45 protein-coding genes are annotated in these 51,799 nt (G+C 58.8%); 17 read left to right on the forward strand and 28 right to left on the reverse strand.

The genetic code is table 11. The annotated features are described in order from the left end of the window. Positions 1 to 499: 499 nt before the first annotated feature. Entirely contained in the window at positions 500 to 1,963 is a 1,464-nt protein-coding gene (gene rng, locus ACYVIS_RS20135; RefSeq protein ID WP_232744186.1) for a ribonuclease G, read from the forward strand. Between the two features lie 84 nt (positions 1,964 to 2,047). Here rng and ACYVIS_RS20140 read toward each other — a convergent pair whose 3' ends face one another. Further along, complete coding sequence (locus ACYVIS_RS20140; RefSeq protein ID WP_232744187.1) at positions 2,048 to 2,449, reverse strand: hypothetical protein; 402 nt, start codon at positions 2,447 to 2,449, stop codon at positions 2,048 to 2,050. A 127-nt stretch (positions 2,450 to 2,576) separates the two neighbouring features. Continuing rightward, positions 2,577 to 4,355 (reverse strand): lipid A export permease/ATP-binding protein MsbA, encoded by a 1,779-nt coding sequence (gene msbA / locus ACYVIS_RS20145; protein ID WP_232744188.1) that lies wholly within the window; start codon positions 4,353 to 4,355, stop codon positions 2,577 to 2,579. 111 nt (positions 4,356 to 4,466) lie between these two features. Between msbA and ACYVIS_RS20150 the strand changes: the two genes are divergently transcribed. Then, a complete protein-coding gene (locus ACYVIS_RS20150; protein WP_460874880.1) occupies positions 4,467 to 5,438 on the forward strand; it encodes a glycosyltransferase family 9 protein in 972 nt (323 codons plus the stop codon). Beyond that, entirely contained in the window at positions 5,435 to 6,199 is a 765-nt protein-coding gene (locus tag ACYVIS_RS20155; protein WP_232744619.1) for a YdcF family protein, read from the forward strand. Before ACYVIS_RS20150 ends, ACYVIS_RS20155 begins: the two co-directional genes overlap by 4 nt. Positions 6,200 to 6,215: 16 nt before the next feature. Here ACYVIS_RS20155 and ACYVIS_RS20160 read toward each other — a convergent pair whose 3' ends face one another. The 3 genes from ACYVIS_RS20160 to ACYVIS_RS20170 form a co-directional block, all read right to left on the reverse strand. After that, entirely contained in the window at positions 6,216 to 7,346 is a 1,131-nt protein-coding gene (locus tag ACYVIS_RS20160) for a glycosyltransferase family 4 protein (protein WP_460874907.1), read from the reverse strand. A gap of 82 nt (positions 7,347 to 7,428) precedes the next feature. Then, entirely contained in the window at positions 7,429 to 8,136 is a 708-nt protein-coding gene (locus ACYVIS_RS20165; protein WP_232744621.1) for a polysaccharide deacetylase family protein, read from the reverse strand. Positions 8,137 to 8,232: 96 nt separating this feature from the next. Next, entirely contained in the window at positions 8,233 to 9,126 is an 894-nt protein-coding gene (locus ACYVIS_RS20170; RefSeq protein ID WP_460874881.1) for a LysR family transcriptional regulator, read from the reverse strand. Between the two features lie 99 nt (positions 9,127 to 9,225). Between ACYVIS_RS20170 and ACYVIS_RS20175 the strand changes: the two genes are divergently transcribed. Further along, on the forward strand, positions 9,226 to 10,323 hold the full coding sequence (locus ACYVIS_RS20175; RefSeq protein ID WP_460874882.1) for a mandelate racemase/muconate lactonizing enzyme family protein: 1,098 nt from the start codon (positions 9,226 to 9,228) through the stop codon (positions 10,321 to 10,323). A gap of 92 nt (positions 10,324 to 10,415) precedes the next feature. Next, positions 10,416 to 11,408 carry a Bug family tripartite tricarboxylate transporter substrate binding protein gene (locus tag ACYVIS_RS20180; RefSeq protein ID WP_460874883.1) on the forward strand — a complete coding sequence of 331 codons (993 nt, stop codon included), beginning with the start codon at positions 10,416 to 10,418 and terminating at the stop codon, positions 11,406 to 11,408. A 148-nt stretch (positions 11,409 to 11,556) separates the two neighbouring features. On the opposite strand, the gene ACYVIS_RS20185 is transcribed toward ACYVIS_RS20180, so the two are convergent. Together ACYVIS_RS20185 and ACYVIS_RS20190 are read right to left on the reverse strand one after the other, a co-directional pair. Next, positions 11,557 to 12,501, reverse strand: coding sequence for an amidohydrolase family protein (locus ACYVIS_RS20185; protein ID WP_460874884.1), 945 nt, complete (start codon positions 12,499 to 12,501; stop codon positions 11,557 to 11,559). Positions 12,502 to 12,508: 7 nt separating this feature from the next. Beyond that, entirely contained in the window at positions 12,509 to 13,489 is a 981-nt protein-coding gene (locus ACYVIS_RS20190) for a Bug family tripartite tricarboxylate transporter substrate binding protein (protein WP_460874885.1), read from the reverse strand. Between the two features lie 172 nt (positions 13,490 to 13,661). Here ACYVIS_RS20190 and ACYVIS_RS20195 point away from each other — a divergent pair, with 172 nt between their 5' ends. Beyond that, positions 13,662 to 14,546: a LysR family transcriptional regulator gene (locus ACYVIS_RS20195; protein ID WP_460874908.1), complete on the forward strand. Its 885-nt coding sequence runs from the start codon at positions 13,662 to 13,664 to the stop codon at positions 14,544 to 14,546. Positions 14,547 to 14,617: 71 nt separating this feature from the next. Here ACYVIS_RS20195 and ACYVIS_RS20200 read toward each other — a convergent pair whose 3' ends face one another. From ACYVIS_RS20200 to hrpA, 5 genes are read right to left on the reverse strand one after another with little or no spacing between them, the layout of a single operon-like run. After that, on the reverse strand, positions 14,618 to 15,367 hold the full coding sequence (locus ACYVIS_RS20200; RefSeq protein WP_460874886.1) for a glycosyltransferase family 2 protein: 750 nt from the start codon (positions 15,365 to 15,367) through the stop codon (positions 14,618 to 14,620). Continuing rightward, positions 15,364 to 16,206, reverse strand: coding sequence for a polysaccharide deacetylase family protein (locus tag ACYVIS_RS20205; protein ID WP_460874887.1), 843 nt, complete (start codon positions 16,204 to 16,206; stop codon positions 15,364 to 15,366). Before ACYVIS_RS20205 ends, ACYVIS_RS20200 begins: the two co-directional genes overlap by 4 nt. Next, positions 16,203 to 17,303: a glycosyltransferase family 4 protein gene (locus ACYVIS_RS20210; protein ID WP_460874888.1), complete on the reverse strand. Its 1,101-nt coding sequence runs from the start codon at positions 17,301 to 17,303 to the stop codon at positions 16,203 to 16,205. The genes ACYVIS_RS20205 and ACYVIS_RS20210 overlap by 4 nt, the downstream gene beginning before the upstream one ends. Further along, a complete protein-coding gene (gene dnaE / locus ACYVIS_RS20215) occupies positions 17,300 to 20,791 on the reverse strand; it encodes a DNA polymerase III subunit alpha (RefSeq protein WP_232744193.1) in 3,492 nt (1,163 codons plus the stop codon). Before dnaE ends, ACYVIS_RS20210 begins: the two co-directional genes overlap by 4 nt. Before the next feature lie 31 nt (positions 20,792 to 20,822). Continuing rightward, positions 20,823 to 24,653: an ATP-dependent RNA helicase HrpA gene (gene hrpA, locus ACYVIS_RS20220; protein WP_460874889.1), complete on the reverse strand. Its 3,831-nt coding sequence runs from the start codon at positions 24,651 to 24,653 to the stop codon at positions 20,823 to 20,825. 76 nt (positions 24,654 to 24,729) lie between these two features. On the opposite strand from hrpA, the gene argA reads away from it, so the two are divergent. Both argA and ACYVIS_RS20230 read left to right on the forward strand, forming a co-directional pair. Continuing rightward, positions 24,730 to 26,085 carry an amino-acid N-acetyltransferase gene (gene argA / locus ACYVIS_RS20225; RefSeq protein ID WP_460874890.1) on the forward strand — a complete coding sequence of 452 codons (1,356 nt, stop codon included), beginning with the start codon at positions 24,730 to 24,732 and terminating at the stop codon, positions 26,083 to 26,085. Between the two features lie 22 nt (positions 26,086 to 26,107). Next, positions 26,108 to 26,872 carry a glycosyltransferase family 25 protein gene (locus ACYVIS_RS20230; RefSeq protein WP_232744196.1) on the forward strand — a complete coding sequence of 255 codons (765 nt, stop codon included), beginning with the start codon at positions 26,108 to 26,110 and terminating at the stop codon, positions 26,870 to 26,872. A 57-nt stretch (positions 26,873 to 26,929) separates the two neighbouring features. On the opposite strand, the gene ACYVIS_RS20235 is transcribed toward ACYVIS_RS20230, so the two are convergent. Both ACYVIS_RS20235 and ACYVIS_RS20240 read right to left on the reverse strand, forming a co-directional pair. Then, positions 26,930 to 28,207, reverse strand: coding sequence for an MFS transporter (locus tag ACYVIS_RS20235; RefSeq protein ID WP_232744197.1), 1,278 nt, complete (start codon positions 28,205 to 28,207; stop codon positions 26,930 to 26,932). A 112-nt stretch (positions 28,208 to 28,319) separates the two neighbouring features. Then, the gene (locus ACYVIS_RS20240) at positions 28,320 to 29,540 is read right to left on the reverse strand and encodes a CaiB/BaiF CoA transferase family protein (protein WP_460874891.1); all 1,221 of its coding nucleotides are present in this window, start codon (positions 29,538 to 29,540) and stop codon (positions 28,320 to 28,322) included. Positions 29,541 to 29,706: 166 nt separating this feature from the next. On the opposite strand from ACYVIS_RS20240, the gene ACYVIS_RS20245 reads away from it, so the two are divergent. Next, positions 29,707 to 29,979, forward strand: coding sequence for an oxidative damage protection protein (locus ACYVIS_RS20245; protein ID WP_232744199.1), 273 nt, complete (start codon positions 29,707 to 29,709; stop codon positions 29,977 to 29,979). A gap of 242 nt (positions 29,980 to 30,221) precedes the next feature. Here the strand turns inward: ACYVIS_RS20245 and phoU are convergent, their stop codons facing one another. The 9 genes from phoU to alr form a co-directional block, all read right to left on the reverse strand. Continuing rightward, positions 30,222 to 30,947, reverse strand: a complete 726-nt coding sequence (gene phoU, locus ACYVIS_RS20250; protein ID WP_232744200.1) for a phosphate signaling complex protein PhoU — start codon at positions 30,945 to 30,947, stop codon at positions 30,222 to 30,224. A gap of 138 nt (positions 30,948 to 31,085) precedes the next feature. Beyond that, positions 31,086 to 31,784 (reverse strand): ribose-5-phosphate isomerase RpiA, encoded by a 699-nt coding sequence (gene rpiA / locus ACYVIS_RS20255; RefSeq protein ID WP_460874892.1) that lies wholly within the window; start codon positions 31,782 to 31,784, stop codon positions 31,086 to 31,088. A 31-nt stretch (positions 31,785 to 31,815) separates the two neighbouring features. Further along, positions 31,816 to 32,172 (reverse strand): Spx/MgsR family RNA polymerase-binding regulatory protein, encoded by a 357-nt coding sequence (locus ACYVIS_RS20260; protein WP_460874893.1) that lies wholly within the window; start codon positions 32,170 to 32,172, stop codon positions 31,816 to 31,818. 25 nt (positions 32,173 to 32,197) lie between these two features. Then, the gene (locus tag ACYVIS_RS20265) at positions 32,198 to 32,896 is read right to left on the reverse strand and encodes a 3-deoxy-D-manno-octulosonic acid kinase (protein WP_460874894.1); all 699 of its coding nucleotides are present in this window, start codon (positions 32,894 to 32,896) and stop codon (positions 32,198 to 32,200) included. 2 nt (positions 32,897 to 32,898) lie between these two features. Continuing rightward, complete coding sequence (locus ACYVIS_RS20270; RefSeq protein WP_460874895.1) at positions 32,899 to 35,403, reverse strand: ABC transporter permease; 2,505 nt, start codon at positions 35,401 to 35,403, stop codon at positions 32,899 to 32,901. Positions 35,404 to 35,407: 4 nt separating this feature from the next. Further along, positions 35,408 to 36,184, reverse strand: a complete 777-nt coding sequence (locus ACYVIS_RS20275; RefSeq protein ID WP_460874896.1) for a sulfite exporter TauE/SafE family protein — start codon at positions 36,182 to 36,184, stop codon at positions 35,408 to 35,410. A gap of 81 nt (positions 36,185 to 36,265) precedes the next feature. Further along, the gene (gene radA, locus ACYVIS_RS20280) at positions 36,266 to 37,618 is read right to left on the reverse strand and encodes a DNA repair protein RadA (protein ID WP_232744206.1); all 1,353 of its coding nucleotides are present in this window, start codon (positions 37,616 to 37,618) and stop codon (positions 36,266 to 36,268) included. Between the two features lie 24 nt (positions 37,619 to 37,642). Continuing rightward, complete coding sequence (locus ACYVIS_RS20285; RefSeq protein ID WP_460874897.1) at positions 37,643 to 38,359, reverse strand: SDR family oxidoreductase; 717 nt, start codon at positions 38,357 to 38,359, stop codon at positions 37,643 to 37,645. Between the two features lie 48 nt (positions 38,360 to 38,407). Further along, a complete protein-coding gene (gene alr / locus ACYVIS_RS20290; protein ID WP_232744208.1) occupies positions 38,408 to 39,535 on the reverse strand; it encodes an alanine racemase in 1,128 nt (375 codons plus the stop codon). Positions 39,536 to 39,694: 159 nt separating this feature from the next. Here alr and hpnC point away from each other — a divergent pair, with 159 nt between their 5' ends. The 4 genes from hpnC to ACYVIS_RS20310 all read left to right on the forward strand — a co-directional run bounded on the left by hpnC (position 39,695) and on the right by ACYVIS_RS20310 (position 44,494). After that, on the forward strand, positions 39,695 to 40,519 hold the full coding sequence (gene hpnC / locus ACYVIS_RS20295; protein WP_460874898.1) for a squalene synthase HpnC: 825 nt from the start codon (positions 39,695 to 39,697) through the stop codon (positions 40,517 to 40,519). A 46-nt stretch (positions 40,520 to 40,565) separates the two neighbouring features. Then, positions 40,566 to 41,429 (forward strand): presqualene diphosphate synthase HpnD, encoded by an 864-nt coding sequence (gene hpnD / locus ACYVIS_RS20300; protein WP_460874899.1) that lies wholly within the window; start codon positions 40,566 to 40,568, stop codon positions 41,427 to 41,429. Next, on the forward strand, positions 41,426 to 42,742 hold the full coding sequence (hpnE, locus tag ACYVIS_RS20305; RefSeq protein ID WP_460874900.1) for a hydroxysqualene dehydroxylase HpnE: 1,317 nt from the start codon (positions 41,426 to 41,428) through the stop codon (positions 42,740 to 42,742). Before hpnD ends, hpnE begins: the two co-directional genes overlap by 4 nt. A gap of 111 nt (positions 42,743 to 42,853) precedes the next feature. Then, complete coding sequence (locus tag ACYVIS_RS20310) at positions 42,854 to 44,494, forward strand: acyl-CoA synthetase (protein ID WP_232744212.1); 1,641 nt, start codon at positions 42,854 to 42,856, stop codon at positions 44,492 to 44,494. Between the two features lie 97 nt (positions 44,495 to 44,591). Here ACYVIS_RS20310 and ACYVIS_RS20315 read toward each other — a convergent pair whose 3' ends face one another. Then, positions 44,592 to 45,491: a LysR family transcriptional regulator gene (locus ACYVIS_RS20315; protein WP_460874901.1), complete on the reverse strand. Its 900-nt coding sequence runs from the start codon at positions 45,489 to 45,491 to the stop codon at positions 44,592 to 44,594. Between the two features lie 97 nt (positions 45,492 to 45,588). Here ACYVIS_RS20315 and ACYVIS_RS20320 point away from each other — a divergent pair, with 97 nt between their 5' ends. Then, a complete protein-coding gene (locus ACYVIS_RS20320; protein ID WP_460874909.1) occupies positions 45,589 to 46,221 on the forward strand; it encodes a glutathione S-transferase family protein in 633 nt (210 codons plus the stop codon). After that, complete coding sequence (locus ACYVIS_RS20325) at positions 46,218 to 47,165, forward strand: pyridoxamine 5'-phosphate oxidase family protein (RefSeq protein WP_460874902.1); 948 nt, start codon at positions 46,218 to 46,220, stop codon at positions 47,163 to 47,165. Before ACYVIS_RS20320 ends, ACYVIS_RS20325 begins: the two co-directional genes overlap by 4 nt. Here the strand turns inward: ACYVIS_RS20325 and ACYVIS_RS20330 are convergent. Then, a complete protein-coding gene (locus ACYVIS_RS20330) occupies positions 47,162 to 48,046 on the reverse strand; it encodes a LysR family transcriptional regulator (protein WP_460874903.1) in 885 nt (294 codons plus the stop codon). The genes ACYVIS_RS20325 and ACYVIS_RS20330 overlap by 4 nt on opposite strands. Positions 48,047 to 48,181: 135 nt before the next feature. Between ACYVIS_RS20330 and ACYVIS_RS20335 the strand changes: the two genes are divergently transcribed. Then, positions 48,182 to 48,592 (forward strand): carboxymuconolactone decarboxylase family protein, encoded by a 411-nt coding sequence (locus ACYVIS_RS20335; RefSeq protein ID WP_460874904.1) that lies wholly within the window; start codon positions 48,182 to 48,184, stop codon positions 48,590 to 48,592. 43 nt (positions 48,593 to 48,635) lie between these two features. Then, on the forward strand, positions 48,636 to 48,833 hold the full coding sequence (locus tag ACYVIS_RS20340) for a hypothetical protein (RefSeq protein ID WP_232744622.1): 198 nt from the start codon (positions 48,636 to 48,638) through the stop codon (positions 48,831 to 48,833). A gap of 18 nt (positions 48,834 to 48,851) precedes the next feature. On the opposite strand, the gene ACYVIS_RS20345 is transcribed toward ACYVIS_RS20340, so the two are convergent. From ACYVIS_RS20345 to ACYVIS_RS20355, 3 genes are all read right to left on the reverse strand, one after another. Next, positions 48,852 to 49,367 carry a GFA family protein gene (locus tag ACYVIS_RS20345; RefSeq protein ID WP_232744218.1) on the reverse strand — a complete coding sequence of 172 codons (516 nt, stop codon included), beginning with the start codon at positions 49,365 to 49,367 and terminating at the stop codon, positions 48,852 to 48,854. A 68-nt stretch (positions 49,368 to 49,435) separates the two neighbouring features. Further along, positions 49,436 to 50,290 (reverse strand): oxidoreductase, encoded by an 855-nt coding sequence (locus tag ACYVIS_RS20350; protein WP_460874905.1) that lies wholly within the window; start codon positions 50,288 to 50,290, stop codon positions 49,436 to 49,438. Between the two features lie 110 nt (positions 50,291 to 50,400). Beyond that, positions 50,401 to 51,375 (reverse strand): Bug family tripartite tricarboxylate transporter substrate binding protein, encoded by a 975-nt coding sequence (locus tag ACYVIS_RS20355; RefSeq protein ID WP_460874906.1) that lies wholly within the window; start codon positions 51,373 to 51,375, stop codon positions 50,401 to 50,403. Positions 51,376 to 51,799: the final 424 nt, after the last annotated feature.

Genomic DNA, 51,799 nt, shown 5'->3' on the forward strand with positions numbered 1-51,799 from the left:
GCCAGGACCGGACGAGGCGAGCCCACCCCGCCTGGGCCGCCACCCCCGCGTCTTAAGAAACCCAAATAGGCACCACAAAAAACAGCCCCACGGCCAGCCACAATAAACCGCCCCACACTTCAGCCGCGCCAGCTCATAACGGCCACTCCCACGTACCGCTCGAGAAAGGCCTTGTCCAAAATCCCCCCTTCAGTGGTCAAGTCATTCCAGACACCGCGATTATTCTTTTTACTGCGGCATTTACTGCGGCATGCCGTTCGTAATGTACGAGCAGGGTCTATCCCAAAGCGACAATGCAATCGTGCGCCGCTCAAAGCGCCAGCTTACAAAAGCCGCCCCACAACGCGGATTTTTGCTGGGCCCCGGATTTCTTGCTGGCCCCTACAACCACCGCCCAGTCAACAAGCAGAACAGTTTGGAATACAGGAGTAGCCTTGAAACATCGATTACCCTCAAAATAACGTCTTGGTAAAGCAACGTCTAAATAAGCGATTCACTCATGTCTGAAGATATACTCATCAACGTCACCCCTTTCGAGACTCGCGTAGCACTGGTCGAACAAGGCGCCGTGCAGGAATTGCACATAGAGCGCAGCATCCAGCGTGGGCACGTAGGAAACCTGTACCTGGGCAAAGTCGTGCGTGTACTGCCGGGCATGCAAAGCGCCTTTGTCGACATAGGCCTGGACCGCGCAGCCTTCATACACGTGGCCGACTTACGCCAGAACCGCCATGAACGCACCAATGGAGGCACGCTGACGCCCATAGAAAAACTGCTGTTCGAAGGCCAATCCCTGATGGTGCAAGTCATCAAGGACCCCCTGGGCACCAAGGGAGCTCGCCTGTCCACCCAGATCAGCATTGCCGGACGGATGCTGGTGTACCTGCCCTACGACCCTCACATCGGCATCTCGCAAAAAATAGAATCCGACGAAGAGCGCATCGTCTTGCGCGAACGAGTCCAGGCCCTTGTGCCCAAAGACGAAGCCGGCGGATTTATCGTGCGCACGCAAGCCAGCGAAGCCACCGACGAAGAACTGCGCGTCGACCAATCGTATCTGCGCACCCTCTGGAGCAGCGTTCAGGCACTCGCAAAGACCCAGCCTACCCCATCCGTGCTGCATACCGACCTGACCCTGGCCCAGCGCGTCCTGCGCGATATGGTGGGCCCCGACACAGGCACCATCCATGTCGACTCGCGCACCACATCGCAGGAACTCATGGAATGGGCCAAAATTTACACCCCATCGGTGCTGGACCGGATCAAGCACTATAGCGGCGACCGGCCGCTGTTCGATACCGCCAACGTCGACGAAGAAATCGCCCGCGCCCTGTCGCGCCGCGTCGATCTGAAATCCGGCGGCTATCTCATTATCGACCAGACCGAAGCGCTGACCACTGTCGACGTAAACACCGGCGGTTTTGTCGGCGGCCGCAACTTCGACGACACCATATTCAAAACCAACCTGGAAGCGGCTCAGGCGCTTGCTCGCCAACTGCGGCTGCGCAACCTGGGCGGCATTATTATTCTGGACTTCATCGACATGGAGGACCTGGAACACCGCAATTCAGTCCTGGCCGAACTCAACAAAGCGCTCAGCAAAGACCGCACACGCATGACCGTCAGCGGATTCAGCCAGCTCGGGCTGGTGGAAATGACCCGCAAACGGACTCGCGACTCGCTCGCGCATCAGCTTTGCGAATCGTGCCCCACATGCCAGTCGCGCGGCAATGTCAGGACGGCGCGTACGCTCTGCTACGAAATACTGCGCGAAATACTGCGCGAATCCCGGCAGTTCAATCCCAAGGAGTTCCGGATTCTGGCCTCGCAGGCAATTGTCGATCTGTTTCTGGAAGAAGAAAGCCCGCATCTTGCCATGCTGGGCGACTTCATAGGCAAACCGATCTCGCTCGAGGTGGAACGGGTGTATTCCCAGGAGCAATACGACATCATTTTGATGTAGGCGGCCGCGCGTATCCGCGCCGGCCATAGATCAGCCGGGACTTCGCCTTTGCAACAGATGGCTCGCCGGCGCCAGGCAACGAGGCTACTTGGAGCACACCTGCGGGCGGGTGACCGCATCGAACATCTGCTGGATTTGCGCGTCAGTGCCCGCGTAATAGCTATAGGCGCTGGCCTTGATCGGCCTGCCCTCCATCAGCACCAGATCGAGCACGATCGTATGGTTCCAGTCGGCCGCGGGAGAAGATTTTTTCGTAATAATGGCATAGCTTGCATTGCGCGGATTCAACTTGAATTCGATATCTCCGCCGCAGGCCGCCTTATGCTTGAACAAAGCCATCTGCACCTTGGCGAAAGTGTCAAAAGGCAGGCTGCGCTCGGTACGGAGATACTCATCTTTACGCAGATCGTTAAGCTGCATCCCTGATTTTGGCACGGCGCATCCCGCCAGGATGCACAAGCCAGTCAAAAATACGATTTTTTTCATTTTTACCTGCCACTCTGAGCATAAATCATTGGTACATGCGCCGAAGCGCCGCATATATTCTTGAAATACAGATTTTCAGCCCGTATCTGGGGACATTCAATGAGCATCGCCGGCCTACGAAATACCGTCAGGCCTCTTCCCTGAATTGCATGCGATAAAGCGATGCATACAAGCCATTCAAAGCCAGCAGTTCGTCGTGACGACCTTGCTCCACAATCTTTCCCGCATCGAGCACGACAATCTTGTCGGCATTTTGAACCGTCGACAAGCGGTGCGCAATGACCAGCGTCGTACGTCCCTTCATCAATCGTTCGAGCGATGCCTGCACCTGCCGCTCGGACTCGTTATCGAGAGCCGAAGTGGCCTCGTCCAGTATGAGTATTGGCGCGTTTTTGATCAAGGCGCGCGCAATGGCCAGTCGCTGACGCTGTCCACCCGACAGCTTGCTGGCGTTTTCGCCGACGGGCGTATCGAGACCGTCGGGCAATCCGTCGACAAAAGCCCGCAAATTGGCAGCCTCAAGCGCATCGTAGATTTCCTTGAGGCTGGCATCATGCAAGGAACCGTAGCTGACATTCTCGCCTATGGTTCCATCGAACATCACCACATCCTGGCTGACCAGCGACAACTGCTCCCGCAAACTGCGCAATGTCAGGTCCTTGACGGACTGCCCATCTATCGAAACCTCACCCTGGGTGGGCTGGACAAAACGGGGCAACATATTGACCAGCGTCGTTTTACCACTGCCCGAACGCCCTACCAAAGCTATCGTCTGACCCGGCTCGGCGGTGAATGAGACATTGGAAACGGTGTCCTGCGAGCTATCGGCAAAGCGGTGGCTGATGTTCCTGAATTCAACCCGGCCCTTGATAGGGCCTTGAAACACCTGGGTGCCGGTATCTTCTTCAGGCTTGTGATCGACCAGGGTAAACACACTTTCGGCCGAGACCAGCATGCGCTGCATGCGTCCCGCCGTATTGGTCATGCGCCTGACTGGATCGAAAATCTGCCCAAGGGCAGCCATGAAGGACGCGAAGCTGCCCACCGTCAGGCTCTGGGTATTGGCCTGGTACAAGGCAACGGCGATGACCGCCGCAACCGAAAGGGCAATCGAGAACTGGGCCAGGGGCGACATGGCGGCCTCGGCGGTTGCCGTGCGCATGGCAAATCGCCGCAAGCGGCCATTGACATACTGGAAGCGGCTGGACTCGCGCTCATAGCCATCGAACAGTTTGATGACGCGCTGCCCATCGATGCCTTCGCCAACCACCCGCGTGAGCTCCGCATTCATGTTCACGGTGTCCCGATTGATGCGCCGCAGGCGTTTGATGAAAGTACGAGCAATCAAGGTGGAAATCGGCAACATCACCAGAACGATCAGCGTCAGCTGCCATGACATATAGACCAACACACATAACAAGGCGATGATGACCAAGGTTTCGCGCACAACGACGGTAACCACCTCGGTGGCCGATGCGGTGACATTCCCGGCGTCGATGGTGAACCGGTTCAGCAGGCGTCCCGAGTCGCCGCGCTTGAACTCTTCGTCGGGCAGCCCCAGCAGGCGATCGAACATATCCTTGCGCAGTCCCAACAGCATATTGTTGGCTATCCAGGCCAGCAAATAATCGCTGCCGAAACTGCAAACGCCGCGCAGGAATACCAGGCCTATGACCGCAAGCGGAATCGACCATATATAGGACGGCTGCGCTCCCGAAAACCCCTGATCGAGCAAGGGCTTCATGATGATGGCCAGTGTGGGCTGGGTGGCCGCCGAAAGAGTGAGCAGCACAGCGGAAAGAACGACCACCTTCCAGTAAGGCCCCAGGCGGCTGTATATTCGCCGCCACACGTCGAACTTGACGGGCTTGGATGGCGTTGACGAGGGCGTTGAGGCTGGATTCAAAAAGCAACTCACTTTTACACTAAAGGACCGCCTATTTTAACGTTCTCGAAAATCCGTCGATAATAAGCGTCGATCATCATACCTCTCTTGCACACAACACTCGTCAAATTAATGTCTACACTCTCAGCCATTTACGTGCGACTTCCAAACTGGATAGGAGACGTTTGCATGAGCCTGCCCAGTCTGCAGGCCCTGCTGAATACCCGGGTTCCTATCGTTGTCTGTGCGCGCCCCTGGGCGCGCGATCTGCTGGCCGGATTCGAACTGTCGGGGTTCGTGGAAATGAAAGGCCGCTGGCGCGAAGACCGGGCCGCGGTCCATGCCCACAAAAAGAGAACCCGGCACGCGCATGTCCGGGGGCTGCTGCTGCCCGATTCGCTGTCGAGCGCCATGGTATTCAAGTTTGCCGGCATTCCCTCGGCCGGATACCGCGACGACGGGCGCAGCCTGATCCTGCGCTGGCCCATCAACAAGCCGGCGGCGGCCCTGCATGCCGTGGAATCCTGGTACTACGTAGCCACGCACGCGCTCATGCGCTGGAATCTGCCTGTCGAACCCCGGCATCCGGGCAAGCACCTGGGCCTGAAACTGGCCGGCCGGCATCAGGCGGAAGGCCTGCGGGCCGTAAATGAAGCCGGCCTGCAGCCCGGCCGGTTCGTCCTGATCGCACCGACAGCCACCGGCCTGCATCATGGCAAAATCAAGGTCTGGCCTTATTTCGACGCGTTGACGCGTGCGCTGCAACAAAAGGGCTATACCGTCGCGATGTGCCCGCCGCCATCCGAAGCCGAGGACGCACGACGCAATGCGCCAAGCGCCCTATGCCTGCCGCCCCTGAATCTGGGAGCGTTTGCTACACTCAGTCATCTGGCCGCACTGGTTATTTGCAACGATTCAGGCGTTTCGCACCTTGCCGCGGCCGCGAACGCCAGGCAACTAACCTTGTTTGGCGTCACCGAACGGGCACGCACAGGGCCGTGGTCAGGCAATGCAACGTGCCTGGGCTCGGCACAGCATTGGCCTTCACTGGCTGAAGTGGAAAATCAGGCCTGCGCCCTTTTGCACACTGATCCTGGCACATAACAATGTCGAGTTTTTTTACGAATCTGGTAATTCCTCTCAATCTGTGCGTCACGCTGCTCGTGGTTGGCCTGGTGCTTTTCATGGTCCGGCGCCGCAAAACGGCTTTTTTCGTAGCGGCCGGAGGGCTGTGCTGGGCCCTGTTCTGGTCGCTGCCGGCATCGTCGCTCTGGGCGGGCGGGCGTCTGGAACAACTCTACCCACAAGAACTGCCGTCGGATCTGCCCGAGGCCGGGGCCATTGTCGTACTGGGCGGCAATACGGCCAACAACCGCCCGAACTGGTTTGAACCTTACGACAAGGAAACCGCGGCGCCCCGTGTCGATACGGCAGCCTTGCTTTACAAGTCGCATCGCGCCCCCATCATTATCCTGTCTGGAGCCGCGCTGGAAGGAAAAGTCAGCGAAGCGAAAATGATGGCCCGCGCCCTCGAACAGCAAGAAATCCCGGAACAAGCCCTGATACTCGAGACACGAAGCCGCAATACTCATGAAAACGGCCTGTACACCGTCGAAAAACTCAAGGCGCTGCACATCACACGAATTCTGCTGGTCACTTCAGCACTGCATATGCCCAGGGCCATGGCCGTTTTCAGGAAACAGGGCATTACACCAATCCCCGCGCCGTCGGCGCCGCAAATCCTCGTACCCGCCGAGCCTGGATTCTCGTTCTGGCTGCCCAATATGCGCGCGCTGGATGCCAGCCGTTCGATCATCAAGGAATATGCGGGCCTGCTGGCCTACTGGGTACGGGGTTGGATTTAACGCATCCCATGCCCGGTCATGTCCGTTCGCGAAGCACTTCCTGGTAAAGATCCAGATAGCGGCGCGCAACTTCGGCCCAGCTGTGGCGGGCGACAACCTGGTCGCCACCTTGCACCAGTCGTGCCCTCAAGGCGGCATCGCCACTGATTTGCGCGATAAAACTGGCCAGTTCCTCGGCATTTTCAGGATGAGACAGGACCAGTGCCTCCTCCCCCGGCTTCACATACTGGGCAAAGCCGCACCAGGGGCTGGGGCTGAGGACGACCGGCAGGCCGAATGACATGGCCTCCAGGGGAGCCATGCCGAAACTGTCGTTGAGGGTCGGGTGCACATACAGATCGGCCGCAAGGTAATAACAATCGACCTCCGACGTGGTATCGACCAGGCGTACTCGATCCGCCAGGCCCACACTGTCGGTCTTGCGCAGGAAATCCTGAGTAATCGCCTTGCCTCCAACCACCAGCGCCTTGTAGCGTTCGGGCAGCAGCGCCAGCGCCTTCAGGACCGCAGGCAAGCCCTTGCGCAAGGGGTTGCGGGCCACCAGCAGGCACACCCGGTCCTGGTCGGACAGGCCCAGGTCCTGGCGAACCCGGGCTCGCAGGCCGGGCGGGGGTGAAGCCGGCCGCGCCACACCAGGCGGGATGACCGGAGACACAAGCTGCTCGCCATAGGCTTGCCGCAATTGCTCGGCAATCAAGCCCGAGACCGAAACCGTGCGGTGGGCCTGCCGTACCTCCACGCGCCGATGCTCCAGGCCCAGATAAGTTTGCACGCGGGGGCTGACTCGCGACAAAGCCCGCTTGAGGAAAGGCAGGCTGCGCACACGCCAGTTATAGCGGACCGGCGTGACATGCACGACTTCAATATCGCCGCACCAACCGTTCATGTGTGAATGCACGATATCGAAGCCCTTGCGCGTGCAACGCCCCGCCCGCCAGGCAAACAGCAAAACCCGGATCCAGCTGGGCCACCCGGACCACGAACGCAAGGGAACAAAAGGCAGGCGCAGATCGCAGGCCGAATCGTAGTCACGCGCAAAAACCGTTATTTCGTGACCCCGGGCCAGTTCGCGCATCAGGGCGACTCCATATGCCTCGGCGCCGCCGTAACGGCTACCGAATCGATCGACGACGAATGCTATTTTCAATCTGGACATGGGTACATGATAGGACGGCCGCAAAGTTGTTTGCCTTCTTCGGAGCGCATGCGAGGCTACCCAGGGGCTCAGGTCAGTCCTTGCGGTGCCTGTCTTCCAGGCGTGTCAGGCATTTTTGCATAAAACGCAGGATATGGGTCGAACGTGCAACCGTAACACGAGGAATGCCATAAAGGTCGTCGGAGCGTCGCGCCAGCCCTCTTTCAGTGGTCGTGGCATTGCGGTAACCCGCCCCTTGCACCATGGCCCGTACCTCGGGCGTTTCATGCCCATAGGGATAGCAAAAAGCGCTGACCTCGGCGCCCAGCGCACGTTCGAGCTCGTGCCTTGATTGTTTGATTTGATAATCGGCGAGTTCCGGTGAAATCTGCGGCAAATCGACATGATCGAGCGTATGCGAACCCACCTCCTGGCCGGCCGCCGCCCAGGCCTGCATTTCTTCGACAGACATGAGCGCAGAACGGGGAACTCCCTTTTCAATATCCCAGACATTCTCTCCACCAAGTTGCCTGGCCACAAAATAATTGGTCGAAGTAAACCCCAGCTCGCTCAATATGGGCAAGCCGTTCTGATACACGTTGCGATAGCCATCATCGAAAGTGATGCCGAACACCTTGCCGCGCTTGTCGCCCTTTAAATAAGGCACCAGGTCGCGCATCGACAGGCCGCGATAGCCGAAGCGGCGCATCCAGATCATCTGGCGCCTGAAGTCGGACGGATGCACGGTCAAGCCGCGGTAAGGCGAGCCTTTGGGAGCCGGCAGGCCAAGCTGATGGTACATAAGTACAGGAATCATGAAGCGATTATATCGGGGCCACGACTCAAGGGATAATTACTGAGTAAAAACTCGCGTGAGTAATCCAACGGTTATTGAGACTCATAGACTTTGCGCGGCTTCGGCGCTCAAGCACGCTTGAAGACGTTCGGCAGGATGGCTCATTGCACGATCGCGCGGCCACACCACGGATAACGCCAGGTCTTTTACGGCCAGCAGATGACGAACAATCAACCCTTGTCGTTCAGCATAGCGCGCGCCCAAGCTTTCAACAATGGCAACGCCAAGCCCTTCCGCGGCCAGTGCGCATGCCGCCGAGGACTGAGCGACCTCGACGATAGGACAGTAGGGCAATCCTCGTGTTTCAATCGCTTGGCGCGTGGCTTGCCCCGCGGGCAGCGCAGTCGCCAACACAATGGGCCCTTCTCTGGCAACGACGTCCAAGGTGAGTCTGCGTCGCCCGACCCACGGGTGACCAGGCTGCATTACCGCGTACAAGCTCAGGGGAGCAAGCTCGCAACTCTCCACCCGCTGTTTGTCCGCCGGAGAGCCCACGATGATGCCCAAATCGACCCGATGGTCCACTGCCATCGCGATGATCTCCAGTGCCGTACCGGCGCGCACGGTAACCACTACACCCGGGTGGTCCCGACGCATGCAAGCCAGTGCTGCTGGCAATAGACTCGAAGCGGCAATCGCTACAGCACCTACGCTAAGGCGAGTTAACGCACCCTGGCGGATATCGCCGGCAAGTTGGTCGACCGCTTCGATTCCGGCCAGAGCATTGAACACTTCGGGAATCAAGGCGCGCCCCTGATGGGTGAGATGCAGGCGACGGTTTTCGCGGCTGAATAAGGCAAAACCTAAACGTATTTCCATATCGCGCAACAGCGCACTGGCCGCAGGCTGTGTCATGTTGATCGATGCCGCAGCAGCCGTGACCGTGCCATGCCGATACATGGCGCGCAGCAGAGTCAGTTCACGGCGATGAAACATACAAAATTCATATGAAAGTATCCAATCTATCTATTTGACCACATTCAAGGGTTATAGCAACAATGTGAGATCCCAACCGAGACCCGCTTGCGAACCACCATGAACGCCAACACCATCATTTCAGTGGAGTGCATACCGATGCGTCTGCCTTTCCACCACTGGAGCCAGCCGCCTCTGTTCGCCGGGCAGCCACGCAACAAGCTCGATAGTGCACTGGTTCGAGTAGAAACCAGAGACGGAACAATTGCGTGGGGGGAGTCTTACTGCATCGAACCGCGAGCCCTGACTGCGGTATTCGAGACACTGATTGCACCACTGACTCGTGACAAAGATGCCAACGACAAGACGCTGTTGCCCACAATGCAACGTACGCTGCATAACCTTGGTCGCTCCGGCCCAGTCGTCCACGCGTTGGCGGGCCTGGACATTGCATTGTGGGACCTGCGCGCCAAGCGTGCCGGCGTACCGCTTTATGAACTGCTTGGTGGAAAGCGCCACAGTCGAGTGCGAGCCTATGCATCATTGCTTCAATATTATGGCGATGCACAGCGTCTCGACGCAGTGACGACACAAGCGCTGAAAGAGGGTTATACGGAACTGAAGCTTCACGAGCGGACAGTAGATGCGTTGGCAGCGGTACGCCGCGCGACAGGACCTGTGTTGCCAATCATGGTAGACACCAATTGCGCATGGCTGCCATCAGAGGCGCAGGCGGCCATCGCAGCCATGGCCGAGTATCAACCGTACTGGATAGAAGAGCCAATATGGCCACCCGAAGACGACCGTGAATTAGCGAAACTCAAGCGAGTCTGCAAGGTACCGTTAGCCGCAGGCGAAAACACGAGCAGCGCATATGCGCTGACACGTCTTGTAGAGGAAAGCGCAGTGCAGTATGTGCAGCCCAGCGTAATCAAGGTCGGGCTAAGCGCAGCCTGGGACATCTCCCTTCAATGCAGAGGGACGTCAGTCGTGTGTGCGCCACAAGTGGCGTTTTTCGGTCCAGGCTATCTAGCCAGCCTGCACCTGATCGCTGCGCAAGAAAGTGTGGTATCCCTGGAACGACTCTATGTCGAACTGGCACATGTGCCATATGCCAACACCGTACCGATCGCAAATGGCTGGGTGCACGTACCAGATACGCCTGGGCTAGGTGCAGATCCAGAGCCCAGCCTGACTGATGGCCGCTACCGGGATTAAGAGTGCGGCATAGAAACGATTCCTTACAGGGTACTCATTGGAAGGCTAAACGCAGGCAAATCACTATATATCGTAACCACAGGAGACATTAGATGAATGCATCACGCAGGTCATTCGTAACCAGAGCCTCTGCTTTCTGGCTGTGCACAGCCGTCGGGCCATGGGCGGCGCCCTCACATGCCGCCAATTATCCCAATAGGGCAGTCCGCTTCTATATCCCCTACCCACCCGGTGCGGCAACCGATACGCTCGGGCGCATGGCGGCGGAGGTATACGCACAGACCTTTGGCCAAGCCTTCGTGGTCGAGAACCGAGGCGGAGGTGGGACCACCATCGGTACTCGTGCCCTGGTGACATCATCTCCAGATGGCTACACCATTGGCATGGTCGATTCCGCCTTCACTATCAACCCTGGTTTGCGAGGCTCGAACCTGCCTTATGATACGCTGAAAGACTTTGCTCCGATCTCCTTAATGGCGACGGCACCCTTCGTAATGGTGGTGCATCCCTCAGTGAAAGCCACCGACATCAAGTCCTTCATCGCGCTCGCCAAGGCGCAGCCTGGCATGCTTTCATACGGGTCGGCTGGAATAGGCAGCGCACCACACCTGGCTGGCGAACAATTGCGACAACAAGCCGGCATCAACATCCAGCATGTACCCTATCGGGGTGGAGGCACCGTTTTCACTGATCTGCTTGGCGGCCAAGTGCAGTTCGCCTTCGCCACCGTACCCACCCTGCTCCAGTACATCAAGGCGGGACGTCTACGGGCAATCGCGGTGATCAGCGCTCAGCGTATCAGCAGTTTACCCAATGTGCCGACATTCGATGAGGTCGGGCTACCGGGCGTGGATATCTCACCGCTATTCGGATTGGTGGCGCCGGCAGGCGTGTCAGCAGCCATCGTAGACTTACTTTCCGCGACGTTGGCCAAGTCGGTACGGGTTGGAGGCCTTCATAACAAACTGACAAGGCTCGGATTCGAACCCATAGGCAGTACACCGTCGGAATTCGACCACCGAATCCGGGGAGATGTGGCCAAATGGACGAAAGTGATACGACAAGGCGGCTTCAAAGCTGAATAGTCGTCGGCATCTCATGTCACTGCACTGCTATATCCACGCAATATTTTCGTTGATGACTACTTCCGTGTCTGGGGCGCGAACAAGGCCCTGCAAATCGAACCTCGTGTACAACTCCCAGACACTCTCGAATAAGTCTCAGAATTCCAGCTCAGAAGTCGTAGAGCTTCGCGGGGTTGTGCACGAGAATCTGCTGTCGCTCTTGCGGCGTCGTCCAATTTCCAAAGATGTCGAACTGGGCGCCATCATTGACAGGATGGAATGGCTCAGCCCCATCACGGTCACGCGGCACGCCCGGCCATGGCCCTGTATGCGGCCAATCTGTTCCCCACAACATTTGCCCAAGGTTTGCATCGATGAGCGTTCGAGCGATGGACTCTAAGTCTCTACCGTCGGCCCTCTCGATGATTCTATAGGGAGCGGAAAGCTTGACATAGACTTTTCCTTGCCTGACCAAGGTGATTAACGTGGCAAAGCCCGGCTGGCCAAGGCCCGCGGCAGGGTCTACGAGTCCGAAATGATCAACCACAAGAGGAACCGGCAATTTGCCAATGGTATCTTTAATCTGAGCAATCAAAGCCAAAGTCGTGTACGTCTGGATATGCCAGCCCATCGGCGCGGCCAGCGCTGCTGCAGCTGTTATGCGCTCAGCCGCCACACCTGGATTCGTCTGCCCGTACGATTGCAAGTTCACACGCAATCCGCGAACTCCTGCGGCATGTAATTCATCTAGAACCGAGCGACCGGCTTCTGATGCCACCACCGCAACTGCTCTTGCCTGGCGGCCAAGCGCTTCAAGTTGCTTAAGCGAATCGATTACACATGAATTGTCAGTACCCTGAGGGCTTGCCTGCACGATGACCATGCGGCTCACGCCGAGGCGGTCGTGCATCGCCAGGACGTCGTCCACGCTGGCGATCCCAGGGGCAAACGTGCGGTCGTCTGCCAGCGGATAGCGCTCTCGAGGCCCAAAGATATGTACATGGCAATCGCACGCATTGGACGGAACAGAAAATTTAGGCTGGCTATGGTTCCCCCCAGCAATAGATTGTTCTTCAAATTCCGGGGCCAAGGGCTCGAAAACGAAATGTTTCATTCAATGATTATTCAACTTTGATATCGGCATCTTTGATGAGCTCGCTCCACTTAGCATAGTCGCTCTTCAAATAACTATTGAACTGCTCCGGTGAGTAATCAGCCAAGACAAAGCCTTGTGAGTTCAACTTCTTCTTGACATCTGGCAGCGACAATACGCGGCGAACTTCGGAGTTAATTTTGGCAACGACAGCGGATGGCGTGCCAGTCGGGGCAATGATGCCCAGCCATGTGCCAATTTCAAAGCCTGGAACACCTGATTCTGCCACGGTGGGTAAATCTGGCGCGATGTCCATCCGCGTCCGACTCGTCACCGCAATTCCCCGTAGCCGGCCCGATTTGACATACGGCATCGCCGAGGAAGCATTTGCGAACATCATAGGTATACGGCCACCCATGATATCAGTCATCGCGGCCTGTTCCCCAGGATAAGGAATGCTGGTAATTTTTGCCCCAGTCATGACGGTAAACAGCGCCCCCGCCATATACGGAGACGTACCAACGCCGCCGTTCCCGTAATCAATAGAGCCAGGCTTCGACTTCGCCAATGCGATGATTTCGGATACGGTATTGACAGGCAATGCCGAACCCGCCACGAGCAGCAGCGGTGCGCTTCCGATAAGAGCTACACCGGTAAAGTCCTTCCGAGAGTCAAAATTTTTGATTTTGTGAAGAATGGGTGAGACCGCCGTCGTAGTTTGGCTCGCAAGCAGCAAAGTCGTTCCATCAGGCGATGCTTTTGCCACATAGGCTGCGGCAATCATTGACGCCGCACCATTGCGGTTCTCGACAATGACCGGCTGACCAAGATTCATGCTCTGAGCCACGATACGCGCAACGGTGTCGTTCGCACCTCCGGGAGGAGCACCGACAATTAATCGAATCGGCTTGTCGGGAAAAGTTGTTTGCGCTTTTGCGGCGACCACAATAAGGAACGGCATGGTTAACGAGGCCACAGCAGCCAATGTAACTCGGCGAAAGAATGTCATTCAGTTGTCTCCTGATGTTTTTCCGGATTCGAACTAAGATCGCCCGCCTGCAGCCATTTGGCCCAACTGCGCAACCCCCTTGAATTCGATGCAATTCTAGTTTGATGAATTTATATGGTCAAATGCATATATTTACTAATTTCATACATATTTATATATGAAGAAAAGAGAAATGCAACTCTTATGGGAGCTGGAGCGAACGGGTTCCGTCACCCGCGCAGCAGACAGAGTAGCAATGTCTCAACCAGCTGCCAGCGCTCTCATCCGGCAGATTGAAGAACGCCTTGGCTTTCCCGTTTTTGTACGGGAAAAAAAACGGCTGACGTTTACGGTAAAGGGACGAGCACTGCTTCCGGACATCGCAAACGCGCTGGCTGCCTTGGATAGCCTGAATCGCCTCGCCGTCACGATGAGGACTGATGGGACTCCGCGAGTGGTGATTGGAAGCGTGGCTTCTGTCGCGGCAACGATTCTTCCCTCTGGCGTGGAGCGGCTTTGCCGCGCACTACCCGGTGCAGCCGTAACGATCCGTACCGCCATGTCCATGGAAATCAAGAACATGGTTGCGGAACAACGTGTAGATTTTGGAGTCGTCGTAGCCAAAACAACCGCTGACGGCCCCGGCCACATCAGCGTCGCTCCTCTGCATCTGTGCTGCCTGGTCAAGCCGGAGCACCCCTTCAGCCAACTTAAATCGATTAGTATCGGCCAAATCGCCACTCAACGATACGTTGCTCTGGCCAGGCCGTTCAAAATTGGCGAGGCCACGGCCAATCAGATTGAGAGCGCAGGCTTCCGCTTTGCTCCTGCAGTTGAAGTAATGCAGTTTTCGACCGCTTGCGCCTTTGTCAAGCAAGGATGGGGCGTTGGAGTCCTCGACAGTCTGAGTGCACAATATGCGTCGAACTTTGGTCTCGTTACTACTCTTGTCGAAGGAGCGATCGATTTGGAAATTTCGTTACTCTGGTCTCCTGACAGTAGCCTCGGCTCTTACGCGAACGAATTCGCAAGCGGCCTTTCCTCTGCTGTTGACATGACAGGGGCTCCCAGTCCATGAACTCAATCGCCATCAACTTTATTTTCAGCCATCAAAGTAACAATCAAGAATTCAATGTGCTTGATATCAAGTTACTTGTTTTTCCTGTTCAGGAACATCAACTTGCCATACCGAAAAAAACTGCCTGCCGCCGCGGTGGCCGCCAGTATGAAGCCTTCCTTGCCATCGAGGAAGCCGCGGCGGATGATGTAGATACGAATGAATGTCCAGGCCGCATGGCCGACAATACCTAGTATGCCGACTTTTTTCCCCCTGGCGTGCATCATGCCGGCGGCATCCGATGAATAGCGATTGACCTTGTCGATCAGGCTTTCCATATCGGCGTAAGGGTAATGTAAAAAATGCCCGTCCAGCACCGCCGACGGCTGCGCAGCCTGTACGCTTTCGTGCACCGCGGCATCGCTGAAGCGCGCGGTTCCTCTTTTGAACAGGCGCAATACATAATCGGGCCACCAGCCGCTGTGACGTATCCAGCGCCCACCAAAACTCGATAAGCGTGCGATCTTGTAGGCGTCGGCCCGCGGGTGTTCAAGCTCGCCGCGGATGGCAAGCGCCAGCTCAGGGGTGACGCGTTCGTCGGCATCAATGGATAAAACCCATTCCTGGGTCGCCAGATCGAGCGCACGGTTTTTTTGCGGACCAAAGCCAGGCCAGTCGCGGGTTTGCGTCACTTTGGCGCCTTTTGCGGCGGCAATAGCGCAGGTATCGTCGGTACTGCCTGAATCCACGACAATGATTTCGTCGGCAAAGGCGACCGAATCCAGGCACTCGGCAATGTGCCTGGATTCATTTTTGGTAATGATTATGACTGATAAGGTCATGAGCGCTGCCTGCGCGCGCGCCGCCACAGCTTCCAGCGATTGAATAAAGGTCCGATCCAGGGATGCACGGCGATCCGGATGCGGCGCCCGAGCGACTCGCCCGAAGTATTGCGCACCGCGAAACGGTAAATGGAAGCCGGATCGGTGCCGGCCCGATTCTGCCCGAATGCCTGAGTGGTATACAAGTACTGAAAACCTGCTTCGCGGGCTATCCGGATATAGTCGGCATCGAAATAGCCCTGAGGCCAGCAGAAATGTTCCGAAACACTGCCCAGGTGCTTGGCCAGGGTTTCGCGCGACAAGCTCAATTCCTGGGCCATATGGGCATTTTTTTCGGAAGCGGGCACGCTTTTATCCCAGCGTGTATGAGTGTGCGTATGGCTGTGAAATTCGAAGGTGCCGGCAGCGCGCAGCGCCTCTATTTCGCTCCATCGCAAAATCACCTCGTCGCTGCGCCCTTGCGCTATAAGCCGCTCGCACTCGTCGTGCGCGGGCGTTTGCGGCAATTCGTCCTGCCCCAGATAGCGTCGCACCGGCCCTTGCCCAACCCATGATGTGACCAGGAAAATCAATGCGGAAAAGCCATATTTCTTGAGTAAGGGGTAGGCGTAGACCCAGTTATCCAGGTAGCCGTCGTCGAAAGTAATCAGTATGGAGCGGGCCGGCACGGCACGGCCATGCAAATGTCCGGCGAACTCGTCGCTGGTCAGAGAGCGGTAGCCGCGTCGCGACAACCAGGCCAGTTGCCGTTCGAAATTATCGGGCGAAGTGGTGATCATGCCTTCGGATGGCGATATGTGGTGGTACATCAGTACCGGCACAGTTCGGGCTTGCTTCATTTTTGTCGCTCGCTTAACCAGCGTGTATAGCAGGATTCAATACGCTGCACCATGGCCTCGGCACTGAACCGGCCCTCTTTGCGGCAAAACTGCAGGCCCGCGCGCCCCATTGCGTAACGCAGTTCGGAATCGTCGATCAGTTTCCTGAGGGCGGCCGTCAGGGCGGCGGAATCTCCAAGCGGGACCAGCAGACCGCTAATGCCATCCTGCATCATCTCGGGTACGCCGTCGACGTCCGTGCCTATCACCGGCAAGCCGGCCGCCCCGGCTTCGACAAAAACGGTGCCGGATGCCTCTTTCCGGGTCGCCAGCGCAAACAGATCGAAGCCGGCGAGCAAATTGGCCACATCGCTGCGCGCTCCCATCAGGTGTACGCGCTTTTCCAGATTTTTTTCGGCAATATAAGCCTGCACTTCCTCGAAAACCGGGGAACCGCCACCGACCAAAACCAGATGGACATTGGGGCGCTCCCTGATCAGCGGTTCGATTGCATCGATCAGATCGCGATGGCCTTTCTGGGCGCGCATGACCGCCACGCAACCCACGACAATATCGTTTTGCGCCAGGTGGAGTTCTTGCCGCAATGTGGAGTGCCCGGGCACGGGCGCCAATTCGACAGCGGGATAGACAGTGGCCACATGCCCGGGAGGCACCCCTCTTTCTATAAGGTGATTGCGCACGAAATCGCTGGCTGTTGTCACGCGATGCGGCAATACGGTAAATGACAGCAGCGAGCCGACCCGGTTGGCCAAATGGCGCGTTCGTACGATCAAGGGCGTGCCCGCCAGCCGGCCGGCGGTGGCCGCAATCATGGTGTCACGACGGCTATGGCAATTGAGCACATCGAAACGGCCGGCCCGCAGCACCTTGCGTATTGCCGCCACGCTTTTCACAAAATTGAACGGCCCGTCCATGAATGTCGTGTGGACAGTAAAGCCCTCGGCCAGCAAGCGTTGCGTCAACATGGCATCGGGCTGGCACACCGCCTCGAGATGGTGGCCGCGCTCGCGCATGGCCAGCATCATTCTGTAAATATATTGCTCCTGGCCACCAAAGCTGGTCGCCGCCTCGGTATGCAGAATACGCAAGGGCGTCATGAGTAACGGATCTCCACGCCATCGGGCTCGACCCAGCCATTGAGCTGCTCGAACAAGGTATCGGCCATGCGTACACGCCATTCCTCGCCCAACCGCAGGGTGCAAAGAAAATCGTGGCGCTTGAGCAAAATTTCAACCGGAACGCCCGGCACGCCGTTTTCGGGTTCGGCGCGAAATGGATTGAGCATCTGCCGCAGGCGTACGGCGTCGGCATTGCCATTCAGGGTAATGCGCAGCGTGCGGGCGCGGGCTTCGCGCGCCAGTTGCAGATCGAATATGGATTCCGCCGACACCCGGAACCCTCCCGAATAATCGTCATTGCTGACTTTTCCCTGGATAATGATGAGGCGGTCTTCCTTCAGGCGCTGCCGATGCTGCTCATACAGTTCATTGAAAATGGCAACCTCGACTTGCGCGGAGCCATCGTCGAGTACCGCATACAACATTTTCCCGCGCCGCGTCATTTTTGGCCGCATCGACGTCAGGACGCCTGCAAACCATTGGAGACTGCGGGAAGCCTCGAGGCGCGCCAGCGGCTTGGGAGCAAAACGGCGGACTTCGTCGCGCCAGGCATCGAACAGATGGCCGCTGAAGCAAAAACCCAGACCCGCTTTTTCCTGGGTCAGCCGTGTCTGTAAATCCCAGGGCAACACTTTGGCCAGCTCGCCCTCGACGATATCGTTGCTGTCGTCGGCAAACAAGGATACCTGGTTGGCGCTGCGCTCGGCCTGTTCGGCCGCTTCGATCGCATTGCCTACCGTAGCCAGCAGGGCCGCACGGTTTTCTTCGATTTGATCGAAAGCGCCCACGCGTATCAGGGCCTCGATAGTGCGGCGATTTACCGTGTGGCGATCCACTTTGCGGCAAAAGTCGAACAGGCTGGTAAACGGGCCTTCTTCTTCACGCGCCCTGATTATTTCTTCCACAGCGCCCTGCCCTGTGCCCTTGACCGCTCCAAGGCCGTAGCGCATGGTGCGCGGCGGCTTGCCGTCTTTCATGTAGCGATCGGCAACGGGTTCAAAGCGGTAGGGGGAAGCGTTCACATCCGGCGGCAGGACTTCCACGCCATTGGCCAGCGCATCTTTCCAGAACGTCTGTACCTTGTCGGTGTCGTCCATATCGGACGACAAGGTTGCCGCCAGGAACTCGGTCGGATGATACGCCTTGAGCCATGCGGTCTGATAGGCAATCAGCGCATAAGCGGCCGAGTGGCTCTTGTTGAAGCCATAGCCGGCAAACTTTTCCATCAAATCGAAGAGCTTGACTGCCAGTGCGGCATCGTAGCCTTTTTCGACCGCGCCTTTTTCGAATATCTCGCGGTGCTTGGCCATTTCCTCGGCCTTTTTCTTGCCCATGGCACGACGCAGCAAATCGGCGCCGCCCAGGGTATAGCCGCCTATCACCTGCGAAATGAGCATGACCTGCTCTTGATATACGATCACGCCGTAGGTGCTCTTGAGCACGGCCTCCAGATCGCTGTGGAAATAATCGACTTCCGCGCGGCCGTGCTTGCGATTGACGAAATCGACCACCATGCCGGACTCGAGCGGCCCCGGCCGATAAAGCGCCAGCAAGGCGATGATATCCTCGAAGGTATTGGGCTGCATGTTCTTGAGCAGCTCTTTCATCCCGCGCCCTTCCAGCTGGAACACGGCGGTTGTATTGCCTTCGCTCAGCAGCTTGTATACCCCATGGTCGTCCAGGGGCAGGGCCATGATGTCAAAGTCGCGCAGACCTTCGTTGAACCGGCGCACATAACGCACGGCCCAATCCAGGATCGTCAGGTTGCGCAGCCCCAGGAAGTCGAATTTCACCAGGCCGGCAGCTTCGACGTCGTCTTTGTCGAACTGCGATACCGCATTGCTGTCGGGGCCTGGCTGGCAATACAGCGGACAGAAATCGGTCAGCTTGCCGGGAGCGATCAGCACACCGCCGGCATGCATGCCTATGTTTCGGGTCAGGCCTTCGAGCGGCCGGGCCAGATCGATAAGCGCGCGCACTTCTTCGTCCTGTTCGTAGCGTTCCTTGAACGCCGGCTCATGCTCGAGAGTCCGGCTCAGGGTCCATGGATCGGCCGGGTTGAACGGAATCATCTTGGACAGGCCATCGCACAGCATATACGGCATGTCGAGCACACGGCCCACGTCGCGCACTACCGCCTTGGCCCCCAGGGTACCGAAGGTGGCAATCTGGCTGACCGCCTCTTTGCCGTATTTCTGCTTGACGTAGTCGATGACGCGTTCGCGGTTGTCCTGGCAGAAGTCGATATCGAAGTCGGGCATGGATACGCGTTCCGGATTCAGGAAGCGTTCGAACAGCAAATCGTAGCGTATGGGATCGAGATCGGTAATGCCCAGGGAATAGGCTACCAGGGAGCCCGCCCCCGAACCGCGTCCCGGCCCAACCGGCACACCATTGTGCTTGCCCCAATTGATGAAGTCGGCCACGATCAGGAAATAACCCGAAAAGCCCATGCTGGTAATGGTTTTGCATTCCCATTGAAGACGTTCGGAATAAGCGGGATACCGAGCCTGGCGCTCCTGTTCGTCAGGAAAAAGCTGGGCCATGCGCACGTCCAGCCCTTTTACCGACAACTCGATCAGGTAATCATCCAGCGTCACGCCTTCGGGGGTGGGGAAATCCGGCAGGCGAGGCTTGCCCAGATCCAGGGTCAGGTTGCAGCGCTTGGCAATTTCAACCGTGTTGGCCAATGCCGACGGAATATCGGCAAAGCGACGCGATATTTCTTCCGAACTCAGCAAATACTGATCTTCGGTGAAACGCCGCACGCGCTTGGCATTGGCCAGCTGTTCGCCCTCGGCGATGCAGACCCGGGCCTCGTGGGCCCGGAAGTCGCTGGCGGCAATGAACTGCACAGGGTGAGTAGCCACCACCGGCAAATTCAATTCAAGCGCCAGCTTCAGGGCGGCCTGGACATAGGCATCGTCGCCCTCGACCCCGGTCCGCTGCAACTCGATGTAATAGTGATCGGGAAAGCGTCTGGCCCAATCCCGGGCCAGTGCCCGTGCCTCAGCCTCTTTGCCGGCCTCGAGAGCTTGTCCGACATCGCCGCCGCGGGCGCCCGAAATCAGGATCAACCCTTCTTTCCCTGCCAGCCATTCGCGGCGAATTTCGGCCCGCCCGCGATATTGATTATCGAGCCACGCCTTGGTCAGTATTTCGCAAAGATTCAAATACCCCTGCCGATTCATCACGAGCATCAGCAATCGGCACGGCTTGTCGCGATCTTCCTCGTTCTGCAGCCAGACGTCGCAGCCGGCAATCGGCTTGACGCCCGATTTACGGGCGGCTTTGTAAAATTTGATCAAACCGAAAATATTGGCCAGATCTGTCAGGGCGACCGCAGGCTGCCCGTATTCGGCCGCCTTTTCAATCAGGTTGGGGATTTGCACAATGCCGTCCACCACCGAAAACTCGGAGTGAACGCGCAGGTGTACGAAGGGGGATGAAATATTTGCTTCAGTCATGCCCAGATTGTACCCAGAGACGGCTCAAGATCTAGCGTTGTAACATTGACCAGGATTTTTGCAGGCGTTTGACCGAAACTGGCATGGGCGTACGCAATTCCTGGGCGAACAATGCCACGCGCAGCTCTTCCAGCAACCAGCGAAATTCCTCCAATTGCTTGTCCTCCGCGCCCTTCAAGGCGGTCTGCGCGCGCTGGTACTGGACCAGCAAAGGCGCCATATCGGCCATCAGGCGAGCGTCCCTGGCGGGGTCGGCACGCAGCTTGTCGATACGCGCCTGCGCCGCTTTGAGGTAGCGCGGGTAATGGGCTAGCTGCCTATAGGGGGTCGCGCGCACGAACCACTTGCCCATCAATACGCCCAATTGCTTTTGTAAATCGGCATAGGCCCCCGGCTGGGCCTTGGCCTGAGGCAATTTTTTTTGCAGGCTGGCCCATTCGCTCAGAATCTGCCCCGCCAGCCTGGCGATTTCCTGCGCCAGCAGGCCCAGGCGGCTTTTGCCTTCATTGCGCCGCAGCTCGAAACTGGACTGGTCGCTAGGCCACGGCTCAGCCAGGCAGGCCTGCTCCAGCGCGCAATCAATGATCTGATCCTTCAATTCTTCTTGAGTGCCCAGGCTCATGTACAACATGCCCATGCGGGTCAGATCGGCAAGATTTTTTTCCAGGAACTTGACCTGATCGCGCAAACCCAGCCGGAACAGCCGCAACAAACCGGCGCGATGCTGAAGTTTTGCTTCGGCCGGATCGTCGAAGACATCCAGATCACAGTGGGTTTTGCGGTCGATCAGGGCCGGGTAGCCTACGAAGGATTGTCCCTTGCGCCTGATTTCCATGATTTCAGGCAAAGGGCCAAAGGTCCAGTCTGTCAGTTGCTCGTGAGCCAGGGCCTGCGCCACCTGATCGTCGCGTGCCGCAAATTTCTGGAACGAGGCCTGGGCCTGACGGCCATGTTCGGCCTTGAGCTGATCCAGGTTGCGGCCGCCTGAAAGCATGCGGCCGTGCTCGTCCACAATCTTGAAATTCATGAACAAATGCGGTGCCAGCGTTTCGAGCTTGAAATCGCTGCGCAAGGGCCTGACCTTGACCTGTTCCCACATATCGGCGGCGAGGGCCTCCAGCAGTCCCGACTCCGGGGCGGAGGCGCGTTCGAACCAGCGCTCATAGAATCCTGCCGCGTACTCCGGCAAGGGCACGCAATGACGCCGCATTTTCTGCGGCAAAGACTTGAGCAGCTGCAACACTTTTTCCTTGAGCATGCCCGGCACCAGCCATTCGCAACGCAAGGCATCGATCTGGTTCAGGGCAAACAACGGTACGGTAAGCGTAACCCCATCGCGCACCGAGCCCGGCTCGAAATGGTAATCGAGCGCCATCTGCACGCCCTGCCATTCGACTTTCTTGGGAAACACATCGGTGGTCACCCCGGCGGCCTCATGGCGCATCAGCGCATCGCGCGTCAGCAACAGGGCCTGGGCTGCTGTCCTGTCCAGCTTCCTGGCCCATTTTTCCAAGGTAATCGTCTGACAGATATCGGAGGGTATGTGCTGGTCGTAAAACGCATGGATCAGCGCATCATCAACCAGAATGTCGGGACGGCGCGCCTGATGCTCAAGTTTCTCTATGGAAGCAATCAACTGCCGGTTGTGGCTGACAAACGGCAAGGAAGTCTCGATTTCGCCCGTCACCAGCGCCTGGCGGATGAACAGCTCGCGCGCCTGTACGGGATCAATCTTGCCGAAATGGATCCGACGCCCGACATAAATGGGCAGGCCATACAGGGTAGCCCGCTCATTGGCCACCACCTGGCCAGCCTTCTTTTCCCAACGGGGATCCGACCAACTGCGGCGGATCAGGTGCGCGCCGGCCCGCTCCAGCCAGACCGGATCGATTCTTGCCACACAGCGGGCATAGAGCCGCGTGGTTTCGACCAGTTCAGCGGCCACCAGCCAGCGCCCGGCCTTCTTGACCAGCCGCGAACCTGGATGAATCTGGAAGCGAATATCGCGGGCACCCTGATAACCGGCCCCTTCGTCGCTTTTCAAGCCTATATTGCCCAGCAGACCGGCAAGCAGCGCCATATGAGTCTGCTCGTACGTCGCATCCAGTGTGTTGACACGCCAGCCCTGCTCGCCCACCAGCGCGGCCAGTTGCGTGTGTACGTCGTGCCATTCGCGCAGCCGCAGCGGCGACAGAAAATTCTGCCGCAACAGGCCGACAAGCTTGCGCTGCGAAGCCTTGTGCGCCACCTGTTCGCCATACCATCGCCACAGCTTCACATAAGAGAGGAATTCGGATTTATCGTCGCCGAACTTGGCATGCGCCGCCTCGGCGGACTCGCGTTCTGACATGGGGCGATCGCGTGGATCCTGCACCGACAGGGCGGAGGCGATAATCAGTACTTCGGCCAGGCACTGCTGATCTTTGGCTTCGAGAATCATGCGCGCGAGCCTTGGGTCGACCGGCAGGCGCGCCAGGGTCTGCCCGGTCTCGGTCAACTGATTGGCATCGTCGAGCGCGCCCAATTCCTGCAGCAAATGATAACCATCGGCAATGGCCCGGCCCGACGGAGCATCGACAAACGGGAAGGTTTCGATATCGTCGAGTTTCAGGGCCTTCATGCGCAGGATCACCGAAGCCAGCGAAGATCGCAGCACCTCGGGATCGGTAAACGCCGGCCGGTTCTTGAAATCGGATTCATCGTACAAACGCACGCATACACCCGGGCCTATGCGCCCGCAGCGCCCGGAGCGCTGGTTGGCGGACGCCTGGCTGATGGCTTCGATACGCAACTGCTCCACCTTGTTGCGCCACGAATAACGCTTGACGCGCGCCAGGCCGCTGTCGACCACATAGCGTATACCCGGCACGGTCAGCGATGTTTCGGCCACATTGGTGGCCAGCACAATGCGCCGCCCATTGCCCTGCGGCCTGAAAATGCGCTCCTGCTCGGCCTGCGACAGCCGTGCGAACAGGGGCAGCACATCGGTCCCAATCGGGTGATTCTTGCGCAGCGCCTCGGCCGCTTCGCGTATCTCGCGCTCGCCAGGCAAAAACACCAGTACATCGCCCGCGCCATGCCGGGCGCATTCGGCCACCCCGTCCACCACGGCATCGATCAGGTCGCGCTCCTCGTCGGCGCTGGAACGCCGGCTAGCCGCTTCCGTCTCGGGAGCGCCAGTGTCCTGCAGCACTGGGCGATACAGAATCTCGACCGGATACAAGCGGCCCGATACCTCGATCACCGGAGCAGGCTTCCCTTTCTGGGAAAAATGCTGCGCGAAGCGATTCGCATCGATAGTCGCCGAGGTAATGATCAGTTTCAGATCGGGCCGCCTGGGCAGCAGTTGCCGCAAGAAACCCAGCAGGAAGTCGATATTCAGGCTGCGTTCGTGGGCCTCGTCGATAATGATCGTATCGTACCGGCGCAACAAGGGGTCGCGCTGCGATTCAGCCAGCAAAATGCCGTCGGTCATCAGCTTGATGGCCGCCCGGGGTCCGGTCCTGTCGTTGAACCGTATCTGGTAGCCCACCCAATCGCCCAGCTCAGTGTTCAGTTCCTCGGCAATTCGCCTGGCTACCGAGGTTGCCGCCAGGCGACGCGGCTGGGTATGACCTATCATCTTGACACTGCCACGCCCCAGCTCCAGGCAGATCTTGGGCAGCTGCGTGGTTTTTCCCGAACCGGTTTCGCCGCAGACAATCACCACCTGATGCGCCTTGATTGCCGCCGCGATGTCCTGGCGCCGGGCGCTGACAGGCAATTCCTCGGGATAATTGATGGGCGGCACCGGACGCGGCGCCTCGCGCTCCGTGCGGGGCTTTGGCAACACCTTGACAGTCGAATTGACAGACTCTTGCATAAAAATTCTTTTCAATGGGCTGCACTCATTATAATTTTGTGCGAAGCCCCTTAATTGACCCACTAAGCAAATAGACATGGCCACCAACGAACCAGACACCGTATCAGCCCAGGATGCCCCCGAATTCGCCCCCGCTCAATTCGTGCGCTGGTTTCGTGACGTTGCGCCGTATGTCCATGATTTTCGCGGAAAAACATTCATTGTCGCCTTCGGCGGCGAACTGGTCGGCGACGGCGCCTTGAACACCCTGGTGCAAGATCTTTCCCTCTTGTCGGCCCTGGGAGTAAGGCTGGTACTGGTGCACGGGTCGCGCCCCCAGGTCAACGAACAGCTCAAGCTCAAAGGCTACAACACTCAATTCGGCCGCGGAACCGAGCCGACCAGCGCCGAAGCGCTGGAATGCGCCAAGGAAGCGGCCGGTGAAATCCGCCTGGACATCGAAGCGGCGTTCAGCCAGGGCTTGCCCAATACACCGATGTCGCACGCCCATATACGCGTTATTTCGGGCAACTTCGTAACCGCCCGTCCCGTAGGCATTATCGACGGGGTCGACTACAAGCATGCCGGCACCGTGCGCAAACTCGATTTGGACGCGATCAAAAGCATCATCAACCAGGGCGCTATCGTACTCCTGTCGCCGCTGGGGTTCTCGCCCACAGGGGAAGCCTTCAACCTGGCGATGGAAGACCTGGCCACCAGCGCCGCGGCATCCCTGCGCGCCGAAAAGCTGATTTTCCTGACCCAGGGACGCACTGTCCTCGATGCGGACGGCGCGGTCGATACCGAACTTGCCCGCGAAGATGCCGACGCCCTGCTTGCCGCCGGCACCCTGGATGAAGACACAGCGTCGTTTCTGCGGCACGCCTCGCTGGCCGTCAAGCGCGGCGTGGCGCGCGCCCATCTGGTTCCCTACACGCTGGACGGCAGCATGCTGCTCGAGATCTTTACCCACGACGGTGTTGGAACCATGGTTGTGGAAGATACACTGGACGACTTGCGACCGGCGACCGTGGACGATGTGGGGGCTATCGTTCAGCTTATCGACCCGCTCGAGGCCGACGGCACTCTGGTGCCGCGAGGCCGCTCCGTCATTGAGCGCGACGTCGAAAAGTTCACGGTGCTGGAACACGATGGCGTCATTTACGGCTGCGTGGCCCTGATGCCTTATATGGACGACAATATGGCCGAAATGGCTTGTTTGATCGTCCACCCCGAATGGCAGGGCACGGGAGAAGGCGAAATCCTGCTGCGCCATACCGAATCCCGCGCGCGCGCGATGGGCGCAAGGCGATTGTTCGTACTGACCACTCGCACATCGCACTGGTTCATCAAGCGCGGCTTCGTGCAGGGCGGCATTTCCGATCTGCCCCGCGAGCGCCAGGCGCACTACAACCGGTCGCGCAACAGCATGATATTCATCAAAAAGCTTTAAGCTTTTGTTTACAGAGCCCCGCATGCCCAAACCGGTCATTCATGTTGTAAGCCTTGCTTCCGCCACAAACAGGCGGGACTTCATGCGGCGGCAGTTGCAGGAACTGAGCGTCGATTATCTTTTTTTCGATGCGGTCAACGGCGCGGAAAATCCCCACCATTATTTATTTGACAAATATAACGACAAGAAACGGGCCCGGAGGAAAGGCAAGGGAACGCCACTGCGGACCTCCCAACTGGGCTGTTTTGCCAGCCACTATCTGCTTTGGGAGAAATGCGTGCGCGACGGGCAAGCCATCATCGTGCTCGAAGACGACGCCATTTTGCTGGCGCCGTTCATGCCTTTCTATGAAATAGCGGAGCAGTTCGCCGATAAATACGGTTTCGTCTGGATCCAGCCCAGCAACAAGATCAAGGATCATCGGGGTTTGATTCTCGAGCGGATTGGCCCGTTCACTGTCAAGAAATTCGCCAAAGGCTTTTCCCATACCGCAGGCTATCTGATCACTCCCGGCAAGGCACAGGCCCTGCTCGATTATTGTTCGGAATGGATCTATCCGGTCGACGACACGATGGACCGTTTTTTTGAACACAAGGTCGAAGCCATAGGCCTGGACCCATTTTGTATCCGGCCCGACGAGAGCTTTGAATCCTCCATCAATGTCGCGGCACCGGGTCCGAAGCGCTCATGGTCGGACGTGCTGCGCCGGGAGTTTGCCAATCTGGCCGATACCGTGAAAAGGGCCACGCACAATATGCTCTTTTCCATTCGGCAAAAACGGCATTAGCCTTCAAGGCGGCAGGCGCCGCTTCTTTCTGACGGGATGGCGCGGTTCAACAACCGTTTACGAGCGCGAAAAACGCCTCAAGGCCGGAGAAGTCCAGAATGGAGCCACGGCAACCAAGACGCTCAGCATCGAAAATATAAAACTGGCCTGGTAACCGCCTGTCAGATCGTGCAACAGGCCCGAGGCCAGCGAGCCGGTTGCGGCACCCAGCGACATGCATGCGTAGATAGTGCCATAGATGGTAGCCAGCCCCGCCCCGGGAAATATCTTGGCGCATAGGCTGGACACAATGGGGCCGCGGGCGCCCTGGGCAATGCCAAATAACGCGACAAATCCGAACAGAAGCCAGTGCGAGGGACGGTACGACAGGGCCAATAGCAGAATCAAACCCAGAAACGTGCACACGAAACTGGCCATGGCCGTGCGCCGATAGCCGATGCGGTCGGCCAATGTGCCCGATGCCGTCACGCCAATGACCGACAGCATGCCTGCCACGCCAAATGCGCTGGCCGCCTCCAGCGGCGCAAAACCGCTCTCGACCAGAAAGGCGATGGTTTGTACCAGAATGGTATACATGGCCAAGCCGGTAAAGCAAAAAACCTGCGCCAGCGACCAGAACGCGCGCGTTTTCAGCGCCGCCAGCAAGGGGGCTCCCCGCGGCAAGGCACGGCGCGCTTGAGCCCTGGACGGGTCGCCGCAGGCATTATCGTCGCGACGCCCCGCCCGCAATGCGCGCCAGGGCAAGAATAAAGCGAGAAAAAACAGAAACAGCAGGCTGGCGCCCAAGACATGATAGGCGCTGCGCCAGCCGATGGATTGGCTCATGTATTGCGCCAACGGCACGATCAAAAGCGTACCGCAGCCCGAGCCCGCATAGGCAATGCCGATCGCGGTACCCGTGTTGCCCCGAAACCAGCGGCTGACCAGACTGGCGGCCGGAACCATGCCTAGCGCCGAGACACCTATGCCTCCCGCCACCCCCACGCAAATATGAAATTGCCACAGTTGGTTCAGGCTGCCAGCCAGGACATACGCGCTGCCCAGGCAAGCCAGCCCAAATGAATAGACCACGCGCGGGCCCCAACGGTCGAAAAGCATGCCGACAAATGGCGCCGACAAACCTGCCGACAACATATAGACCGAATAAACGCTGGAGATCTCGGAACGACTCCAGCCGAACTCGGAGCCTAAGGGCAATAAAAACACAATGTAAGTATCGCCAATGCCGCGACCAATTACATTGAACAGAAACCCCAGCATTAAAGCCAAGCCGGCCAGGAACGCATCTGAATGCTTCCTGCCCCGAAAAGCCGTCGAGTTAGCTATTGAAAACATTTATCTTGATTGCTCCACGGCCTGGATCGCACGTTGTGCCATCAACAGCGCTCTCACCCGTGCATAGGAATTGGGCTCCACACAATAAGTGCTTGTTTCAATATTCATACCGTCAGTCATTCTTTTGATCGATGGCAGCATCACGTGTAATGCCGCGCTCGACCATGGCCGCGATTTCGTCATCGCGATAGCCGGCCTCGCGCAGCACTTCCACGCTGTGCTGGCCATGCGCAGGGGCCGGGCGGCCAGGCTCAGGCTGGGAATCCGACCATGTTGTGGGCACACCCACACGGCGCAAACGTCCTTCTGTCGGATGCTCCTCCCACTGGAACAAATCAACGGCCCGCAAATGCGGATCATCGAAAATCGACTCCAGCGTGTGCAGCGGCATGCAGGGAATATCCACGCTCTCGAGCAAACGCAGCCATTCACTGGTGGTACGCTCAGTGAAGATTTTTGCCACCATCCGCTGCAACTGATCGATGTGGCGATTGCGGGTATCCAGGTCGACAAAGCGCGGATCGTTCTCGATTTCATCCGAGCGGCCAATCGCTTCATAGAACGCGGCCCACTGCTTGTTGTTATAGATGACCGCGCAAACAAAACCGTCGCGGGTCCTGTACGGACGCCGCTCGGATGACAGCAGCCGCGCATAGCCAGCCGGGCCCAGGGATGGATCGAACGTCTCGCCGGAAATATGATCGCTCAACAGATGGCTGACCATGGTTTCAAACATGGGAATATCAATACGCTGGCCGCGCCCGGTCTTTTCCCTGTGATACAGGGCGGAACACAGCGTCGAAACGGCATACAAGCCGACAGTGCGATCCACAATATTGGACGGCACGTAGCGCGGCACATCGGACCCGGCCTGCTTGATGAGCGTAGGCAAGCCAATGGCGCCTTGTATGAGATCATCAAAAGCCGGCTTGGCAGCATAGGGCCCATTCTGGCCAAAGCCGAATGTACCGACATACAGAATACGCGGATTGACTCCGGCTACAACGTCGTAACCCAGTCCGAGACGCTCCATGGATTGAGGCCGGATGTTGTAAAGCAGGACGTCGGCATCGGCCACCAGGCGCAGCAGGGCTTCGCGCCCTTCGGGCTTTTTGACATCCAATACGATCGAGCGCTTGCTGCGATTGATATGCAGGTACAAGGCCCCCATGTGCTCGTGCTTCATGGGCCCCAGGTCACGCACCAGGTCGCCGTGCGGCGATTCCACCTTGATGACATCCGCCCCCATGTCGCCCAGTATCTGCGACGCATAGGGCCCCATCAATACGGTCGTCATGTCAATAACCCGAACACCCTCCAGCGGACCGCTCATTCTTCTTGACCTTCATTTTCACATCCATGTATTTATTTTTATGGATAAGTAAGGATATCAAGGGTACCCGGATTGGGCAAGGCTTCCCGTGCAGGCCGCCCTGGCTGTCGTACCGGCTCTGGGTACAATAGGAGCTACTTGTTCACTTGTTTTAAGGTATGAAGTCATGGCTCGTATGGTTCAATGTGTAAAACTCAAGCGCGAAGCGGAAGGTCTGGACTTCCCCCCCTATCCAGGTCCGCTCGGAACGCGCATCTGGCAGAGCATCTCCAAAGAAGCCTGGGCTCAATGGATAGATATCCAGACCCGCCTGGTAAACGAAAACCGCCTTAACCTGGCCGATGCCCGTGCGCGCAAATACCTGGCGCAGCAAATGGAAAGCTTTCTGTTCGAAGACGGTTCCGTTGAAGCCCAGGGCTTCGTGCCCCCACCAGCCTGACAATCCGCGCCAGAACGTTGGGCCAGCCGCCTTTCAAACCCCGGACGGGGAAGCAAGGTTGCGGCAGTTCGAGCGCCACGGGTGCGCGCAGCATGCTGCGCGCGGCGCGAGTTCCGCGGCCGACCTGTCCGGGGCTTGAGAGGCGGGCAGTCCTGCAACGCCAAGGCCCGGCGAGGCGCAGCCGCTGTGCCCAGGCCGCCACCGTGGCGAATTAAGAATACAAAACGCCCCGGCAATAGCAATCAGACTTCGTTGCCTTCATCAGGCAACTCGCCGCGCGCCGTGCGCTCGGTGTTCTTGACCCCGGTATGGCGCACATCGTCGCCGCGCACCATGTAGATGACCCGCTCCGCCATGTTTTTGGCATGATCGCCTATCCGTTCGAGCGAACGGGCAATAAAGATCAGATCGATCGAACGCGAAATCGTACGCGGATCTTCAATCATGTACGTAATAATGTGGCGCAAGGAGCCCTTCCATTCCTTATCCACTTCCTTGTCGTTGCGCACCACAGTAGCCGCATGTACCGGGTCTTCGCGCGCAAACGAATCCAGCGCATCACGAATCATGGCAGTGACATAATTCGCCATGTGGCGCAGTTCGATCACCGGCACATAGCGGCTTTCGGATTCGTGCAGGCGGCGCGCCACCTTGGCTATCTTTTCGGCCTCATCGCCGCAGCGCTCCATGTCAGTCAGCATTTTCGAAACCGACAGCAAAAGCCGTAAATCAATCGCCGTAGGCTGATTGCGCGCAATCAGCAGGCCGATAAGCTCATCGATCTCGACCTCGAGCCGATTCACATCCTTTTCGCGTTCCCGCACGCGATCAACCAGACCGAGATCGCCGTTGGCCAGCACCTCCATGCTCTCCTGGATCATGGCCTCGACCACACCGCCCATTTGCAGAAACAGGGAGCGCGTAGTCTCCAGGTCGGAATGAAACTGTTTATTCGTATGCTCGGACATATCAGCCTTTTGTCATCGCAAGAGTCTATAAATAGGAAGCGCTTCGAATACCGTACGGCATCAGGGAATAATAAGCCTGGCGCACGCAAGTTTGCACGCAATACCAACGGCCCAAGCGCAAAGTTTTCAGCCTACACGCTAATTATTACGTGATTGTGACCGCGGCGAATGTAATTGCTGAACCCCATCCTGGGTTGACAGCAAAGCCACATCAGCCCCGGCGATGGCAAACAGCCCGCAGGTGACTACCCCTGGAATATTATTGATTTCCGCCTCGAGTTCGGCCGGCAACTTGATACTCAGCCCCGATACATCCAGAATCCGGCAACCATTGTCCGTAACGAAATCCTTGCGCAAGACGGCATTCCCGCCAAACCTGGCAAGCCGTCGCGCCACGGCGGCAAGCGCCATCGGGATCACTTCGATAGGCAGCGGAAAGGCACCCAGATAAGGAACCAGCTTGGATTCATCGACGATACAAACAAACCTGTCGGCCACCGATGCAACAATTTTTTCACGCGTAAGCGCCCCGCCTCCGCCCTTGATCATATTCAGGCCGCCGTCGATCTCGTCGGCTCCATCGATGTACAGCGGCATGCGTTCAATTTGATTCAGGTCGAAAACGGCAATGCCCAGGGCGGACAAGCGCGCGGCGCTGCGCTCGGAACTTGAAACCGCCCCCTTGAACCGGTGCTTGTGATCGGCCAAGCCGTCGATGAACAAATTGGCCGTCGATCCGGTTCCAATTCCAAGGACGACGTCAGGCCCCAACAACGGCAATACGTAATCGATCGCCGCCTTGGCGACGTTCTGTTTGAGCTCTTCCTGCGTCAGCATGAAAATTATCCTGAAAATAATAAGAAACGAATCAGCCAAACAATTGGCCGTACTTCTTTTCGGAGAAACCGACACTGACCGAGCCGCCCAAGTCAACGGTGACCGGCCTCTTGATCAACGCGGGGAACTCGGAGATGAGCGCCAGCCATTGCGCATCCGTACCAGGCTCCTTGCGTTCGCCGGGAAGATTACGCCAAGTCAGCGAAGCCCGATTGACCAGTTTTTCCCAGCCGCCCAGCTCCCGCGCCCAGTCCTTCAGGTGCTGCGCCGCGATGGGCTGATCCCGGTAATCGCTGAATACATAGGCCTGACCATGCTGATCCAGCCAGTTCATCGCCTTCACACACGTACTGCATTTGCGCAGGCCATACAATTTTATCGTCTTCATGCTGATTCCTTATTTTACCGACTCGCTAGCGCGCCATCCGCCAATACACGTGGTCAAGCTCTTCCCAATAGGCCACACCGGCCGGCCCGGCCACTTTATCGAGGGAGCGGCGCAAGCGCAATAAATTAGCCCGCCTTTGTCTGGACGATACGCCGCGCCGATGCCCACGGTCGAAATCGATCAGCCACGCCTTTCCTCCCTCGTCGAGCAGAATGTTATAGGCATTCAGGTCGGCATGCCAGACGCCGGCCTGATGCATGGCAAAGATGGCGCGGGCCACCGCTTCATGACTGGGCTGCTCCAGCACCTTTGCCAGCGTTTGCACAGTGGCAATGCGTTCAACCAGGATTGCCGCGCGATATGTGAAGCCGTTGCGCCAATAGGCGGCCGCCAACGGAGCCGGCACGGCCAGGCCCCGTTCACGCATGTACCGCAAGAGTCCAAACTCCGCAAACGACCGTGTGCGTTCGGCACCTGTCCAACAATAGCGATCGCGGCTGAGACGCGCAATCATGCCGCCACGGCGATACTGCCGCAGCACGCCCGCGCCAAATTCGCCCTGTGTAAACCAGGCCGCCTGTCGCCCGCCCACCTGAACCGGCACCGCCCGATTATCGGCCGCAGCCGGATCAAAAACGGATGGCCCCGCATGAGCAAGGCGGCTGGAATCGAACCGCATCGCCCCATGATTCAAGGCCAGATCCCGGATAGTCTTGCTGCCCATGATCACGGCACCTCTCTGAGAAGAGCCAGGGGCGGAGTAGTCAGTACACCCCGCAGGGCGATAGCCCCCCCGGCGCTGGCGCTTGTAACACCCAATACGATACCGCCAAGCCACGGCCACCACGGGAACGACAGCTCGAAGTCGAACACCTTGTCCGCCAGTACCCACGCCACTGCCACGGCACCGGCCGCGGCCAGCAATCCAGCCACGACCCCCACCAGCACCAGTTCCACGCGCTGGGCCTGCCTTAACTGACGCGCACTCGCGCCAAGGGAGCGCAGCAGGGCAACCTCTTGGATACGCTCGTCGCGTGTGGAAAACAGTGCAGCGCCCAGCACCAGAATACCGGCAAAAACGGTGAACAAGAACAGCAATTGCACGGCCTGAATGACTTGAACGAGCACATGCTGAACCTGCCGCAAAATTGCCCGGACATCAAATACCGTAAGGTTGGGAAATTCGTGCACCAGCTTTTGGACCAGATCCGGTGCCGCGGCGGGAATCCGGAAGGCGGTGATGTACGTGGTGGGGGCATCTTTCAACGCCCTCGGGCTCAAAAGCGCAAAAAAATTGGCCTGAAAGGAATCCCATTTCACTTCGCGCACGCTGCTGACCCTGACATCGACCGTCTGGCCCGCCACATCGAATCCGAGCTCGTCGCCCAGCTTTATACCCAGGGCGTCGGCCAGGCCGCTTTCTATGGAAACCTCATTTTTATTCGAATCGAGCCAACGCCCCGATTGGATGCGATTGTCGGACGGCAACTGATCCTGGTACGACAAATTGAATTCGCGATCCACCAGGCGCTTGGCCCTATCCTCGGCATAATCGCTGCCGGTGACGGGCCGCCGGTTAATCGACACCAACCGGCCGCGCACCATGGGCGACAGCACTATTGAAGCCACGCCTCCCTGCTGCAGCCGAGTCGCCACCGCCGCACGCTGGTCAGGCTGGATATTGATCAGAAAAGTATCAGGCGCATCCGCAGGCACCGTGTTCTGCCAGCCCTGCAGCAAATCGGTGCGCGTAAGCGCCAGCAGCAGCAAGACCATCAGCCCCATGGACAGTGCACAGACCTGGGTCACAACAAGGCCTTTGCGGCGAGCCATGCCTGCCAAGGCAAAACGCAGGGCTGGACGGCCATTCAGGCGATGGCGCAGCAAGCCCAGCGCCCAGATTCCGGCATAGGCGCATAGAGCAAAGGCACCAAACGCCAGCACAAAACCTGCTGTCACAATGGCGCTCATGCGCAAATCACCTGAAAACCACAGCGCCAGGATACAAAAAGCCGCCAGGCCAAGCCCATAGGACACGCCATTGCGAGGCTGCCACATCGCCGTTTCGCGCCGCAGGACACGGGCCGGAGCAACCCGGCGCAAAGCGGCAAGCGGCGGCAGCGCAAAACCCAGCAACAATACCAGGCCGGTTGCCATTCCTTGCAGCGCGGGCGTCCAGGACGACGCAGGCAAGCTGGTATCCAGCCAGGATGCGACGACAGATACCAGGCCCAGGTGAGCCGCAAAACCGATGGCAATTCCAACGAAGGAAGCCAGCAGGGCCAGCAGGGCAAACTCGACCCATAGCATCCGGCTTAATTGGGACTGCGAAGCACCCATGCAGCGCATGACGGCAATACCATCGCGATGTCGCAAACTGAACCGGCGTGCCGCCAGCGCAATCGCAATTGCAGCGACCATTACAGTGAGCAAAGCCACCAATACCAGGAACTGGTGCGCACGATCCAGTGCCTTCTGGATCTCGGGCCTGGCCGAGCCCACGGTATTGAGTTTCTGCCCGCGCTCAAGGTGTCCATCGAGCCACGCCCCATAGCCCTTGACGGCAGCGCTCTCGCCGGCCACCAGAAAACCGTATTTGACACGGCTACCCGGTGCAATCAGGCCGGTTTTCGGCACATCTTCGATACGCATCAAGACGCGTGGCGCCACATTGATGAACCGCATGCCGCGGTCCGGCTCATAGCTGACGATACCGCTTATTTTCAATACCGAGTCACCCACTTCCAGTGAATCGCCAAGCCCAAGGCCCAGCGCGCCCAGAATTTGGGGATCGACCCAAACCGAACCCAAGTCCGGCACGTCGTGCACAACGACCTCCTTGCCTGCCACAGCCCCTTGAAGCCGCAGTGCGCCACGCAAGGGATAACCCGGGGCCACGGCCTTGAGAGAAGCCAGTTGCGAACCCTGCCGGCCGCTGACCATGGACGGGAATTGCAAGGTTCGCACATACGCCAACCCCGCCTTGCCGGCTTGCTCCATAAAAGATTGAGGAATGGGCGCATCGGCCTCCAGGGCAATGTCGCCCCCCAGCATCTGGCCGGAATCGCGCCCCAGGGCCGCGCCGACCCGGTCGGCCAGGAATCCGACGCTGCTTACCGCCGCGATCGCAACGACCAGAGCCAGCAGGAGCAGCCGCAACTCGCCCGAGCTCCAGTCGCGCCGCAGCGCCAGCACTCCTGGGCGAATGCCTGCAAGCCACTTTCCATGCATAGGTTCAGGCCTTGATCAGCAGTAAAAAAATTATCACAAGCAGCATCAGGGAAAATATCCTCTTCAGACGCGGTTCGGGTAGCGCGTAGGCAAACCTGACCCCGTAAGGCACAAAGAAAATACTGCCTATCGCCAGCGGAATTCCTATGGGCCAGTCGGCCTGCCCGTGAGCCGTATACGTAAACAGTGCGACGGTTGTGCCGGGAATGATCATGGTCAAGGCCAGCGCCTGGGCCGACGTCTGCGGCAGGCGGAAATACGTTGTTAGAAATGGTACTGCCAAAACCGAGCCGCCCACACCGAACACCCCGCCGGCCAATCCCGCAAAAACACCTACCAGCGCGAACCATCCCTTATGAAAATCGCCGGCATTGCGGCGCGGCGCGGCAGGCCGGGAGGGCGCGGTCTTGCGCCGGCTCTGCTGGAAATAAAAAATCGCAATGCCAAGGATGAACATCGCATAGGTACGCCGCAGCAGCGTGGGGTCGATACCGAGCGCAATTTTTGCGCCTATCCAGGTGAACAGGATGGAGCCCGCGGCACCTGCCGCCGCCGCACGCAAATCGATCTTGGCGCGCTGATTGTATTTGCGCACCGTCAGGAGCACCGCCGGCAGGACCATGACCAGGGCGGTGCCTTGCGCTGCCTGCTGCGGCATATTCAGCACCAGGCCCAGCAAGGGGATAGCCAGCAAGCCACCGCCTATGCCCAATACACCTCCGGTAAAACCGATCAGGGCGCCCGAAAGCAGACAACCCAAGCCAACTATGTACCACTCCACCCGAGACTCCCAGATCGACGTAAGCGCTTAAAACGTTTCCAGCTTGAAGACCGCCCGGCAACGCGATAGGCCACAATACAGCTATCGCAAGCGATCTATGGCGGCGTCCACCCGATCCACCGCCCAGATTTCCAGGCCTTCGATAGGCTGTTTGGGCGCATTGGCCTTGGGCACGAGCGCCACGCCAAAACCCAGTTTCGCCGCCTCACGCAAGCGCTCCTGGCCTCGAGGAGCGGGCCGGATCTCGCCGGCCAGGCCGATTTCCCCGAAAACGATCAGGCCTTTGGGCAATGGCCGGTTGCGCAGAGACGACATGATGGCCAGCACAACCGCCAGATCGGCGGCGGGCTCGGTAATTTTGACTCCGCCCACCGCATTGACAAACACATCCTGGTCGAAGGTGGCCACCCCGGCATGCCGGTGCAGCACGGCCAGCAACATGGCCAGACGCGTGGCCTCGAGGCCCACCGACAGCCGGCGCGGATTGGGCACATGCGCGCTGTCGACCAGCGCCTGGATTTCAACCAGCAATGGCCGCGTGCCCTCTTGCGTAGCCATCACGCAAGACCCCGCCACATCCTGATCGTGCTGCGACAGGAACAAGGCGGACGGATTGCTGACTCCGCGCAGGCCCTTGTCAGTCATAGCGAATACGCCCAGTTCATTGACCGCGCCAAAGCGGTTCTTGAATGCTCGAACCAGGCGAAACGACGAGTGGGTGTCCCCTTCGAAATACAGCACAGTATCGACAATGTGTTCCAGTACACGAGGCCCGGCCAAAGAGCCATCTTTGGTGACGTGGCCGATCATGACGATGGAAATACCGGTCTGCTTGGCCAGGCGCGTCAGTTGCGCGGCGCATTCCCGTACTTGCGACACCGAGCCGGGAGCCGCGGTGAGCTCGCTGGAATACAGAGTCTGGATAGAATCGATGACCGCCACGCTGGGCCGCTGTTCGGTCAATGCGGCCACTATTGCTTCAAGGCGGATTTCAGCCAGCAGATTGACATCGCCGCAGGCCAGGTCGAGACGCCTGGCGCGCAAGGCTACTTGCTCGGCGGACTCTTCCCCCGTCACATACAGAACATTGGCCACCTTGGAGAGGGACACCAGGGCCTGCAGCAAAAGCGTCGATTTGCCTATGCCCGGATCGCCGCCGATCAACACCACGGCACCGGCCACCAGACCGCCGCCCAATACCCGGTCGAACTCAGGAAGGCCCGAAGGCTGGCGCGGCAGTTCGCGGGCTTCGATCTCGGCCAGGCTGCGTATGGGGCTGGCACCCGCCAAGGGGGCAAAGCGGTGTACGGGCAAGCCTGAATCGAGCGACTCCTGGAGCGAATTCCAGGCGCCGCAATGGGGGCATTTGCCCGCCCATTTCAGGCTGGTTCCTGCGCATTCATTACAGACGTATGAGGTTTTTGATTTGGCCATACCCGGAGTTTAACCGCGTATGCCTCAGCGGCCGCCCAGGCTACCGCCGCCATCTACACCCAATACCTGCCCGGTAATGAAACCCGCTTCATCCGATAGCAGGAAAGTAACGGCTGCGGCGACTTCGGCCGGCTGCCCCAGGCGCCCCATGGGAATCGATGCGAGGGCTTTTTTCTCGCCCTCGCTGCCCACGGGCCGATCGGCGCGAAACAGCTCGGTTTCGATCGGGCCGGGCGAGATGGCATTGACGGTAATCCCGTACTCGGCCAATTCCAGCGCCCAGGTTTTGGTACAGCCGATAAGCGCGCTCTTGGCGGCCGAATAGCTGGTTCGCGACGCCGAGCCGTGAATCGCCCGGCTACAGATATTCACGATACGGCCTTCCTTGCGCGCCTTCATGGAGGGCACGAAGGCCTGCGCCACCTGCACGGCGACCCGCACATTCAGGTCGAAGACCTGGTACAGGGATGCCAGATCGATCTCGCCCAACGGCTCGGGCCGGACCACACCCACGTTATTCACCACGGCGTCGACAGGGTACTTTTCACGTATGACGCGCAGTATGTCTTCGGTTTCGCCCGCATTCTGCAAATCGCAAGAATAAAGATAGCCGGGGAAGTCGATCTCTTGCGTATGCCGCGCCAGACCGACTACATGGCAGCCCAGGTCGGCCAGCCGCCGGGTAATGGCCCAGCCTATTCCTTTGGTTGCTCCGGTAACCAGCACACATTTATCTTTCACAGATCGTTTCCTTGAGACAAAAATCAAGCCCCTGCCGCCATGCCGGCTTCAAAAGACCGTCACGGGTACCCTGGGGGCCAGGGCGCACAATAACTCATAACCAATGGTTCCGGCAGATTGCGCAACGTCGTCGACCGAAGGCCCGCCCTCGCCCCACAATACTACTTCCGTGCCTACCTGGGCTTGCGGCACGTGCGTCAGGTCGACAGCCAGCATATCCATGGAAACCCGTCCGATCAAGCGGGTTGTCACCCCGCCGACACAGATCGGGGTTCCCGTGGGCGCATGACGCGGATAGCCATCGGCGTACCCACAAGCCACCACACCGACGGACATGGCGTGCGGCGCCGTAAAAACATGCCCATAGCCCACGCCGGAACCCGCCGATACGGCGCGCACACTGATCAGCGCGGCGCTGAGCGTCATGGCCGGCCGCAAACCGAAGTCGTGTGCCGCCTTGTTGTCGAAGGGAGAGGCTCCGTACAGGCAAATACCGGGGCGCACCCATTGTTCTACGGGCTCGAAACTGGATGACCACAAGCCGGGTGTCAGCGTGGCGGCTGAATTGCACAGGCTGATCTTACCCGGCAAGCCCTTGGTGGTTTCATTGAAATACTGTATTTGTTCGCGGGTTGCCAATGCGTCGTCGTCGGCCCGGGCAAAATGCGTCATTTTGCCCAAAGCCCCCAGCACACCCTTCTGTTGCAGGCCAGTCGCCTGCTGGTAGGCGTCGCGATATTGAGCGCCCGAAAACCCCAGCCGGTTCATGCCCGTATTCAATTTGATCATGGCATCGATGGGCCGGCGGGGAGTTGCCGAGCGCAGCATATCGAGCTGCTCCTGGTTGTGCACGGTAATGGAGATTTGGTGTCGATCGAGAACGGGAATATCGGCTGCCTCGAAAAAGCCTTCCAGCAGTAGAATGGGTTTGGCCCAGCCCGCTTCGCGGCAGCGCACGGCTTCGTTCAGATCCAGCATGGCCAGGCCGTCGGCCTGCGCGAAAGCCCCAACAGCGTTAAGAAGCCCGTGTCCGTAGGCGTTCGCCTTGATAACGGCCCATACCAAAGGGCGAGGGCAAGCCGGCGCAGCATCGGCCGGACATAATTGATTGGCCACAACGTGCAGATTGTGACTTAATGCAGACAATGAAATGCGTGCCGCTATAGGACGTGGCATATCTCCCCCTTGATAACCGGCAGTCTAATCCAGTTCCGCACACTCCGTTAAGGGGGTGCGTGACAAATCCTGACATTTCACGCCAAAGTCCAGCGGCGGCAAGCTGCTTCCTGCAAGCTCTCTTAAAATGAGGTCTTGCGCATTTTTACAGAATCGTACATGGCTGTTGATCACTACGAAAATTTCCCTGTTGCATCGCTGCTTTTGCCGGCCCGCCTGCGCGAACCGGTCAGGCATATCTACCGCTTTGCCCGCAGCGCCGACGACATCGCCGACGAGGGAAAAGCCAGTGCGGCCACCCGACTGGAGCAGTTGGCCGCATATCGTTGCGCATTGCAGGAAATCGGCAGCGGGACATTCAATTTACCCGAAACCGACGCCCTGGGTGCCATATTCGCCCCTCTTGCGCGCACCATCCACACGCACCAGCTTCCGCTACAGGCGTTTTTTGACTTGATATCCGCCTTCGAGCAGGACGTCAACACCCATCGCTATGCCAATGACGCCGCCCTGCTCGATTACTGCTCGCGCTCGGCCAATCCGGTCGGACGCCTCATGCTGTATCTGTACCAGGCCGTCACACCCCAAAACATGGTCGACTCCGACTCCATTTGCACCGGGCTGCAGTTGACCAATTTCTGGCAGGACGTGGCCATAGACTGGGAAAAATCCCGAGTCTACCTGCCACAGGACAAACTACATCGTTACGGCGTCAGCGAAAAGGCCCTGGCCCGGCGGCAAACCGGCAAGAACTGGCAGGCCTTGATGCAGGGCCAGGTGCAGCAGGCGCGCGGCCTGCTCTGCGCGGGCCTGCCGTTGGCGCACCGCCTGCCCGGCCGCATCGGTTTCGAATTGAGGCTGGTCGTACAGGGCGGCCTGCGTATTCTCGAACGCCTGGACCAACTACACTACGACGTATTCAACCACCGCCCCACGCTGCAAAAACGCGATTGGGCCCTGTTACTATGGCGCGCTTTACGTTAATGAGCACCCAAGCCGCCGCTTCGACGACCCGGACACGCTGAGATACATGAGCCCCGACGAATACTGCCAAGACAAGGCCGCCCAAAGCGGCTCAAGCTTCTATTATTCCTTTTTATTTTTGCCGCCTGAACGCCGCAAGGCCATTACCGCGCTTTATGCCTTTTGCCGCGAAGTCGACGATGTGGTCGACGAATGTACCGACCCGTCCGTAGCCCGGATCAAGCTCGCCTGGTGGCGCACGCAAATCGAAAAAATGTTCGAGGGCAAATCCGAACATCCGGTCACCCAGGCCCTGGCCCCGCATATCGAGTCCTGCCGCCTGGACGCCCGGCGCCTGCAGGCCATTATCGACGGCATGGAAATGGACCTCGACCAAACCCGTTATCTGGACTGGGCCGGTTTGCGCAAATATTGCTGGCACGCCGCCGGAGTGGTGGGCGAGCTTTCCGCCGGGATCTTCGGCTATACGCAAGATGCCACCTTGCTCTACGCCGAAAAACTGGGCCTGGCCTTCCAACTGACCAATATCATTCGCGACGTGGGCGATGATGCACGCCGCGGGCGGATTTACCTGCCCGTCGACGATATGCAGAAATACGATGTCAAGGCCTCGGAGATCCTGAACAGCCAATACTCGGAACGTTTTGTGGAGTTGATGCGTTTCCAGACCGAACGCGCCCGCCAATACTACCGCGAAGCCATGCGTGCCCTGCCTGAAATCGATCGGCGCGCCCAGCGGCCAGGCCTGATGATGGCGGCCATCTACCATGCCCTGCTCGATGAAATCGAACGCGACAACTGGCAGGTGCTGGACCAGCGCATATCGCTCACCCCCATACGCAAATTCTGGCTGGCCTGGAAGATCTGGGTAGGTGGCGGGCGTAGCCTGGTCAAACGCCTGAGTCAATGAAAATAGCCGTTATCGGGGCGGGCTGGGCAGGACTCAGTGCGGCCCTCGGGCTCCAGCGTCAAGGCCATCACGCGGTCGTGTTCGAAGCCGCCCGCATCCCCGGCGGTCGCGCGCGCAGCCTCCATTCGCCGCGCCTGAATGCCACCATCGATAACGGCCAGCACATATTGTTGGGCGCCTACACCGAAACCCTTGCCCTGATGCGCGAGCTGGACCTTCCAATCGAATCGCGCCTGCTGCGCCTGGGGCTGAACCTGCAGGCCGCCGATGGCAGTTTCCGCTTGCGGGCGCCGGTACTGCCTGCGCCATGGCACTTGCTGGCTGGCATGGTGGGCATGCGGGGTCTGAGCCTGCCCGGCCGATTCAGGCTTGTCGCCCTTATCCATCGATTAAAAAAACAGCGATGGCAACTCCCGGACAGCCTCACCGTTGAACAATGGCTGACACAGGGACATCAATCGATTCACGCCATGCGCTGTTTCTGGACCCCGCTGTGCCTGGCTGCCCTGAATACCCCAATCGACCAGGCCAGCGCCCAATTGCTGGCAAACGTCTTGCGCGACAGCCTGGGAGCCCGGCGGGCCGACTCCGACATGCTGCTGCCCCGGGTCGATTTGTCGGAGCTCTGGCCTGCGCAGGCGGCAAGGCAACTCGACATCCGCTATGGCCACGCAATCAGGCACCTGAACACTTGCTCCACCCACATAGCAGTCGACAATGACCCGTTCGACGCCGTAGTGGTGGCAACCAGCGCGCACTCGGCCGCTCGCCTGCTGCGGCAGGGCACCCCTACGCCGGCTGGCAACGAGTATCTGGCCAGGCTGGCGGCATTTCGCTATACCTCCATTGCCACGATAAGCCTGAAGCTCGAACATGCCTGGAACCTGCCCTGTCCGATGCTGATGTTGTACGACTATCCGGACAAGCGGCAATTCGGCCAATGGCTGTTCGATCGCAGCCGGATCGCCGCCCGGGGCTCCGCGTTGCAGGATGCATCACTGAGCATAGTCATCAGCAACGCGGGAGCATTGGGCTCGCACACACGAGACGAAATCGTGACCGGGGCCCTGCAGCAGATTCGCGAACAGACGCGGCGATTCAAGCCCATGCCCAAGGTGCTGGGCCACGAACTGATTGTGGAAAAACGCGCCACCTTTGCCGCCGTGCCAAACTTGAAGCGCCCGGGCAACGCCACGCCCTGGCCAAGAGTCTGGGCAGCCGGCGACTGGACCGATACCGGCTACCCGGCCGTGCTGGAAGGCGCGGTGCGCAGCGGCAAACGCGCGGCCGAGCTCATTGCCGCCTGTCGCTAGCCCTCCCATCCCATGCCCCTGGGTCGAGCCCAGGCCAGGCGGTTCACGCCGATTCGTGGACAGTATTTGGGGAAAATAGTAGGATGAAAAAAACACCATGGAAGAGACGCAATGAGCCATATCTACGCCGACGGACTGGACAAGAATCCCGCCAATTACGCCGCGCTCACACCGCTGGGCTTTATTGAACGCGCCGCAAGCGTCTACCCTGCGCAATTGGCGGTGGTGCATGGCTCGATTCGACGCACCTGGCAGCAAACCTACGATCGCAGCCGCCGGCTGGCCTCGGCGCTGATTGCGCAGGGTATCGGCATCGGCGACACCGTCGCCGCCATGCTGCCCAATATTCCCGAGATGGTCGAGGCCCATTTCGGCGTGCCCATGACAGGCGCGGTTCTCAACACCCTCAATACGCGACTCGACCCAGGCACCATCGCCTTCATGCTCAATCATGGCGAAGCCAAGGCCATGCTGGTCGACAAAGAGTTCGGCCCCCTGGTCGCGCAGGCGCTCAAACAGGTCGATCACCCTGTCCTGATCATCGATGTCGACGATTCCCAATACACCGGGCCTGGCGAGCGCATAGGCACGCTCGATTATGAAGCCCTGCTGGCCACGGGCGATCCGCACTATGCCTGGCAGCCCCCTGCCGACGAATGGAATGCCATCTGCCTGAACTATACTTCGGGCACCACCGGCAACCCCAAAGGCGTGGTCTACCATCACCGCGGCGCCTATACCAACGCCATCAGCAATATCCTCGAATGGGACATGCCCAAGCATGCGGTGTATCTTTGGACGCTGCCCATGTTCCACTGCAACGGCTGGTGCTTTCCCTGGACTGTCGCCGCGCGCGCCGGCGTCAATGTATGCCTGCGCAAAGTCGACGCCCAGGCCATTTTCGATCTGATCCGCAGCGAACGCGTCACGCATTATTGCGGTGCTCCCATCGTCCATAGCCTGCTTGTCAACGCCCCCGATGCGCTCAAGGCCGGCATCACTCACAAAGTCCACGCCATGGTTGCGGGCGCTGCGCCACCCGCGTCCATGATCGAGGGCATGGAACAGTTGGGCTTCGAACTTACCCATGTCTATGGCCTGACCGAAGTCTATGGCCCGGCCTCGGTCTGCGCCCAACACGAGGCCTGGGACCGGCTCGACATAGGCGATCGCGCACGTCTGAACGCCAGGCAAGGCGTGCGCTACCACCTGCAGGATGCCATCACCGTACTCGATCCCGCCAGCATGCAGGCGGTTGCGGCCGACGGCGAAACCATGGGCGAAATCATGTTCCGCGGCAACATCACCATGAAAGGCTATCTGAAAAACCCCAAGGCCACGCAGGAAGCCTTCGGCGGCGGCTGGTTCCACACCGGCGATCTGGCCGTGATATACCCGGACGGCTACATCAAGATCAAAGACCGCAGCAAGGACATCATCATTTCAGGCGGAGAAAATATCTCAAGCATCGAGGTCGAAGACGTGCTGTACCGCCACCCCGCCGTTCTGGCAGCGGCGGTGGTTGCCAAGCCCGATGCCAAGTGGGGCGAAACCCCCTGCGCTTTCGTCGAGCTCAAAGCCGGCGCACAGGTATCCGCCGAAGAAATCATCGCTCACTGCAAAAAGCATCTGACCGGCTTCAAGGTCCCACGCCATATCGAGTTCGGCGAACTGCCCAAAACATCCACCGGCAAAATACAGAAATTCGAATTGAGAAAACGCGCCGGCTCGATCGCGGCAATCGATATATAAGCACTATGCAGCCTGAGCCGCCCGAGTGACGCTCTACACCCCAATGGCCGCAGGCCGGGCAATATGCAGCTGACTTTCCCGGCATGAAAATCGTCTCTCAAAGCGGCCGGATCACATCCAGGGTTTCCAGCATTTGCACGGCGTGGTCGAGGAAAGCGCGCAGCTTGGGCGCCATGTAGCGGGCACTGGGCACAACCAGCTGCACCGGCAAGGGCTCGGATTCGAATTCCGCAAGCAGGCGCACAAGCGTGCCGGCCTGGAGTTCGTCGGCAACCTGATAGGACAGCGGCCGCCCCAGGCCCTGCCCCGCTTTTACGGCAAGCAGCATGGCATCGATTTCGTTGACAATCAGGCGCGGGGCGGGACGCAGCACGCGATCGCGGCCAGCCTGGCGAAAGCGCCATTCAAGCGATGCAATCCGGCCATCGGTGAAGATGGTGTCGTGCATCTCCAGATCGGACAAGGTGCGCGGCGTGCCGCGCGCCTGTAGATAATCCGGGCTGGCCACCAGAAGCCGGCTGACCTCCCCAACCCGCCGCGCCACCAGGCTGGTATCGGCCAGGGGCCCGATCCGCACGGCCACATCCAGGCCTTCCTCGATCAGATCCAGGTTATGGTCATTGAATACAAGCTCGACCCGCATCATGGGATAGAGCTTAAGGTAGCTGATGACCACAGGGCTTACATGCCGGCGGCCAAACACATGCGGCGCGGTCACCCGCAGCGTGCCGCGCAGCGGCGCCGCCGGATCTTCCTGCACGGCCTGCGCGTAATCGGCCAATACACGGCGGGCGTGTTCCGCCAGGCGCAAGCCGGCTTCGGTGGGCGCCAGATTGCGCGTGCTGCGTTCGACCAGGCGGGCGCCAAGCCTTTTTTCCAACGCGGCCAGCGATCGCGTGATGGAAGGCGCGGAGCGCCGCAGCCTGCGCGCAGCCCCCGTCAGGCTGCCTGCTTCCAGAATGGCCAACAGGACTTCAAGCTCATCGAGACGGTCCATTTATTATTTCATAAAATGAAAGAGTAATTTTCATTTTATAGGTATTTACACTATTTTATGAAATAGATAAGATTTCAGCACGATCCATTGAAGGCTGATACACATGACTAACCCCCCTGCCATCACGTTGTATGGAACCCCTTTATCCGGCCACTCGCACCGGGTCGAGCTTCTGTTGCGCATGCTGGAATTGCCCTTTCGCTTCATCGACGCGCCCGCGGCAACGCGCCAATCGCCCGAGTTCCGCCAGCTCAATCCGCTCGGGCAAGTTCCGGTATTGCTGGACGGCGACCTGGTGCTGTGCGACAGCAATGCCATCATGGTCTATCTGGTCAAGCGCTATGCCCCCGGCAGCCCTTGGTTGCCCGACGATGCCATTGCTGCCGCCCAGGTGCAGCGATGGCTGTCCATTGCCGCCGGAGAACTCATGTATGGGCCCGCGACCGCGCGCATGGCCCTGCTATGGGGTGTGCCGGACGATCCCGCGCGTGCCGCGCAGATCGCCGCCCGGCTGCTGGGCTTCATGGAGCAGCATCTGGCCGGTAGGCCCTATCTGGCAAGCGACCACCCGAGCCTTGCCGACCTGGCTTGCTACTCATATACTGCGCACGCGCCGGAAGGCGGGATTGCTCTGGAACCTTACCCTGAAGTGCGTGCCTGGCTGTCCAGAGTCGAGTCGCTGCCGGGGTTCAAGCCCATGCCGCGCTCGTCCGCGCCGAGATCATCATGATCACGGCAATCGAAGGCGGCCCTTTCCATGCGGGCGAACTGCAGGCCCAGGCGCGCGCGGGAATTGCCCCTGGGGGTGCCGCAATACGCAACTTCATGCCCGAGCAGCACCGTACCTTTTTTGCATCCCTGCCTTTTCTGTGCATCGCGGCCACAGACCGCCGCGGCCAGCCTGCCGCAGCCATGCTGACCGGACCGGCGGGATTCGTTTCATCCCCGGACCCTCGCAGCCTGCACATTGCCCTGGCGGCCGATTGGAACGACCCTATTGCGCCGCTGATCGAAGAGGGCCAGCCCATAGGCATGCTCGGCATCGATTTCAGTACGCGCCGCCGCAACCGGGCCAATGGTCTGATCGCCCATGTCCAAACCCGGGAATGGCAGATCGGGATCCAGCAATCCTTCGGGAATTGCCCCAGATACATCCAGACGCGCGATATCCACGACGCCGCGGTTTCCGGGGAGCCAATCGAATTTCTCACGCATCTCCATCAGGATGCGTGCCGCCTGATCAGCCATGCAGACGCATTTTTTGTGGCCAGTACCGCCGGCCCACGCATCGACGATGCCCGCGGCGGCACCGACATATCGCACCGGGGAGGACAGCCGGGTTTTGTGCGCATCGACGGCGACACGCTGACGATTCCCGATTTCAACGGCAATCGCTACTTCAATACCCTGGGCAATCTGCTGATCGAGCCACGGGCGGCGCTGCTGTTCGTCGATTTTTTGAATGGCGATGTGCTGCATCTGCAGGGTTCGACGGAAATTCTTTGGGATACTGAAGAGGCGCATTGCCTGACGGGAGCCGAACGCCTCTGGCGCTTCCACGTAACGGGAGGATGGCGCAAGCCTGGCGCCCTTCCGTTCGTGTGGACCTTCCGCGATTACGCGGCAAGCACCAGTGCGACTGGAACGTGGGAAAGAAAACGCGCAACCATTTAAAGTTGCAATCCGGCGCAACGCAGCAGCAAATCCCGCAAGTCGGCATGATCGGGAGCAAGGGCAAGACCGACTCCCACCCCAAGTTCATCCCCCTCTTTCAACGATCGATAGCAAACGCCGGATCGCTTCAACGACGTAAATGATTTGGGAAGCAGCGCAATTCCTTGCCCATTGGCCACGCCTGCAAGCAGCACATGATGATCGGCGGGCTCTTTGATTACCGTTGGCGCGAATCCATGCCGTTCGAATACCGCGCTGCAATGGTCGAAAAAAGCGGGCTGGCGAGAACGTTCGAACCAGAAAAGAGGCTCGTCGCCCAGGTCGTTCAGGCGCAAGCTGCGCCGACGCGCAAGAGGATGGGCTGAATTCATCGCCACCACCATCGGCTGCCGATCGATCGGGGTGACGTGCAAACCCTTGGTTTCGGTTGGCAGCGCGATAAAAGCCGCCTCGATGCGCTGGGCCCGAAGCAGGCGGACAAGGTGCGGCGAAGCCCCCGTAACCGTTGCCGTCGCCAGCCCGGGCCTTTCCGCATGAATGCGTGAAACCAGGCCGGCGAACCACTCTGGCTCGACGGCATTCGTGACGCCCAGCCTCAATCGCCCCGGCTCGCAACCGGAGGCCAGCGTCTTTTCCGCCTCGTCCAGTAAAGCCATGATGCGCCGGGCGCGAGGCAACAGCCGGTGCCCCGCCGCGGTCAGGGACACGCCGCGCGTATCACGCTCGAACAGGCGCACACCCAACCGGTCTTCGAATTCCTTGATGCGCCTGCTCAACGGAGGCTGGGACATGTGCAGTGTCTCGGCGGCCTGGCGAAAGCTCAAAGACTCTGCCACGGCCAGGAACAGTGTCAATGCGCGTGAATCGATAAGTTTACTCATACCAAAAAGGTATCATGAAATTGGACATGGCGCCACCAGCGGACTCCGCCTACAGTTCGATCCATGGGCGTCATATCCGGCGCTTATTGCAAGAGGCGGCACTCGCCTCGAACCCCGATTACCTGGAGATGAACAATGGAATCTGAACGCTATACCCGCGGCAAGACTCAACTACTGGCCATTGACGGCGAGGCTGGAATACAAGTGCTCGACAAGCTTGGCCAATCTTTTCCCGATTTCGCGAAGTATTTGATCGAATACCCTTTTGGCGATATTTACTCAAGGCCTGGCCTGGGATTGCGCGAACGCGAAATTGCCGTCGTGGCGGCCCTCTGCGCACTGGGAAATGCCGCCGCGCAACTCAAGGTACATGTGCATGCCGCCTTGCACGTAGGCTGCACGCCGTCCGAAATCGTCGAGATTGTCATGCAGATGTCGGTGTACGCGGGATTCCCCGCCGCCCTGAACGGACTGGCTATCGTTCGCGAGGTCTTTTCCGAAGCGGGCATAAGCCTGCCGCTCAAGCACGATACAGGCGCCGGCTGAAAACAGGGATAAAATTCGACATCGCAGGCCGAAGGACACGATGATGGCAAAAAAGGACAAGCTGGATCCTGAAACGCAGGAACTGATTCAATGGTGCACCGAAGTGGAAGGCTTTCTGGTAGCCGCCGGTGCCAGCGTGCGCGAAGCGCAGGATCATATCGAAGAGCAGGTCGAATGGTTCATCGACCAGTTTTATGAAGGCCTGACGCCCGAAGAGGCAGCCAAGGCGGCTCTGAACTGACAAGGCTGCCTTGGCCCCCTATTGCTGTTCGCGCGGCGCCCCATCATTGTCGGTCAATCCCAGGCGCTCATGCCACTGGGCGATCGACTCTTCAGGGTATCCGTCGAATTGCTTGTCACCCGCCCGCACGGCAACTTCCACCCATGGCGCCTTGAACTCCAGAAGCAGGTGCGTGTGCTCCGGAGCCACAGGCAAAGGCGTATCGATCGCCGAAGCAAAGGGGTGGATCAGCTCGGGCCATTCCGGGCTGTAAAGCCATAACGCACTGCCGCAGCGCCTGCAGAAATGCCTCTGCGCCGTACTGGTGTGGGCACGCGCATCGCCCTCGCGCTTGATCTTCGCATGGTAAATGGAAACATCGTCGCGGCCGGTAACCTTCATCGTTCGCGCATCGCCGCCAAGATTGATGGCATAGCCTCCGCCCCCTTGGGTCTTGCGGCAAATGGAGCAGTAACAACGCTGGTAAGGATAAGGATGGGCGCTGAACAGGCTGAAATGCACGGCGCCGCAATGGCAGGAACCTTCGAGTCGCATGATAAGCCCTCCAATAAAATGAATGCGCAGCAACCCGCCGGCTATCCATGACCGATGGGCTTATGAAGCTAACGCTCTTCTTCAGGAAAATCCGCGCCCAGTGTCGTTTTTTCCCAGGCGTCAAAGTCCTCTTGCAAGGTTCCGAGCTTGCCACGCGCGGCGATCAGGGCCCGCTTCCCCAGTAATAAACGCAGCGGCGGCTCTTGAGCCATGGCCGCATCGATGATGGCCTGGGCGGCACGCACCGGATCGCCGACCTGGCGGCCACTGCGGGCGGCGGTCTCTTTGCGGCGCGTACCCGCCGTGGCGTCGTAGTCGGCAATGCGTATCGGCGACTCCTTGAGCGAGGGGCCCGCCCAATTGGTGCGGAATGGTCCCGGCTCCACAATCAACACGCCGATGCCCAGCGGCTTGACTTCGACCGCCAGGGATTCGGAAAATCCTTCCACCGCGAACTTGCTTGCATGATAATAGCCGCTGGCGGCGAAACCCACGAAACCGCCTATGGAGGAAATATTGACGATCAGCCCGCTTTTGCGCTCGCGCATGCCCGGCAACACGGCTTTGGTCATGTCGATCAGCCCGAACACATTGGTGTCGAACATGGCCCGCACGGCGGCGTCTTCGCCCTCTTCGATGGCAGCCAGATAACCATAGCCCGCATTGTTGACCAGCACATCGATACGCGAAAAATGCGCATGCGCCTTGGCAACGGCATCGGCAACCTGCTGGTGATTGGTCACATCAAGCGCCAGGGCCAGTGCGTTTGCGCCATGGTTCTTGACCAGGTCGTCGAGCGTGGAAGGGTTGCGGGCGGTAAGCACGGCCCGCCAGCCGCGGGCCAGGACGAGTTTCGCAAGTTCTCTGCCAAAGCCGGTCGAGCAACCGGTGATGAACCAGACGGGTTGATTATCCAGTGCCATGAAAAACTCCTGATGAAATCCACTTTGTATATTCACCGAAGTATCGCACCGTTCAGCCATCCGTGGAAACCCGCCGAAGCGGGTTTACCGGCCGCCACATTCAGGAATATTTATTGAACGGTAATTTTGTTATCTTTGATAATCTTGTTGTACAAAGCGTAATCGCTGGCTATTTTTTCCGAAAATTCCGCGGGCGTGGATCCCACAGGCAGCGCACCCTGATTGATCAGCTTTTGTTTGACCTCCGGATTCTCAAGCACTGTTTGCACATCTTTCGAGATTTTATCGATAACCACCCTGGGCGTGCCTTTGGGTGCCAGCAAACCCACCCAGGACACCGAGTTATAGCCATCCAGCCCGCTTTCGGCGATGGTCGGCACATCGGGAAAAGCCGGGTACCGCTTGCTGCTGGTGACTCCCAGCGCAAGCAGCCTTTGCTGTTTGACGAATGGGCCGCTGCCCAGAATAGTGCCGAAGGTCACGTTTACCTGTCCGCCCAGCAAATTGGTAATGGCGGGGCCTTCGCCGGCAAACGGCACATGCGTCATTTTGATCTGGGCATCTTTCTGAAACACCTCGGCCGCCAATTGCATCGAGCTGCCCGCTCCCGAAGAGCTGAAAAACAGCTTGCCCGGCTCTTTTTTAGCTGTATCGATCAAATCCTTGACCGATTTGATATTTTCCTTGGGGTTTACAACCAGGATCAAGGGCAGCTCGGCAACCTCGGTAATCGGCTCGAATGCAGTTTTGCTGTCGTAGGGCATTTTATACAGCGACGGATTGATCGATTGCGTTCCAATATTGCCCATCATCAGGGTATATCCGTCGGGCTTGGCGCGTGCCACGAATCCGGCGCCGATCATTCCGGAAGCGCCGGGCTTATTTTCGATCACGACAGACTGCTTCCAGATTTCTCCGAGTTTCTGGGCCAGGAATCTTGATGTGGTGTCCGTGCCCCCGCCGGGAGAGAAAGGCACGATGAGAGTAACCTGCCGGGATGGATAGGCAGGCGTGTCGTCCGCATAGGCACCCGACATGACTAGCCCCAGCGAGGCAAGCACAAATAATTTTCTAGCGATATTCATCTCAGAGTCTCACGGCCGATTGGTATTTATGGAAAATTGGAAAACTCAATAATTAAAATACTAATATATTAGTATTAAGGCAATCATAATAGCCGATCTTAATGGGCCGATATCAGCAAAAACCCTAAATGATCACTGGCACATTCATTTGAAATCAAACGGGCGGACAAGACGACAAGCAGGTTTGGATCGGAAGCATGGGTCTGTGGCGGTTTTTTTCTATAAAGACGCCGCAGGGTGGGCGGTGCTGTGTAGTCCGGCACGTCCAGCGGTCGGCTAGCTGCGCTATCCGACTGCCCGGGTCTGCCTCGTCCAGGCGGGCGTCGGGCCAACTCGCAGTGCCTCGCACGCGATGCACTGCTCAGACAGGGCCCGCCGAAAGCCCCCGCCTTCCCTTCGTCAGTACATGGACGCCCCTAATTTG

The sequence above is a fragment of the Paralcaligenes ginsengisoli genome (genome assembly GCF_054781135.1).

Excerpts from the sequence above, each read along its gene's own strand:
- rng (WP_232744186.1), top strand. The coding sequence starts at position 500 with ATGTCTGAAGATATACTCATCAACGTCACCCCTTTCGAGACTCGCGTA.
- ACYVIS_RS20140 (WP_232744187.1), bottom strand. The coding sequence starts at position 2,449 with ATGAAAAAAATCGTATTTTTGACTGGCTTGTGCATCCTGGCGGGATGC.
- ACYVIS_RS20150 (WP_460874880.1), top strand. The coding sequence starts at position 4,467 with ATGTCTACACTCTCAGCCATTTACGTGCGACTTCCAAACTGGATAGGA.
- ACYVIS_RS20165 (WP_232744621.1), bottom strand. The coding sequence starts at position 8,136 with ATGTACCATCAGCTTGGCCTGCCGGCTCCCAAAGGCTCGCCTTACCGC.
- ACYVIS_RS20170 (WP_460874881.1), bottom strand. The coding sequence starts at position 9,126 with ATGTTTCATCGCCGTGAACTGACTCTGCTGCGCGCCATGTATCGGCAT.
- ACYVIS_RS20175 (WP_460874882.1), top strand. The coding sequence starts at position 9,226 with ATGAACGCCAACACCATCATTTCAGTGGAGTGCATACCGATGCGTCTG.
- ACYVIS_RS20180 (WP_460874883.1), top strand. The coding sequence starts at position 10,416 with ATGAATGCATCACGCAGGTCATTCGTAACCAGAGCCTCTGCTTTCTGG.
- ACYVIS_RS20185 (WP_460874884.1), bottom strand. The coding sequence starts at position 12,501 with ATGAAACATTTCGTTTTCGAGCCCTTGGCCCCGGAATTTGAAGAACAA.
- ACYVIS_RS20190 (WP_460874885.1), bottom strand. The coding sequence starts at position 13,489 with ATGACATTCTTTCGCCGAGTTACATTGGCTGCTGTGGCCTCGTTAACC.
- ACYVIS_RS20195 (WP_460874908.1), top strand. The coding sequence starts at position 13,662 with ATGCAACTCTTATGGGAGCTGGAGCGAACGGGTTCCGTCACCCGCGCA.
- ACYVIS_RS20200 (WP_460874886.1), bottom strand. The coding sequence starts at position 15,367 with ATGACCTTATCAGTCATAATCATTACCAAAAATGAATCCAGGCACATT.
- ACYVIS_RS20205 (WP_460874887.1), bottom strand. The coding sequence starts at position 16,206 with ATGAAGCAAGCCCGAACTGTGCCGGTACTGATGTACCACCACATATCG.
- ACYVIS_RS20210 (WP_460874888.1), bottom strand. The coding sequence starts at position 17,303 with ATGACGCCCTTGCGTATTCTGCATACCGAGGCGGCGACCAGCTTTGGT.
- dnaE (WP_232744193.1), bottom strand. The coding sequence starts at position 20,791 with ATGACTGAAGCAAATATTTCATCCCCCTTCGTACACCTGCGCGTTCAC.
- hrpA (WP_460874889.1), bottom strand. The coding sequence starts at position 24,653 with ATGCAAGAGTCTGTCAATTCGACTGTCAAGGTGTTGCCAAAGCCCCGC.
- argA (WP_460874890.1), top strand. The coding sequence starts at position 24,730 with ATGGCCACCAACGAACCAGACACCGTATCAGCCCAGGATGCCCCCGAA.
- ACYVIS_RS20230 (WP_232744196.1), top strand. The coding sequence starts at position 26,108 with ATGCCCAAACCGGTCATTCATGTTGTAAGCCTTGCTTCCGCCACAAAC.
- ACYVIS_RS20235 (WP_232744197.1), bottom strand. The coding sequence starts at position 28,207 with ATGTTTTCAATAGCTAACTCGACGGCTTTTCGGGGCAGGAAGCATTCA.
- ACYVIS_RS20240 (WP_460874891.1), bottom strand. The coding sequence starts at position 29,540 with ATGAGCGGTCCGCTGGAGGGTGTTCGGGTTATTGACATGACGACCGTA.
- ACYVIS_RS20245 (WP_232744199.1), top strand. The coding sequence starts at position 29,707 with ATGGCTCGTATGGTTCAATGTGTAAAACTCAAGCGCGAAGCGGAAGGT.
- phoU (WP_232744200.1), bottom strand. The coding sequence starts at position 30,947 with ATGTCCGAGCATACGAATAAACAGTTTCATTCCGACCTGGAGACTACG.
- rpiA (WP_460874892.1), bottom strand. The coding sequence starts at position 31,784 with ATGCTGACGCAGGAAGAGCTCAAACAGAACGTCGCCAAGGCGGCGATC.
- ACYVIS_RS20260 (WP_460874893.1), bottom strand. The coding sequence starts at position 32,172 with ATGAAGACGATAAAATTGTATGGCCTGCGCAAATGCAGTACGTGTGTG.
- ACYVIS_RS20265 (WP_460874894.1), bottom strand. The coding sequence starts at position 32,896 with ATGGGCAGCAAGACTATCCGGGATCTGGCCTTGAATCATGGGGCGATG.
- ACYVIS_RS20270 (WP_460874895.1), bottom strand. The coding sequence starts at position 35,403 with ATGCATGGAAAGTGGCTTGCAGGCATTCGCCCAGGAGTGCTGGCGCTG.
- radA (WP_232744206.1), bottom strand. The coding sequence starts at position 37,618 with ATGGCCAAATCAAAAACCTCATACGTCTGTAATGAATGCGCAGGAACC.
- alr (WP_232744208.1), bottom strand. The coding sequence starts at position 39,535 with ATGCCACGTCCTATAGCGGCACGCATTTCATTGTCTGCATTAAGTCAC.
- hpnC (WP_460874898.1), top strand. The coding sequence starts at position 39,695 with ATGGCTGTTGATCACTACGAAAATTTCCCTGTTGCATCGCTGCTTTTG.
- hpnD (WP_460874899.1), top strand. The coding sequence starts at position 40,566 with ATGAGCCCCGACGAATACTGCCAAGACAAGGCCGCCCAAAGCGGCTCA.
- hpnE (WP_460874900.1), top strand. The coding sequence starts at position 41,426 with ATGAAAATAGCCGTTATCGGGGCGGGCTGGGCAGGACTCAGTGCGGCC.
- ACYVIS_RS20310 (WP_232744212.1), top strand. The coding sequence starts at position 42,854 with ATGAGCCATATCTACGCCGACGGACTGGACAAGAATCCCGCCAATTAC.
- ACYVIS_RS20315 (WP_460874901.1), bottom strand. The coding sequence starts at position 45,491 with ATGGACCGTCTCGATGAGCTTGAAGTCCTGTTGGCCATTCTGGAAGCA.
- ACYVIS_RS20325 (WP_460874902.1), top strand. The coding sequence starts at position 46,218 with ATGATCACGGCAATCGAAGGCGGCCCTTTCCATGCGGGCGAACTGCAG.
- ACYVIS_RS20330 (WP_460874903.1), bottom strand. The coding sequence starts at position 48,046 with ATGAGTAAACTTATCGATTCACGCGCATTGACACTGTTCCTGGCCGTG.
- ACYVIS_RS20335 (WP_460874904.1), top strand. The coding sequence starts at position 48,182 with ATGGAATCTGAACGCTATACCCGCGGCAAGACTCAACTACTGGCCATT.
- ACYVIS_RS20340 (WP_232744622.1), top strand. The coding sequence starts at position 48,636 with ATGGCAAAAAAGGACAAGCTGGATCCTGAAACGCAGGAACTGATTCAA.
- ACYVIS_RS20345 (WP_232744218.1), bottom strand. The coding sequence starts at position 49,367 with ATGCGACTCGAAGGTTCCTGCCATTGCGGCGCCGTGCATTTCAGCCTG.
- ACYVIS_RS20350 (WP_460874905.1), bottom strand. The coding sequence starts at position 50,290 with ATGGCACTGGATAATCAACCCGTCTGGTTCATCACCGGTTGCTCGACC.
- ACYVIS_RS20355 (WP_460874906.1), bottom strand. The coding sequence starts at position 51,375 with ATGAATATCGCTAGAAAATTATTTGTGCTTGCCTCGCTGGGGCTAGTC.